Origin of the sequence: Denitromonas ohlonensis (genome assembly GCF_007625205.1) — a bacterium.
Lineage (GTDB): Bacteria > Pseudomonadota > Gammaproteobacteria > Burkholderiales > Rhodocyclaceae > Nitrogeniibacter > Nitrogeniibacter ohlonensis.
Genome location: NZ_VMNI01000013.1, coordinates 1 through 57,671 on the forward strand (window position 1 = coordinate 1; position 57,671 = coordinate 57,671).

General features: G+C 61.2%; 49 protein-coding genes and 1 tRNA gene (1 of these 50 running past the window's edge). 27 read left to right on the plus strand and 23 right to left on the minus strand.

What is annotated here, in order from left to right; genetic code table 11:
* The 4 genes from FHP89_RS13315 to tssJ all read right to left on the minus strand — a co-directional run.
* Nucleotides 1-1,965: type VI secretion system Vgr family protein (locus FHP89_RS13315; RefSeq protein ID WP_144178323.1), on the minus strand; the 1,965-nt coding region annotated here is incomplete at its 3' end.
* A gap of 29 nt (nucleotides 1,966-1,994) precedes the next feature.
* Nucleotides 1,995-2,765: a type IVB secretion system protein IcmH/DotU gene (gene icmH / locus FHP89_RS13320; protein WP_144178325.1), complete on the minus strand. Its 771-nt coding sequence runs from the start codon at nucleotides 2,763-2,765 to the stop codon at nucleotides 1,995-1,997.
* A complete protein-coding gene (gene tssK, locus FHP89_RS13325) occupies nucleotides 2,762-4,105 on the minus strand; it encodes a type VI secretion system baseplate subunit TssK (RefSeq protein ID WP_144178327.1) in 1,344 nt (447 codons plus the stop codon). Before tssK ends, icmH begins: the two co-directional genes overlap by 4 nt.
* Nucleotides 4,106-4,118: 13 nt before the next feature.
* Nucleotides 4,119-4,730: a type VI secretion system lipoprotein TssJ gene (gene tssJ / locus FHP89_RS13330; protein ID WP_144178329.1), complete on the minus strand. Its 612-nt coding sequence runs from the start codon at nucleotides 4,728-4,730 to the stop codon at nucleotides 4,119-4,121.
* 181 nt (nucleotides 4,731-4,911) lie between these two features.
* Here tssJ and FHP89_RS13335 point away from each other — a divergent pair, with 181 nt between their 5' ends.
* The 9 genes from FHP89_RS13335 to FHP89_RS13375 all read left to right on the plus strand — a co-directional run bounded on the left by FHP89_RS13335 (nucleotide 4,912) and on the right by FHP89_RS13375 (nucleotide 15,542).
* Nucleotides 4,912-5,550: a tetratricopeptide repeat protein gene (locus FHP89_RS13335; RefSeq protein WP_144178331.1), complete on the plus strand. Its 639-nt coding sequence runs from the start codon at nucleotides 4,912-4,914 to the stop codon at nucleotides 5,548-5,550.
* Between the two features lie 84 nt (nucleotides 5,551-5,634).
* On the plus strand, nucleotides 5,635-6,147 hold the full coding sequence (tssB, locus tag FHP89_RS13340; RefSeq protein WP_144178333.1) for a type VI secretion system contractile sheath small subunit: 513 nt from the start codon (nucleotides 5,635-5,637) through the stop codon (nucleotides 6,145-6,147).
* A complete protein-coding gene (gene tssC, locus FHP89_RS13345; protein WP_144178335.1) occupies nucleotides 6,144-7,628 on the plus strand; it encodes a type VI secretion system contractile sheath large subunit in 1,485 nt (494 codons plus the stop codon). The genes tssB and tssC overlap by 4 nt, the downstream gene beginning before the upstream one ends.
* Before the next feature lie 34 nt (nucleotides 7,629-7,662).
* Complete coding sequence (locus FHP89_RS13350; protein ID WP_144178337.1) at nucleotides 7,663-8,199, plus strand: Hcp family type VI secretion system effector; 537 nt, start codon at nucleotides 7,663-7,665, stop codon at nucleotides 8,197-8,199.
* Between the two features lie 62 nt (nucleotides 8,200-8,261).
* Nucleotides 8,262-8,741, plus strand: a complete 480-nt coding sequence (tssE, locus tag FHP89_RS13355; protein WP_144178750.1) for a type VI secretion system baseplate subunit TssE — start codon at nucleotides 8,262-8,264, stop codon at nucleotides 8,739-8,741.
* Nucleotides 8,742-10,580: a type VI secretion system baseplate subunit TssF gene (tssF, locus tag FHP89_RS13360; protein WP_144178339.1), complete on the plus strand. Its 1,839-nt coding sequence runs from the start codon at nucleotides 8,742-8,744 to the stop codon at nucleotides 10,578-10,580.
* Nucleotides 10,544-11,602, plus strand: coding sequence for a type VI secretion system baseplate subunit TssG (gene tssG / locus FHP89_RS13365; protein ID WP_144178342.1), 1,059 nt, complete (start codon nucleotides 10,544-10,546; stop codon nucleotides 11,600-11,602). The genes tssF and tssG overlap by 37 nt, the downstream gene beginning before the upstream one ends.
* A 25-nt stretch (nucleotides 11,603-11,627) precedes the next feature.
* Nucleotides 11,628-14,303 carry a type VI secretion system ATPase TssH gene (gene tssH, locus FHP89_RS13370; protein ID WP_144178343.1) on the plus strand — a complete coding sequence of 892 codons (2,676 nt, stop codon included), beginning with the start codon at nucleotides 11,628-11,630 and terminating at the stop codon, nucleotides 14,301-14,303.
* Nucleotides 14,304-14,774: 471 nt separating this feature from the next.
* Nucleotides 14,775-15,542, plus strand: coding sequence for an ion transporter (locus FHP89_RS13375; protein ID WP_144178345.1), 768 nt, complete (start codon nucleotides 14,775-14,777; stop codon nucleotides 15,540-15,542).
* Between the two features lie 60 nt (nucleotides 15,543-15,602).
* Here FHP89_RS13375 and FHP89_RS13380 read toward each other — a convergent pair.
* Nucleotides 15,603-15,677 (minus strand) — tRNA-Val (locus tag FHP89_RS13380).
* Nucleotides 15,678-15,788: 111 nt separating this feature from the next.
* On the opposite strand from FHP89_RS13380, the gene gltX reads away from it, so the two are divergent.
* Nucleotides 15,789-17,186: a glutamate--tRNA ligase gene (gene gltX / locus FHP89_RS13385; protein WP_144178347.1), complete on the plus strand. Its 1,398-nt coding sequence runs from the start codon at nucleotides 15,789-15,791 to the stop codon at nucleotides 17,184-17,186.
* 39 nt (nucleotides 17,187-17,225) lie between these two features.
* Here gltX and FHP89_RS21210 read toward each other — a convergent pair whose 3' ends face one another.
* From FHP89_RS21210 to lysS, 5 genes are all read right to left on the minus strand, one after another.
* Nucleotides 17,226-17,786: a hypothetical protein gene (locus FHP89_RS21210; protein ID WP_186300339.1), complete on the minus strand. Its 561-nt coding sequence runs from the start codon at nucleotides 17,784-17,786 to the stop codon at nucleotides 17,226-17,228.
* Nucleotides 17,787-17,838: 52 nt separating this feature from the next.
* Nucleotides 17,839-18,561, minus strand: a complete 723-nt coding sequence (locus FHP89_RS21295; RefSeq protein ID WP_313792188.1) for an outer membrane lipoprotein — start codon at nucleotides 18,559-18,561, stop codon at nucleotides 17,839-17,841.
* 92 nt (nucleotides 18,562-18,653) lie between these two features.
* Entirely contained in the window at nucleotides 18,654-20,573 is a 1,920-nt protein-coding gene (gene mnmC / locus FHP89_RS13400; RefSeq protein WP_144178349.1) for a bifunctional tRNA (5-methylaminomethyl-2-thiouridine)(34)-methyltransferase MnmD/FAD-dependent 5-carboxymethylaminomethyl-2-thiouridine(34) oxidoreductase MnmC, read from the minus strand.
* Nucleotides 20,573-21,082 carry a hypothetical protein gene (locus FHP89_RS13405; protein ID WP_144178351.1) on the minus strand — a complete coding sequence of 170 codons (510 nt, stop codon included), beginning with the start codon at nucleotides 21,080-21,082 and terminating at the stop codon, nucleotides 20,573-20,575. The genes mnmC and FHP89_RS13405 overlap by 1 nt, the downstream gene beginning before the upstream one ends.
* An 11-nt stretch (nucleotides 21,083-21,093) precedes the next feature.
* Entirely contained in the window at nucleotides 21,094-22,593 is a 1,500-nt protein-coding gene (lysS, locus tag FHP89_RS13410; RefSeq protein WP_144178353.1) for a lysine--tRNA ligase, read from the minus strand.
* 192 nt (nucleotides 22,594-22,785) lie between these two features.
* Here lysS and FHP89_RS13415 point away from each other — a divergent pair, with 192 nt between their 5' ends.
* On the plus strand, nucleotides 22,786-23,850 hold the full coding sequence (locus FHP89_RS13415) for a GGDEF domain-containing protein (RefSeq protein ID WP_186300320.1): 1,065 nt from the start codon (nucleotides 22,786-22,788) through the stop codon (nucleotides 23,848-23,850).
* Nucleotides 23,851-23,868: 18 nt separating this feature from the next.
* Here FHP89_RS13415 and FHP89_RS13420 read toward each other — a convergent pair whose 3' ends face one another.
* The 10 genes from FHP89_RS13420 to smpB form a co-directional block, all read right to left on the minus strand.
* Complete coding sequence (locus tag FHP89_RS13420; protein ID WP_144178364.1) at nucleotides 23,869-26,661, minus strand: AAA family ATPase; 2,793 nt, start codon at nucleotides 26,659-26,661, stop codon at nucleotides 23,869-23,871.
* A gap of 15 nt (nucleotides 26,662-26,676) precedes the next feature.
* Nucleotides 26,677-26,961 (minus strand): hypothetical protein, encoded by a 285-nt coding sequence (locus FHP89_RS13425; RefSeq protein WP_144178366.1) that lies wholly within the window; start codon nucleotides 26,959-26,961, stop codon nucleotides 26,677-26,679.
* Complete coding sequence (locus FHP89_RS13430) at nucleotides 26,961-27,689, minus strand: hypothetical protein (RefSeq protein ID WP_144178372.1); 729 nt, start codon at nucleotides 27,687-27,689, stop codon at nucleotides 26,961-26,963. The genes FHP89_RS13425 and FHP89_RS13430 overlap by 1 nt, the downstream gene beginning before the upstream one ends.
* A gap of 7 nt (nucleotides 27,690-27,696) precedes the next feature.
* The gene (locus FHP89_RS13435; protein ID WP_144178374.1) at nucleotides 27,697-28,974 is read right to left on the minus strand and encodes a hypothetical protein; all 1,278 of its coding nucleotides are present in this window, start codon (nucleotides 28,972-28,974) and stop codon (nucleotides 27,697-27,699) included.
* 30 nt (nucleotides 28,975-29,004) lie between these two features.
* A protein-coding gene (gene prfB, locus FHP89_RS13440) for a peptide chain release factor 2 (protein ID WP_144178376.1) occupies nucleotides 29,005-30,109 on the minus strand; the annotation gives its coding sequence in 2 pieces (ribosomal slippage) (nucleotides 29,005-30,027 and nucleotides 30,029-30,109; 1,104 coding nt in all).
* A 67-nt stretch (nucleotides 30,110-30,176) separates the two neighbouring features.
* Nucleotides 30,177-31,235, minus strand: a complete 1,059-nt coding sequence (gene pstS / locus FHP89_RS13445) for a phosphate ABC transporter substrate-binding protein PstS (protein WP_222105396.1) — start codon at nucleotides 31,233-31,235, stop codon at nucleotides 30,177-30,179.
* A 109-nt stretch (nucleotides 31,236-31,344) separates the two neighbouring features.
* A complete protein-coding gene (gene modC / locus FHP89_RS13450; RefSeq protein WP_144178378.1) occupies nucleotides 31,345-32,430 on the minus strand; it encodes a molybdenum ABC transporter ATP-binding protein in 1,086 nt (361 codons plus the stop codon).
* Nucleotides 32,427-33,110, minus strand: a complete 684-nt coding sequence (gene modB, locus FHP89_RS13455; RefSeq protein WP_144178380.1) for a molybdate ABC transporter permease subunit — start codon at nucleotides 33,108-33,110, stop codon at nucleotides 32,427-32,429. The genes modC and modB overlap by 4 nt, the downstream gene beginning before the upstream one ends.
* The gene (gene modA, locus FHP89_RS13460) at nucleotides 33,107-33,859 is read right to left on the minus strand and encodes a molybdate ABC transporter substrate-binding protein (protein WP_144178382.1); all 753 of its coding nucleotides are present in this window, start codon (nucleotides 33,857-33,859) and stop codon (nucleotides 33,107-33,109) included. The genes modB and modA overlap by 4 nt, the downstream gene beginning before the upstream one ends.
* A 176-nt stretch (nucleotides 33,860-34,035) precedes the next feature.
* Nucleotides 34,036-34,482: an SsrA-binding protein SmpB gene (gene smpB / locus FHP89_RS13465; RefSeq protein WP_144178753.1), complete on the minus strand. Its 447-nt coding sequence runs from the start codon at nucleotides 34,480-34,482 to the stop codon at nucleotides 34,036-34,038.
* An 80-nt stretch (nucleotides 34,483-34,562) separates the two neighbouring features.
* Here smpB and FHP89_RS13470 point away from each other — a divergent pair, with 80 nt between their 5' ends.
* Together FHP89_RS13470 and FHP89_RS13475 are read left to right on the plus strand one after the other, a co-directional pair.
* Nucleotides 34,563-35,000 (plus strand): type II toxin-antitoxin system RatA family toxin, encoded by a 438-nt coding sequence (locus FHP89_RS13470; protein WP_144178384.1) that lies wholly within the window; start codon nucleotides 34,563-34,565, stop codon nucleotides 34,998-35,000.
* A 4-nt stretch (nucleotides 35,001-35,004) separates the two neighbouring features.
* Nucleotides 35,005-35,343 carry an RnfH family protein gene (locus tag FHP89_RS13475; RefSeq protein WP_144178389.1) on the plus strand — a complete coding sequence of 113 codons (339 nt, stop codon included), beginning with the start codon at nucleotides 35,005-35,007 and terminating at the stop codon, nucleotides 35,341-35,343.
* An 82-nt stretch (nucleotides 35,344-35,425) separates the two neighbouring features.
* Here FHP89_RS13475 and FHP89_RS13480 read toward each other — a convergent pair whose 3' ends face one another.
* Complete coding sequence (locus FHP89_RS13480) at nucleotides 35,426-35,908, minus strand: DUF4124 domain-containing protein (RefSeq protein ID WP_144178395.1); 483 nt, start codon at nucleotides 35,906-35,908, stop codon at nucleotides 35,426-35,428.
* A gap of 267 nt (nucleotides 35,909-36,175) precedes the next feature.
* On the opposite strand from FHP89_RS13480, the gene guaB reads away from it, so the two are divergent.
* The 5 genes from guaB (at nucleotide 36,176) to FHP89_RS13505 (ending at nucleotide 42,465) form a co-directional block, all read left to right on the plus strand.
* A complete protein-coding gene (gene guaB, locus FHP89_RS13485) occupies nucleotides 36,176-37,636 on the plus strand; it encodes an IMP dehydrogenase (RefSeq protein ID WP_144178397.1) in 1,461 nt (486 codons plus the stop codon).
* 65 nt (nucleotides 37,637-37,701) lie between these two features.
* A complete protein-coding gene (guaA, locus tag FHP89_RS13490) occupies nucleotides 37,702-39,264 on the plus strand; it encodes a glutamine-hydrolyzing GMP synthase (RefSeq protein WP_144178399.1) in 1,563 nt (520 codons plus the stop codon).
* Between the two features lie 218 nt (nucleotides 39,265-39,482).
* Complete coding sequence (locus FHP89_RS13495) at nucleotides 39,483-40,751, plus strand: tyrosine-type recombinase/integrase (protein ID WP_144178401.1); 1,269 nt, start codon at nucleotides 39,483-39,485, stop codon at nucleotides 40,749-40,751.
* A 255-nt stretch (nucleotides 40,752-41,006) separates the two neighbouring features.
* Nucleotides 41,007-41,210, plus strand: coding sequence for an AlpA family phage regulatory protein (locus FHP89_RS13500; protein WP_144178403.1), 204 nt, complete (start codon nucleotides 41,007-41,009; stop codon nucleotides 41,208-41,210).
* Between the two features lie 814 nt (nucleotides 41,211-42,024).
* On the plus strand, nucleotides 42,025-42,465 hold the full coding sequence (locus FHP89_RS13505) for a hypothetical protein (protein WP_144178405.1): 441 nt from the start codon (nucleotides 42,025-42,027) through the stop codon (nucleotides 42,463-42,465).
* Nucleotides 42,466-42,488: 23 nt separating this feature from the next.
* Here the strand turns inward: FHP89_RS13505 and FHP89_RS13510 are convergent.
* Together FHP89_RS13510 and FHP89_RS13515 are read right to left on the minus strand one after the other, a co-directional pair.
* Nucleotides 42,489-43,648 (minus strand): IS3 family transposase gene (locus FHP89_RS13510; protein ID WP_391525695.1). Its coding sequence is split into 2 segments (ribosomal slippage): nucleotides 42,489-43,384 and nucleotides 43,384-43,648, totalling 1,161 coding nucleotides; the frame shifts between segments, so codons are not numbered across the junction.
* Nucleotides 43,649-43,713: 65 nt separating this feature from the next.
* Nucleotides 43,714-44,058, minus strand: a complete 345-nt coding sequence (locus tag FHP89_RS13515) for a hypothetical protein (RefSeq protein WP_144178407.1) — start codon at nucleotides 44,056-44,058, stop codon at nucleotides 43,714-43,716.
* Nucleotides 44,059-45,029: 971 nt separating this feature from the next.
* Here FHP89_RS13515 and FHP89_RS13520 point away from each other — a divergent pair.
* The 9 genes from FHP89_RS13520 to FHP89_RS13560 form a co-directional block, all read left to right on the plus strand.
* Nucleotides 45,030-46,163, plus strand: coding sequence for a spirocyclase AveC family protein (locus FHP89_RS13520; RefSeq protein WP_144178411.1), 1,134 nt, complete (start codon nucleotides 45,030-45,032; stop codon nucleotides 46,161-46,163).
* Between the two features lie 192 nt (nucleotides 46,164-46,355).
* Nucleotides 46,356-46,811 (plus strand): MaoC family dehydratase, encoded by a 456-nt coding sequence (locus FHP89_RS13525; protein ID WP_144178413.1) that lies wholly within the window; start codon nucleotides 46,356-46,358, stop codon nucleotides 46,809-46,811.
* Nucleotides 46,808-47,680 (plus strand): HpcH/HpaI aldolase/citrate lyase family protein, encoded by an 873-nt coding sequence (locus FHP89_RS13530; protein WP_144178415.1) that lies wholly within the window; start codon nucleotides 46,808-46,810, stop codon nucleotides 47,678-47,680. The genes FHP89_RS13525 and FHP89_RS13530 overlap by 4 nt, the downstream gene beginning before the upstream one ends.
* 68 nt (nucleotides 47,681-47,748) lie before the next feature.
* Nucleotides 47,749-48,915, plus strand: a complete 1,167-nt coding sequence (locus FHP89_RS13535; protein WP_144178417.1) for an acyl-CoA dehydrogenase family protein — start codon at nucleotides 47,749-47,751, stop codon at nucleotides 48,913-48,915.
* An 87-nt stretch (nucleotides 48,916-49,002) separates the two neighbouring features.
* Nucleotides 49,003-50,856: a DUF1302 domain-containing protein gene (locus tag FHP89_RS13540; RefSeq protein WP_144178423.1), complete on the plus strand. Its 1,854-nt coding sequence runs from the start codon at nucleotides 49,003-49,005 to the stop codon at nucleotides 50,854-50,856.
* Nucleotides 50,857-50,881: 25 nt separating this feature from the next.
* Entirely contained in the window at nucleotides 50,882-52,225 is a 1,344-nt protein-coding gene (locus FHP89_RS13545) for a DUF1329 domain-containing protein (RefSeq protein ID WP_144178425.1), read from the plus strand.
* Nucleotides 52,226-52,376: 151 nt separating this feature from the next.
* Complete coding sequence (locus FHP89_RS13550) at nucleotides 52,377-53,501, plus strand: WD40/YVTN/BNR-like repeat-containing protein (protein WP_144178427.1); 1,125 nt, start codon at nucleotides 52,377-52,379, stop codon at nucleotides 53,499-53,501.
* Nucleotides 53,502-53,518: 17 nt separating this feature from the next.
* The gene (locus FHP89_RS13555) at nucleotides 53,519-55,942 is read left to right on the plus strand and encodes an efflux RND transporter permease subunit (RefSeq protein WP_260851604.1); all 2,424 of its coding nucleotides are present in this window, start codon (nucleotides 53,519-53,521) and stop codon (nucleotides 55,940-55,942) included.
* Between the two features lie 37 nt (nucleotides 55,943-55,979).
* A protein-coding gene (locus tag FHP89_RS13560) for an acetoacetate--CoA ligase (protein ID WP_260851605.1) crosses the window boundary here: on the plus strand, nucleotides 55,980-57,671 show its 5' portion. Its footprint extends 300 nt past the window's final position; the window shows 1,692 of its 1,992 coding nt (coding positions 1-1,692); the start codon lies at nucleotides 55,980-55,982; its stop codon lies off the right edge, out of view.

Consider the following 57,671-nt stretch of genomic DNA (forward strand, 5'->3'; position numbering starts at 1 on the left):
GGGCTGTGCGCCCTGGGCGGCGGCTGCGTCGGATAGCGCTTTGGCAGTGCGCTCGGCGGCGCGTAGCTGGGCGACGGTTTCGGTGACATCAAGCTGTGTGCTGGTGGCATTGCTGCGGGCCGTGGCCGAGAGCAGCATGCCCTCGCCGGCGCGCACGGCGAGCCAGGCGTCGGTGCGCAGCTCGAAGCCGCTGCCGCGCCAGGGGCCACGGGTGGCGCTGAGTGGGTGGTGATGGATGAGGTGGCCGAGGCTGAATTGACTGGCGGCGCTGCTGGTGGCGAGGCGGGTGCACAGTTGGCCGGGCGCGTCGTCGGCCAGCCACTGGTTGAAACCGGCATCATGGTTGTGGCTCATCCAGCCGCTGATCACGCCGGGATGGTTGGCGCTCGAGTCGTGGCCGGCGCTGAAAGGCGGAAGCTCTTCTCCAGTAAAGGTCTGCCCGACAATGACCGGGCGGTCGATGTCCCCGCCGATGAAATCGACCAGGACTTCGGTGCCGATGCGCGGCAGGAAGTGGCTGCCCCAATTGGCGCCGGCCAGCCATTCGGCAACGCGGATCCAGGTGCCTGAGGTTTCGTCCCCTGGTGCGTTTGAGCCGCCCTCACGCTCGCTTTGTTCGCTGCCCGCAGAGGACGCTGCGCTGGCGCCAGGGGTGATCCCTTGAGCGGGGGCTGACAGTCCACCGGGGTTCGGCGCATCGCCGCGCTGCCAGTGAAACTGAACCTTGATGCGATGGTCTCGATCTGTGCGCAATGGGGCGTCAACGAGCCCCACGACCTGCGCGCTTTGTGGTGCGACAAAGGGCTTCGGGCAGGGGAGTGGGGCGATTGGCTGTGCGTAGGCTTGGGCGTCAAACTGGTTGCGGTAGCTGCCGGCTTCAATGTCTGATGATTTGAGCAGGCGTGCCATATTTGCGCCGAGGTTGTTGGCAGCCTGGTGGGAAATGGCAAGTGCGGTAAAGGTGTTGCGACCTGACGGGTATTGATCGTGGCCAGTGAGCGTAAAGGTGCTGGCGACAGCCATTGCGCGTGCGCTGCCTGTGCCTTGGAAGCGCTGAAACCGTGATTCGTGAGCGGCGAGAAGGGCGTCGGATCGTTGCGTTGCGGCCTGACGGCTTTCGAAGGGATAGGCGGCGCTGCCGTCATAGATTTCCAGCGGGGGGACGTTGCCATTGTCCAGCGTGCTGCTGGCTTCGCCGCCTGGCGCAGTGAGTTGTTTGTAGTCCCACCCGCTGAGACTGATTTTGTTGGTGAGTATCTGTCGAGTCTCGTGAAATCCTTGGATGCTGTCGGTGATTTCCGTTGCGTCGGCGCGATGGAAACGAATGGTCGGTTGGGTGCAGATGGGGCGTTCGGCGTGGCGATCGAAGACGACGAGTTTGTGGCGTGCGTGTGTGGCGTTGTCGCCCGCGGCGGCGTTTTGGTCGTGTTCAAATCGGTAGGACAGTCCCTCGGCCGAGAGCACTCTCTGTATGAATGCCAGGTCGGTTTCCCGGTATTGGGTGAGCCGGCTGTGGATGCGCAGGGTTTGCGAGACGTCGATGCGCCAATCGGCCTGGGGGTAGTCGGACAGGATTCTGTCGAGTGCCGTACGCACATCGACATCTTGAAACAAGTAGCAGTTGCGTCGGTGCTTGAGCAGTGCGAGCCAGGGCGCTACGTCGAGTCGATACCGCGCCAACCCGCCGTCCGAACCGAGTTGCAGCGCCTGGGTGACATAGCCGTGCCAGCACCGATGCGCGCCGTCCGCCAATTGCAGGCGAAGCGTGATTTCTTCGCCGATCAGCGCGTTCAGGTCAAAGTATGCGTGCGCTGAGAGGCAGTCGATTTCGAACAGGAAAGGCTGTGATACCGACTCGCGGCCGGTGAAACGTTCGACGAGCAATGCGGCGTCGGGCAGAGCTGTTGATATTTCTATCAGCCGGTTTTGCTGTGAGATCAGCGCGGCAAACGGGAATGGGGTCATGATTGGCGCAGCCCTTGCAGACGTTGAGTTCAGGGCAGAGTGATCGTTAAGGTGGGTGCGCGCGGGGCGAGCTGGACGATGTCCTGGAAGGGGGCCATGGTGTCATGCGTGGTTCGTTGGGCGTAGCTGTTGAGTGCGAGATAGGCGAGCAGGCCGAGCAGGGAGAGGACCGAGCCGATGACCCAGACGGGCACTTCACGCTTGAGGGCGTGGGTGATCTGGTCGGGCGCCATGGCGCGAGGTGCAAAACTGGCGGCTTTGCCTTTGAGGTGGGCGATTTGCTCACCGACCTGGGCGGTGAGGTACTTGAGCTTTTCAGGCCCTTCGAGCAGATACTTGCCCTTGAAGCCGAGGAGCAAGCACATGTGGAAAACGTCGAGCGCGTTGAGTCGGCTGGCGCCGCCGTTTCTCGCCGCTTCGAGCTTGTCGAAAAAGTGTTCGCCAGCGAGTTGATCCCCGAACAGGGCCAGTTGCAGCGGACGTCGCTCCCAGGTGTCGCGAATGGCGGAGCGGGAAGAGAGAATCGTTTCATCGACGGTGGCGCAAAAGGCGTACTTGGCGTCGAAGATGTCTTCGGCGCTGAAGTGATGCTTTTTGGCCGTTCGTTCAAAGTTGGCGAGAAACTTCTGAACGTGTGAAGTGAAGCGGTCCGCGTCACTCGGTGCCGTTTGGTTTCGCAGCAAAATCAGCATGTAGAACCCGTCGTAAAGCAGATCGACCAGTGTTCGGGCGCTGGATTCGATGGCTGGCGGACGTGGCGCGGGCGTGGCGTCGCCGAAAAGGGTGGGCGGTGAATTCATGGGGTGACGGCGATGAGTTCGAGTTTGAGGTCTTGGTAGCTTTCGGGGGCGTAGATCATGATGGACTGCGCCTTGAGCATGCGTTCGTATAGCGCGCCCGTGGTGTCGAGCGCGAAATAGCTTGCGCCGGGTCGAACCGGGATGGCTGCCGGGACTTGCGCCGCGTGGCTGATCCGAACGCCCGACATAGCCGACAGTACGAGTTTTTCGACATCGTCCGGGGCGCCTACTTTCAGACGCAAGGGGACCGACTCGATAAGCTCGGACTGAGGGTGAGCCGCGCTGACAGAGAGGTAGAAGGTGGTGTCGCTGGCGATTTTTTCCGAATCGAGACGCCCGGCATGGAAGGCGGGTTTGGGTTGCGTAAGTGCAATGGAAAAGTATCGTGTTGAAATGACCGTATCGAGCAGGTCGCGCAGGATTTTGTCGAGTTGGGTGAAGCACGCGCCGGGGGCGCCATGTTCGTAGGCGGGCAGATCGTCGAGCGCGTGATGCTTCGAGAAGGTCATCAATCCACCGGCCAGACGAAGCAGTTCCTGAAACAGTCGTTCCGGGTGAATGTCTGGGTTGCGGAACAGATGTGTCAGCGCCGCACAAGCGCTGCTGGCAGTATGAAGCAGCCAGAACGATGCAATGTCGCCGGAGCGGAATTCAATGATGTTCTGCGAGGGTTCGCGATGAAAGCCATAGAGCGCATCGACTTTTGCGCGAAGCGCGTCGATCTGACGGCGGAGCATGAGATAGAGCAGCGGGGCACTGCGCAGACTGGTGGCCGGGGGCAAAAATGCAGGATCGCGTTCGAACCCGTCACTGCTGGTCCGCCGTATGCGAAGTAGCGGAAGCGTCGCGTATTGGTCTCGTGGCTCGCTGGCGGCTTTAAGATAGGCCAGCTTGCTGAGGTAGGTGATTTGCGCATCGGCCGCGTCAGTAAAGAGGTCGGCTGTGTCTTTGGGTTCGATAAGAAACCGCGCATGGCTGCCGTCGCGACTGCCCTCGACGCAGTTTCCTCCGTGATTTTTGAGCTGATGAATTGCCAGATGGAATGTGATGCCGCCCTGGTCGGAGACGAGCGCGTCCAGGGCAACCGGTGGCGGAAGCTGGTCAATGTCCGGGGCCGTAAATGATGTCCCGTCGGACATCACGACATCAATGCGATTGAAGCGCAGCGTGCCGGTTTTGAGCGCTTCGATATCCAGTGCAAGGTCTTTGACGCCCCACGCGAAGGGTTGGGCGGTCATGAGTGCATGACGGCTCAAGGCCTCGGCATACGCATCCTGTTGCTGGAAATGTTGTGGCCGAAGAAAAAGCCCTTCGCCCCACAGTATTTTTGCACTCTGCATCACTATCCCTTGGCTACCCGTCGCAGCTTACGCCCGACAGTGTTCTTGATTGATCGGCCGGTTGGGCGCCCGACACCACCCCGCGGCCAGCCGTCAGTGCGCAGGCATGTGCGCCGACCGTGATGCCTGTTTCTTGTGACGCGACCGCGTCAAACGTGAGCTTCCAGCGGCGCTGGGCCGGCGATCGGAAAAGGCCGACGACGCCAATGGTTGTACTGTCGGCAGTCAGCTTTTGGGTGAGGTCGTAGTTTTTTCCCGGTATGAGAACGACGTCCTCGACCGCGACCAGGTCCTCGCCCAGCACGGCTTTTCCCGCATCGTCGCCGCTCGCTGCGGGGTAGGGAAGTTCGCCAAACGCACGCCCATTGCGTAGTTGATAGACCCGCACCACCAGCGACAAGGATTGCCCAGAGGGGGTGGTGTTGAGTTCTTTTCCGGCAGAAATTCGCATTGGCACCTCAACGCCCTTTTGCTCCTTATTGCCCGCGTCCGTCTTGATGCCGGAAAGCTGCATCGCGATGTTGACGGCAGTGCCTACCGCTTGCACGGCGCCTGTTGTGGCGCACCCGGTATTTGTCGCCACTATCGCGACAAGCAATGCGAGAAGCTTTTTCTGGAGCGTCATTGGCCCATTCGTCGATCTGCTGTATATGACATGGTCACTTTTTGTAGCGACATGCTAGCATGCGCACGTCGTATGCAAAACGCGTTGTTTTTGTCGAGGCGAGACTGTACTATCTCGCACTTTCCAAGGCAAACATTTGTCATATTGTCGGCGTCGTTGTGCGCTGTGAATGAGGATAGTCATGAGTTTGACGCGTTCCGTTTGGTTGTTTTTGGCGCCAGTTGTGCTGTTCGGCCTCCAGGCTTGCGCGACGAAGCCCTTGCCCTTGTCGCAAGAGGCGTTTTCGTCGGCCATGGCGGTGTCGGGTGTGAAAGTCGACGTGCTCGTCGGTGAAGCCAAACTGGATGAGGCGGTTGGATTGCTTGCCAAGATGGCGGAAGACAATCCTGCTCAGAAGGAACCCTGGGTGCGTATGGCACGAATTCACTTTGAGGCCGAAAACTATGGCAATGCCATCGTTGCTGCAGATGAGGCCTTGCAGCGCGACAGCACGGATATGACAGCCAAGGGCTTGCGTGCGGTCAGCGGTTTGCGGGTTGCTACACAGTCGCTGGCCGAGCTTCGTGATGACACGAATCTGAAAGGTTCCGCCCGGGCCGATGCGCTCAGTCTGGCGAAGGTGTTGCGCGAAACACTTGGTGAGGATGTCTTGGTGCCGCCGGTGTCTGCCGAAGCCAAGCGTCGCGAGGAGGAGCTCGAAGTGCGTGCCAAGCCGCGCAGGAAGGTGCGCCGCGCGCCTGTTGCGGTCGCGCCTTCACCGGCAACACGGTCCCCAACGCCGCTGCCTGTGGATGGTGATCCTTTTAGCGTACTCAAGTAGCTATTGAATCGATGCCGGCTGCGCACCACTTGTCTGTGCGGGGCGACGGTGAACCCGTGTTGAACATCTGATTGGAGACGTACTGTGGCAAAAAAAGAGAGTGTTCAAAAACGATTGCAGAAGGTGCGGCCTCCGCGCGTGCAACTGACCTATGACGTTGAGCGTGGCGACGCAATTGAGCAAAAGGAGTTGCCTTTTGTCGTGGGCGTTCTGGGTGACTATGCCGGGCAGTCCGAGCAGCCACAGGGCAAATTACGCGACAGAAAATTCGTCAATGTCGATCTCGATAATTTCGACGATGTCATGGCGGGTCTGGCGCCTCGTGCGGCGTTCCGTGTCAAAAACCGCCTGACGCCAGAGGGCGGCGAACTTGCTGTCGACCTGACATTCAACCGCTTTGACGACTTTCGTCCCGAGTCCGTGGCGGGCCAAGTGGCGCCTTTGCGTCGTTTGCTGGAGGCGCGTTCAAAAATCGCCGATTTGCGCAACAAGTTGGCCGGCAATGAGAAGCTGGAAGACCTTCTTGTGGATGTGCTCAAGAGTACCGAGCAGCTTCAGCAACTCGGACACAACGGTGATCAGGAGGGGGGCGAATGAGTACCCAGATGGCGACCCAGGCCGCAGTGACGGAAGCGCCCGATGCAAGCCTGCTTGACCGGATCATTGAAGATAGTCGCGTGGCACGTTCCGACAACGAGCGGGCGCGCGCGAGGGACATCATCAGCGAGTTTGCCAGCCAGGTGCTCGAAGGCGAAGTGGTCGTCTCGGAGAATCTCGCCGCATCGCTCGACGCGCGCGTGGCGGAACTCGATCGACTGATCTCCGAGCAGTTGAGCGAGGTGATGCACGCCTCCGCGTTTCAAGCGCTCGAAGGTGCGTGGACCGGGTTGCACTATCTGTGCAAGCAGACATCAACCGGCGAACAACAGAAAATCAAGCTGATGAGTGCGACCAAGCAAGAGCTGGTCAGGGATTTCAAGACGGCGATCGATTTTGATCAGAGTGCGTTGTTCAAGAAAGTTTACGAAGAAGAGTTCGGCACCTTCGGCGGTGCGCCATTTGGCGCGCTGATTGGCCAGTTCGACGTGACACGTCAGCCCGAGGACATGTACTTCATCGAGCAGATGTCGCATGTGGCGGCGGCGGCCCATGCGCCCTTCGTTACGGCAGCATCACCTGAATTATTCGGGCTGGACTCCTTCACTGATCTCGGAAAACCGCGTGATCTGTCGAAAGTATTCGATACCGTCGAGTACGCAAAATGGAAATCCTTTCGGGATGCCGAAGATTCGCGCTATGTCGGATTGGCCATGCCGCGCTTTCTTGGGCGCCTGCCGTACAACCCGATCGATGGCATCACGACCGAGGGTTTCAACTTTGTCGAAGAGGTCGATGGGGCTGATCACAGCAAATACCTGTGGTGCAACGCTGCCTTTGCGTTTGGTGCGCGACTGACCAATGCATTCGAGAACTATGGCTGGTGCGCCGCCATTCGCGGGGTGGAGGGCGGAGGCTTGGTGGAAGACCTGCCCACGCACACCTTCCGCACGGATGAAGGCGAGATTGCACTCAAGTGTCCGACGGAGATCGCTATTACCGATCGCCGGGAAAAGGAGCTGAGTGACCTGGGATTCATCCCGCTGGTGCATTGCAAGAACACCGACTTTGCCGCCTTCTTTGGTGCGCAGTCGGCGCAAAAGGCAAAAAAATACGACACCGACTCCGCCAACGCCAACGCCTCCTTGTCGGCGCAATTGCAATACATCTTTGCCGTCTCACGAATCGCGCACTACATGAAGGCGATGATGCGCGACAAGATCGGCAGTTTTGCCTCATCTGCCAATGTTGAGTCCTACATCCAGCGCTGGATCGATCAGTACGTCACCGCCGATGACTCCGCGTCTCAGGAGACCAAGGCGCAATTTCCGCTTCGCGAGGCCTCAATCGAGGTCAGCGAAGTGGCGGGGCGGCCAGGCGTGTATCGCGCAGTGTCGTTTATTCGGCCGCATTTTCAACTTGATGAGTTGTCGGTGTCCTTGCGATTGGTGGCTGAGTTGCCGCAGTCGAGCAAGGGTTGATTTTTCTCTGTCATAACCCCAAGGGGGATCAAGCATGAAGGATATTTACGTCGAGTTTAAAGGGAGTGACATCAAGGGTGACTCCCGCGATGCCAAACACAAGGACACGGTCGAAGTGTCTGCGTGGAGCCACACCATTCGCCAGCCGAAATCGGCGACAGCATCGGGCTCTGGCGGTCACACCGCAGAGCGCGTCGAGCACGGCGAAATGATCTTCACCAAAGATATCGACGGTTCCAGCCCGAAGCTCTACCAGGCGTGCTCATCCGGTCTGGTGATCAATGACGTGGTGATTTATTTCTATCGCGCGTTTGGCGGCAAGAACACCACGGGCAATCCGTCGGGCACCCAGAACCGTCATCAGTACCTCAAGATCGAACTGAAGAACGCGATCATCGCATCGGTGTCGCCGTCGGTCAGCGATGAGGCCATTCCGCAAGAGACCTTCTCCTTGAAGTATTCCGCGGTGAAGTGGACCTACGACGAGCTGAATATCGACGGCAGCAAGTCCGGCAAAGTGAATATTCAGGGCGCCTGGAATCTGGCGAAAAACACCCCGAATCTGACCTGATCGATCGAGGTGAGACACAAGAATGACGGGGGCCCGACTCCGTCATTCTCTTGAGGCGCGTGATGAAAGCGTTCGAACCGTCGATTTTCGACAAGCTGTTTGACGAATCGCCAGTGCAAGCGCTACGTCGGCGCTTGAGCATGGATGAGCTCAAAGATTCGGTTGCCCGGGACCTTGAAGCCTTGCTGAATACACGCACGATCATCGATGAATCGCTCGAGTCGGACTATCCGCTCGCGCTTGGCTCGGTCGCCAGCTTTGGCTTGAACGACTTTTCCGGATTGAGTCTGGCAAGTGTCAATGATCGCCGGCGTATTTGCGCTTCCATCGAGCGGGCGATCGCCCGCCATGAGCCACGCCTGCGAGACATCGAGGTCGGACTGGAACTTGATCGCCGATCAATCAACGCGCTGTATTTCTTTATTCGAGGGGTTTTGGTGGTGCGGCCAGCACAGGAGCCGGTGAGCTTTGACGCCATGTTGCAGCCCACCACACTTCAGTACTCGGTCGGGCGCCAACGGGGGCGGAGCGGGAATAGCTAAATGGAAGAGCTCTTACCCTACTACGAACGTGAGCTGGCCTTTTTGCGAGGGCACTCCCGGGAATTCGCCGAGCGATACCCGAAAATCGCCGGGCAGTTATTGCTGTCGGGCGAGGGGTGTGACGATCCGCATGTTGAACGAATTATTGAGTCGCTCGCGCTGCTGACAGCGCGTGTGACAAAAAAGCTTGAGGATAGCTATCCGAATTTCACCGAAGCGCTGCTCAACGTGCTGTATCCGCACTATCTTCGCCCCTTTCCTTGTTGTTCGATTGCTCATTTCGACTCGAGTGGCGCCGAACTCCAGCTCTCGTCGTCCATCACAATTGCCCGAGGGACCGAGCTGTTGTCGCGTCCGATCAAGGGCGCAGTGTGCCGATTCAGAACAGCGTGGGATGTCGCGCTGTTACCCGTAAGGGTAAGCGGGCTCTCATTTGAGTCCGTTGCAAGGGCACCGGGTGGTGTTCGACTGCCCGTCGGTAGCAGTGCAATCTTGTCTTTGAGTCTTGACATCCCTCCGACAGAAGGGCCATGGCTGCGTGGCGGGGCTGATCGACTTCGGTTCTATATCGATGCTGAGCCGTCGGTTGCGGCGGCATTGCGGGATGCACTTTTTTTGAAGCTCGCCACGACTTATGCCGACACTGATGACGGCCATTGGCGCATTGCCGGCGATGGGGTGCTGCACGAGGTCGGTTTTGGCGATGCCGAAGCGCTGATTGATATGCCCGCCGCAGGGCACGCCGCCTATCGTCATTTGACGGAGTATTTTGCCTTCCCGGAAAAGTACAACTTCTTTGACTTGAACTTGCCCGTGTTGCCTGCGGCATCCAAGCAGACGCGTCGGCTCAGCTTGCATTTCGTGTTTACGGGCTTGCGCGCTGACGGCGACGCATCACGTTTACTGCAAACATTGAGTACTCAGAACTTGCGGCTCGGTTGCGTGCCGGTTGTGAACCTGTTTTCACAGCGCGGAGATCCGATACGGATGACGCATCGTAGCTCGACCTATCCGGTCGTGGCCGATGGCCGTCGTGCGTTTGCCTATGAGGTCTACTCGATCGATTCGGTGCGACGGGTTCGCCAGAGCGCCCACGGGGAGTCGATCCAGGAATATCGGCCATTCTTTTCCTTGCGTCATGGTGAATGCCCGGAACAGCAGGGCAACTATTGGTATGCCCAGCGCAACCCGATCGTGGCCGAGCAGAGTCCAGGATTTGAAACCGAGCTGTCCTTGGTGGATGCTGATTTCGATCCGGCGGTACCAAAAACCGATGTATTGAGCCTGACGCTGACCTGCACCAACCGCGATTTGCCGACATTCATGAGCGTCGGCATGCCGACGGGCGATCTGTTTCAGGAGGGCGGTGCGTCAGCGCGCTCGATCCGGCTGCTAAGAAAACCGACCCAGCCATGCCGCTTCGATCATCGCCATGATGGACAGTGGCGTCTGGTGTCGCATCTTGCGCTGAACCATTTATCACTGACCAATAGTGGTTTGAGCGCTTTCAAGGAAATGCTGACGCTGTATGACATACAGCGCACCGCGAGTTCGCGTCAGCAGATCGATGGCATTCAGGCGATCGAGCAGCGTGATGCCACGGCCTGGTTGCCGGGCAAGCCCTTTGCCAGTTTTGTTCGCGGGCTCGAGGTTCGGCTGACGCTTGACGAGTCCAGTTTTGTCGGCAGCGGGCTGGACGTGTTTTGTCGGTGCATCGACCGCTTTCTTGGCCTGTACGTTCATCTCAATAGTTTTGTTCAACTGATTCTGATTTCCGGGCGATCCGGGGAGGAGCTGATCCGATGTGCGCCGCGCACCGGCGAATCGATCCTGCTCTGATCGAGCAACTCGGCGAAGCGCCTCAGCAGTTCGAGTTTTTTCAGACGGTTCGACTGCTCGAACGCTGGATGCCATCCCTCACCGGGCGGATCGGTGGGGATTCGGTGTCGTCGCATATTCGTTTTCGAAACTCTTTGTCGCTCGAATTTGCCCCGAGCGACATTGAACACCTCGAGATGCCGCCTGCTGCGTGCGACGATCAACCGGATGTGCCGTGCCGGGTCGAACTAACGCCGCGCTTCATCGGACTGCTTGGGTTGCATGGTGGTTTGCCCATCCATTACTCCGAGCGCCTTTCGAGTCTGGACCGGGCCCAGCGAGACGAGGGGGCCCAGGCTTTCTTCGATCTGCTATCCAATCGTGCGGTGGGTCATTTTTACCGCGCCTGGAAAAAGAATCGCCTTCCGATTCAGTACGAAACCGATCGAAAAAATCGCTTCCTTCCCCTGATTCTTGGCTTGGCGGGGCTTGGCTTCGATGCCTTGCGCGACCGTCTTCACGACGCGCCGGGCGCCATTGATGACGAGTCGATTGCGCGCTTCGCCGGTCTTTTGCGACAGCGTCCATTGTCCGGCGTGGCACTCCAGTCGATGTTGTCGGACTATTTCCGGGCGCCGATCCGGATCGAACAATTTGTCGGCAAGTGGTACGCGTTGCCGACCGAGCAACGCTCTGTCCTGGGGGGCACGAATGCCGCCTTGGGAAAAACCTGCCTTGTTGGCGAACGGGTATGGCAGCGCAACCTGCGTGTGCGTGTGCATATTGGCCCGCTGGCGCATCCGCGCTACCGGCAGTTTCTGCCCGATGGTGAGCTGGCGGCTGTGCTCGACAAGCTCCTGACGCTGGCGACCGGTGCGCAGTTTGAATACGAAATCCGCCCGATACTGCGTGCCGCCGATGTCCAGCCCGCCTGTCTCGGCGGCGCCCCTGGCGTACGGCTCGGCTTTGACAGTTTCATGCTCACCCGCCCGGCAACCGAAGACCGCAGCGACACGGTCTTCGAACTACACGCGACCCATTGATTGAATGACAACCCACCGGTAAGCCATGAGCACCTCTCTCAAGACCCTGATCAGCAAGCTCAACACCCCCTGCCGTAAGGCGGCGGAACGTGCCGCCACCATTTGTATGTCGCGTGGTCACTACGAGGTCGACCTCGAGCACCTCTTCCTCAGTTTGCTGGAGCAAGCGGACAGTGATTTTGCGGTCATTGCAACGCGCTGTGGTGTGAGCCCAAGCGCGCTCGAGCGCGATCTGATGGCCGAAATTGGCCGTTTCAAAAACGGCAACAGCCGCACGCCGGTGTTCTCGGCGCATGTGCCGAAGCTGCTCGAGCAGGCCTGGTTGATTGCCTCGCTGGACGCGCGTTTGCCGCGCATTCGTTCCGGTCATTTGTTGCTCGCATTGCTGACCGATTCCGATCTCGCGCAACTGGCCACACGTGCGTCGGTGCTTTTCAAGCAGATCAAGCTTGAGCAACTCAAACACGATTTCGATGCCCTGACGTCCGGTTCGGCCGAGGCGCAAGCGCTTGCCCGTGTGCCTGCCGGCGAGGATGAGGGCGCGCCACTGGCGGGCGCGCCAACGCCACACACCGCTGCCGTCGGCAAGACGCCCGCGCTCGATCAATTCACCACCAACCTCACCCAGCGTGCGCTCGACGGGAAGATCGATCCGGTGATAGGGCGGGATGCCGAGATCCGCCAGTTGATCGACATTCTCATGCGCCGGCGTCAGAACAACCCGATTCTCACTGGCGAGGCGGGTGTGGGGAAAACGGCCGTGGTCGAAGGACTGGCGCTACGCATCGCGCTGGGCGATGTGCCGCCGCCACTGAAAGACGTGAGCCTGCATCTGCTTGATCTCGGGCTGCTTCAGGCCGGTGCCAGTGTCAAAGGTGAGTTCGAGAGCCGCCTCAAGAACGTGATTGATGAGGTCAAGCAGCGCCCGACGCCGGTCATCCTGTTTATCGACGAGGCGCACACCATGATCGGCGCGGGCGGACAGAGCGGACAGAACGATGCGGCCAATCTGCTCAAGCCTGCGCTGGCGCGGGGCGAATTGCGAACCATCGCGGCCACGACCTGGGCGGAATACAAAAAGTATTTTGAAAAGGATGCGGCGCTTGCCCGACGCTTTCAGGTCGTGAAAGTGGACGAGCCGTCCGAGCCACTGGCTGCCGCCATGTTGCGCGGCATGGTGCCCTTGATGGAATCGCACTTCGGGGTGCGCGTGCTCGACGACGCGGTGACTGAAGCGGTCCGCCTGTCGCACCGATACATCAGTGCGCGGCAGTTGCCAGACAAGGCCGTCAGCGTGCTCGATACCGCGTGCGCCAAGGTCGCGCTCGGCCAGAGCGCCACGCCGGCGTTGATTGATGATGCGGAAAAACGTCTGCAGCGCGAGCGTGCTGAACTCACGGCGCTGGAACGCGAGGCCGCCACCCACGCCGGCCACCAAGCGCGTATCGCCGAACTCGTGACCTTTATGGCGCAAACCGAGGCATCGCTGAGCGCACTGCGCGCGCGATGCGACGAGGAGGGTGAGATCGTCATGCGTTTGCTGGCACTGCACCAACAGCTCGAGCGTCGTGGCCAGTCCGATGCACTGACCGAGGACAGCGACCACGCGTTGGCGCGCACGCAGCTCGCGGCGCTCACGACGCGCCTGCGCACCCTGCAAGGCGACAGCCCGATGGTGCCGCTTCAGGTCGATGGCGTGGTGGTGGCCGAAATCGTATCCGCCTGGACGGGCATCCCGTTGGGCAAGATGCTCAAGGACGAGATCAATACGGTCTTGAATCTCAAATCGCTGCTCAAGGCGCGGGTGATTGGGCAGGACCATGCGCTTGAAGCGATTGCGCAACGGGTCCGCACCGCGCGGGCGAATCTGGATGATCCCAATAAACCGAAGGGCGTGTTCCTGTTCGTCGGCCCGTCGGGCGTGGGTAAAACCGAAACCGCACTGGCACTGGCCGATGTGCTCTACGGCGGCGAGCGCAAGTTGGTCACCATCAACATGAGCGAATACCAGGAGGCGCATTCGGTCTCTGGCCTCAAGGGCTCGCCACCGGGTTATGTCGGCTATGGCGAAGGGGGTGTGCTGACCGAAGCCGTGCGGCGCAATCCCTATAGCGTGGTGTTGCTCGATGAAGTCGAAAAAGCCCACCCCGACGTCCTCGAACTTTTCTTTCAGGTGTTCGACAAGGGCGTTCTCGACGATGCCGAGGGGCGGGAGATCGATTTCCGCAACACGCTCATCATCCTCACCAGCAATGTCGGGTCCAGCCAGATCATGCAGGCCTGTCTCAACAAGACGGCCGCAGAGCTGCCAAGTGCCGACGCGCTGGCGGACGCCTTGCGCCCAGTGCTGTATACCGCGTTCAAGCCGGCCTTCTTGGGGCGCATGAAAGTCATTCCCTACTACCCGATTTCCGATGATGTCTTGCTCAGCATCATTCATCTCAAGCTCGAACGAATTCGGGAACGTGTCAGCGCCAACCACAAGGCGGTGTTCGGATGGGACGCGAAGCTGGTGGATACCGTCCTTGCGCGGTGCACCGAAGTGGACTCAGGCGCGCGAAACGTCGATCACATTCTCAACGGGAGTTTGCTCCCCGAGATGGCCGAAGCCGTGCTCACCCGCATGGCCGACGGCGCTGCGATCGCCCGCATCAAGGTCAGTGCGACCAAGAGCGGCGACTTTCGCTACGCCATCAAATAGGGCGGCTTCACTTCGGAGGGTAACCCCCCCTTTCTACGGGGCCTCAGAAGGATAGGTCATGCTGCAAGAGCCAGCTTGTGCTTCGGGGTGATGCCGCGAAGGGCCATGTTGGGGCGTTCATGATTGCAGGATCCAGATCCATCACGTTGCAGGCGCCTGGACTGGGGGATGGATTCGGACAGAGAATGGATGAGTCAGTCGTGGCGCACGCTGCGGTTGAATCGTTCGATGCAGGCGTTCTGCTGTGGGTTTCCGGGGCCAACTCACGCCAGCCGGTCTGTGGCTCATGTGTTTGAGTGCTTTCTCGACAAGTATGTCGATCCGACTCGCCCTGTGCCTCTATCTCGGTTGCGAACAGCAGGGTCCGTGTTGCAAGCGCTAGTTCAGCGCCAGGGTTGGCGGTTCGTGGCGACAAGCCATCGGAATCCCGACAGTAGATCGGATCTCGCCAAGCCGGTATGATCAGTTTGCATGACAAATAGCTATTTATCGGCATCGATCTCATCAGACACCAGTGCCAGCTTTGGCCGAATCGAATGGGTTCTTCAGGGGCTGATCATATTGAGTCTCCTGGCGTTTGCGCTGGAAACGCTACCTGATCTGTCGCCGGTTCAGTTGGAGGCGTTGCATGGCTTTGAAGTGTTTGCGACGGTGGTGTTTACGGTTGAGTATGTTGCGCGTGTGTGGCTGACGCGCCCGTGGCGGCGCTATGTGTTCAGTTTCTACGGCTTGATCGACATGCTGGCGATTGCGCCGTTTTACCTGTCGCTTGGGGTCGGGAGCGAGTCGCTGCGATCGCTCCGGCTGCTGCGCCTGTTTCGTATTCTCAAGCTGGCGCGTTACAACGTGGCCATGCTGCGCTTTTATCGCGCCTTGGTGATTGCGCGCGAGGAGTTGATCCTGTTTGGCGCGATGGCGCTGATTCTGCTGTATCTGGCCGGGGTGGGTGTGTATCAGTTTGAGCATGTCGCTCAGCCGGAGGCGTTTCGCTCGGTGTTTGATGGTTTGTGGTGGGCGCTGTGTACCTTGACGACGGTGGGCTACGGCGATGTGTATCCGGTCACTGCGGGTGGCAAGCTGTTCACTTTTGCGATTCTGGTGCTTGGTCTGGGGGTCATCGCCGTGCCGGTGGGCTTGGTCGCGTCGGCGCTGACGTTGGCGCGGGAGGAAATTGAACGCGCTACGGGGCAGGGAATGCAGAACCTATCTGCCCGCCCAACGGCTAGCAGTGACGATTGATATCGATGGGTTAGATGCCCAAAAAACAAAAAAGCCCGCATTGGCGGGCTGTCTTGCGAGTGGTGGGCGGTACTGGGATCGAACCAGTGACCCCTGCCGTGTGAAGGCAGTGCTCTACCGCTGAGCTAACCGCCCACTCGAGAAGAGCGCGCATTTTAGGCGGCGTTTGGGCAGACGTCAAGTCGCCTGCGATCTTTCTGAATTGACGTAGAATACGCGCTCGATTTTTATTGCTTAGATCAGCCCATGGCCACCCCTGTTCGCACCCGTTTTGCCCCGAGCCCGACCGGCTTTCTTCACATTGGTGGTGCGCGCACTGCCTTGTTTTCATGGGCGTTTGCCCGGCATCACGGTGGTGAGTTCGTGCTGCGGATCGAGGATACCGACGTCGAGCGCTCGACGCCCGAGGCTGTCCAGGCGATTCTTGACGGCATGAACTGGTTGGCGCTGGATTGGGACGAAGGCCCGTTCTACCAGATGCAGCGCATGGATCGTTATCGCGAAGTGGTGGCCGAACTGCTGGCCAAGGGTCTGGCTTATCCGTGTTATGCGAGCCCGGCAGAATTGGATGAGATGCGCGAGGCGCAGCGTGCCCGCGGCGAGAAGCCGCGCTACGATGGCCGTTGGCGCCCGGCGCCGGGCAAGACCTTACCGACGCCCCCGGCGGGTGTCGACCCCGTGATCCGTTTCTGCAATCCGACCGAAGGCGCGGTGGCGTGGGATGACCTCGTCAAGGGGCGCATCGAGATCGCCAATGCCGAGATGGATGACCTGATCATCGCGCGGCCGGATGGCACGCCGACCTATAACTTCTGCGTGGTGGTGGACGACTGGGACATGAAGATCACGCATGTCATTCGCGGCGACGACCACGTAAACAACACGCCCCGGCAGATCAATATCCTACGTGCGCTGGGCGCCGAGGTGCCGGCTTACGCGCATTTGTCGATGATTCTGGGCGACGATGGCCAGAAGCTGTCGAAGCGGCATGGCGCAGTCAGCGTGATGCAGTATCACGAGGACGGTTATCTGACCGAGGCGGTCATCAACTACCTCGCGCGCCTGGGCTGGAGCCACGGCAACGATGAGGTGTTCTCGCGCGATCAGATGGTCAACTGGTTCGATCTGGACCACATCACGCCCTCGGCCGCGCAGTTCAACACCGAGAAGCTCAACTGGCTGAACGCGCATTACATCAAGGCGACCGACGACAAAGTGCTGGCAGCCGACACTGCCAGTCGCTTGGCGCGGCGTCAGGTCAATCCCGAAAATGGCCCGGCGCTCGATACGCTGGTGGCCTTGTACAAGGAGCGGGTGTCGACGCTGAACGAGTTGGCCGATGCAGTGGAGGCGTTTTATATCGATGTGCGCCCCTCGGAAGAATTGCTCACGCAGTACCTGACGGATGCGTCGCGTGCCGCGCTGGCCGATCTGGCCGACGAGTTCGATGCTTGTGACTGGCAGCGCGAGGCGATCAGCGCGGCGATCAAAACGACCATGAAAGCCCACGGGCTCAAGATGCCTCAGGTGGCGATTCCCTTGCGGGTGTTGCTGGTGGGGCAGCCGCAGACGCCGGCGATTGACGCGGTGGTGGAGGCCATGGGGCGGGAGACCGTACTGGTGCGTTTGCGACGCTATCTTTGATTGCGTGTGGCGCCAGCAACCCCGCTGCGGCGGGGTTTTTTATTGCTCGTGCCGGGGCTGGCTGAGGTCGGTCTCGGCTTCGATCCAATAGCTTTGTTTGTGGCCCAGCGCCTCGAAGCGCAGGCGTTCGCTGTCGGCCTGCGGGTAGCTGAGGTGGCGCAGCATCACGAAGCGGTTGCCATTGTCGTCGAGCCGGCACAGGCGATAGACGGGCAGGGTCTGGCTGCGCTCGATGGCTTCGGGGACGGTGTCGCCACACCGAAAACCGGCGCGCTGGGCGAGCGTGTTGAGGTGTGACAGCCGGCCGTTGCGCCAGGTGTCCATGCCCTCGCCAATGCAGGCCGTGGTGTGGCTGACGGTGGCGGCGATGACGCCGACACGCTCGAGCACCGCCAGGGCCGCGATGCCGGCCTGGTGTTTGCCGACGCCGGCATCGTTGAAGAACGCCATGCGCGGTGGGTTGCCCTGCGTGTAGTCGGCGGCGCTGAGTCCGCCGTGCGAGCCGCAGACCACGATCTGGCCCCGGTCATCGGGGCACAACTCGGCGATCGAGTCGAGGATGCGAACGTTTCCGAACGGGAGATCGATGGTTTGGCGCATGCCGTCGATTGTGGCGGATTTGCGTGTGTGCGTGTTCGGTCTGCTGGCGGGCTTAGAAGTCGGCCCGGCCGGACTCGGCCAGACGGCCGCCTTCGACCCGGACCCGGTCGCCTGCCATCCAGGTCGGCGGCTCATCCTGATCGATGGTGCGCACGCTGCCGTCGTTCATTTCCACCGTGATGCGATAGCGCGTGGTGGGCGTGACATTGCGCTCGACGTTATGACCGGCGACGCCGCCGATCACCGCCCCGGCGATGGTCGCCAGATCCTTGCCGCTGCCTTTGCCGACCTGGTTGCCAAGCAGACCGCCGACCACGCCACCGGCGATGGCACCGATGCCACTGCCTTTGCCGCGGCGATCGAGGGTTTCAACCCGGGTGACGACACCGCAGTCGGGGCAGTAACGTTGGACCGGCTGCACGACGGGGGCCGGTTGCGGTGCCGGACGCGGCGCTTGTGCGAGCACTGGTGCCGGCGCGGGTTTGGGCTTCGCGACGACGGGCGCCGGCGCGGGTTTGGCGATGGGCTCGACCGGCGCTTTCGGCGCGGGCGTCGCGTCTTGAATCGGCGCGGCGTCGACGGTGGGCACCGGCGAGACATCCGCAGGTGTCAGCACAGCGACGGCCGGAACCGGCTTTTCGGTGGCCAGCAGTTCCGGCTTGAGTGCTGCCTCTGAGCCGGGCAACCAGCCCATGAAGGCGGCCGTGCCGGTCACGCAAAAAGCGGTGATGGCGGCGGCCATCAGCCATTGCATGGGGTGAAGTGTTTTGCGCATGTTCGCGGTCCCGTCAGTGGAAATCATGCGCATTTAACGTGACAGCGCATCTTCGCGAGGACAGCGGAAAGAAAGCCTTACAAATGCGCCGTTCAGCCGTCGTTGGCGAAGCGGTCGCGTCGCGCGCGCCGGAGCACGAAGCGGCCCGGGTCGATGGCATCCACCAGATCGCGCTCCAGCGGCAGCGGGTCGCCATCGAGCTGGCTGGCCAGGGTTTCTGCCACGATGGCCGACCACACCAGACCGCGCGCGCCGAACCCGGAGATGGCATACAGGCCCGGCTCGCGCACGACCTTATCCAGTGAGGCGTCAGCCGGATAGCGGCCGGGCGCGGCGATGGCGCCGACCATGGGCAGGCGGTCTGGCGAGGCGGGGCGAAACCCGACCCGCCCGGCCATCGTGGCATTGTCGAGCGTGCGGCTGAAGCCCGGCAGGATGAAGTCGAGCTTGGCGAGGTTGTCGGCGTGCTCGCTCTCGCGTAGCGCCGGGTCATCGTCATCGACCAGAAACGTTGCACCGGCAGAGCGCAGGCCATCAATGGCAGGGCTCACATAGCCGAGTCGGCAGACCACGACTTGGGGTGCGCTGCCTGCGGTGGCAGGCAAGTGGCTGACCTGACCGCGGGCGGCGCGTACCGGCAGGGTTTGGGCGACCTCGAGGTGGCGGATGCCGGCGCCGTTGGCGAGGATCACGCAGGTGGTTTCAGCGATCAGCTCGTCGTTGGCGTCATGGAGCTGCCAGTGCTCGCCGACGCGTGTCAGGCGGGCGACCGAGACGCCGTAACGCACGCTCAGGGCGGGGCCCGCGGCGGCAATGTTGGTGGCGCACAGGCTGGGCGGCTGCACCCAGCCGCTGCCCGGAAACCACCACCCGCCAACAGCGAGCGGCCAGTCGGCCAGCGCGCTGGCCTCGGTCTGATCCACGTAGCGCAGGTAGTCGGGGGGCGGCTGTTGGGTGTCGACCAAGTCGCGCTGACGGGTTTCGTGTGCCGGGTCGCGTGCCAGATGCAGGACGCCGGTGGGTGCCCAGCGCACGGCGTGGCCGGCGGCAGCCAAAGCGTTGAGGTGGCGGATGCCGGCGAGCGTGCCGGCGCGGGTGAGGCGGGCCAGGCGGTTGTCGTCGAGACTCGGCAGCGGGCGCAGCACGCCGGCCAGGTTGCCCGAGGCGCCCTGACCGGGGCCGTCGGCGGCGTCGAGCAGCTGCACCGACCAGCCACGCTTGACCAGGCGGTGTGCCAGTGAGGTGCCTGCCAGCCCGGCGCCCACGATGATCGCTTCGCGGAAGGTGTGCGCGGGGGCGCGCTCCGGCGCGCCAGCGATATGGCCGCGCAGCATTTCGCTCTTGCCGGTAAAGCCGCGCACTTTGTCGATACGGAAGCGGGCGTATTCCAGATGCTGACGGACTTCACGCGAGACCGACCAGGTGGCCAATGTGGCCACCGGTGCAGCAAGTGCGGCGAGCTGGTGGCAGAGTTTGGCCGACCAGAGTTCGGGGTTTCGCGCGGGGGAGAAGCCGTCGAGGTAAAAGGCGTCGACGCGCGCGTCGAGCTTGGCGAGCGCGGTGGACGCGTCGCCGAATATCAAGGTGAGGGCGATGCGCCCTTCGTCGAGCCACAGGCGATGCATGCCGGGCGTGAGCGTGGGCCACTGTGCGCGCAGGCGCGCCGACAGTGCGGCGAATTCGGGCCAGCGTTGGTGCGCGGTGGCGAGATCGGTGGCGTTGAAGGGGTGCTTTTCGATGGAGATGAAATGCAGGCGGTCACAGCGTTTCGGATCGTCGCGCCAGGCCGCCCAGGTGGCGAGAAAATTCAGTCCGAGGCCAAAACCGGTTTCGAGAATGACGAAGCGCGACTTGCGCTGCCAGCGGTGCGGCAGCTGGTTGCCTTCGAGGAAGACGTGGCGGCTCTGACCGGGCGCGCCGTGCTGGGTGTGGTAAACGTCGTCAAAACGGCGAGAAAAAGGTGTGCCGTCTTCGGCATGGTCCAGCGCCGCGGGCTCGATCCGCTCGTACATCAGTGGACGGTCGGCGGAATGTCGGTCGGGGCCGGGGTGGTGGCGTCGGGCAGGGGGAGCGTGTCGAGCGACAGATCCCACTCCGCCTTGGCCACGGTGCCACGGATCATGGCGCACAGCGCCTGCATCAGGTTTTGATCGCAGTCGAAGCTGACCTGTCGGGCGCGGGTCTCGCCCAGCATGACGCGGCACAGCGGGCCTTCGATCGGCTCGAGCCGGCTCTCGGTGGCGAGCAGCGGTTCGGCGCCCAGCGGGTGACTGAGGTTGTTGTCGTCGAAGGGGGCCTGGAAGCTGCCGGGTTCGGTGGCGTCCTTTGGCTTAGCCACGGGCATGCCCGGCGCCGCCTTCGCGAGATGGCTGTTCAGCATGCGCTGCAGACCCGGCCACAGTGCCTTGATGAGTCGCCGGGTGAGCAGCACGTTGATGCCTTCGCGTTGCGCGGTGGCGATGCGCAGCAGCAGGCGATCTGCCCGCGCATCGTAAGCCACCTGAAGTTGCTGGATCTGCATTGTGCGTCGGCTTACTCCGGGCGCATCTGCGGGAAGAGGATGACGTCGCGAATCGCGGGGCTGTCGGTCAGCAGCATGACCAGGCGGTCGATGCCGATGCCGCAGCCGCCGGTGGGCGGCAGGCCGAATTCCAGGGCGCGGATGTAGTCGGCGTCGTAGAACATGGCTTCGTCGTCGCCAGCCTCTTTGGCGTCGGCTTGCGCGCGGAAGCGCGCGGCCTGGTCTTCCGGGTCGTTCAGCTCGGAGAAGCCGTTGGCAATTTCGCGGCCGACGATGAACAGTTCGAAACGCTCGGTGACTTCCGGGTCGGTGTCGGAGGCGCGGGCCAGCGGGCTGACTTCGACCGGGTAATCGATGATGTAAGTCGGCTCCCACAGCTCGGCTTCGGCGCAGGCTTCGAACAGTTGCAACTGCAGGCTGCCCAGGCCGCCCGGCTTGACGCTCTCGCCGAAGGCATTGATCTTGGCCTTGAGCCATTCGGCGTCGGCCAGTTGCTCGACGGTGAAGCCCGGGTGGTATTTGCGGATGGCTTCGACGATGGTCAGGCGGTGGAAAGGCTTGGACAGATCGAGCTCGCGGCCCTGGTACTGGAAGACCTCGGTGCCCAGCGCTTCGCGCGCGGCGTGGCGGATCAGGCCTTCGGTGAAGTTCATCAGGCTCTGGTAGTTCGCGTAAGCCTCGTAGAACTCCATCATGGTGAATTCGGGGTTGTGACGCGGGCTGAGGCCTTCGTTGCGGAAGTTGCGATTGACCTCGAACACCTTCTCGAAACCGCCGACCACCAAGCGTTTGAGATAGAGCTCGGGGGCGATGCGCAGGAACAACTCCATGTCGAGCGCGTTGTGGTGGGTGGTGAAAGGTTTCGCCGAGGCGCCGCCGGGGATGGGGTGCATCATCGGCGTTTCGACCTCAAGGAAGCCGTCTTTCATCATGTAATTACGGATCGACTGCACCATGCGGCTGCGCGCCACGAAGGTGAAGCGCGACTGCTCGTTCATGATCAGGTCGAGATAGCGCTGGCGGTATTTGGTTTCCTGGTCGGTCAGGCCGTGGAATTTTTCGGGCAGCGGACGCAGGTTTTTGGACAGCAGGCGGATTTCGGCGCAATTGACGGTCAGCTCACCGGTCTTGGTCTTGAACAGGGTGCCGACCGCACCGACGATGTCACCGATGTCCCAGTGCTTGAAGTCAGCATGCACGTCTTCGCCCACGCCCTGGTTGCTCACATACAGCTGGATGCGGCCGGAGAGATCCTGAATGGTGGCGAAGCTGGCCTTGCCCATGACGCGCTTGAGCATCACGCGGCCGGCCACGCGCACTTCCACCGGCGTCTCTTCGAGTGCTTCGCGGGTTTTTTCGCCATAAGCCTCATCGAGCTTGCCGGCGGTGTTCTCACGCGAGAAGTCGTTCGGGTAGGCGCGCCCGGATTCGCGCCATGTCCGCAGTTTTTCGCGGCGCTCGGCGATGAGGTGGTTTTCGTCGGCGGAAGGCGTGGCGTTTTGTTCTGACATGTGTGGCTCGTTTGAATGATGGCGAGTCCGGCGCCGCGTCGTGGATGCACGCTGGCGCCGAAAAACCGCAATTTTCTCATAACCGCCGCGAGAAGTCGCTCGCGACGGGGTGTTCGTGCCAGGCGCCGGCGCATAAACAGCTTAATGATGGCGATTCGGTGCCGTAATACGAAAGACCTGTGGAAGACACGCATGCGAACCCGGACTGGCGACTCTCTTCTGGCCTTGCTCAAGGCCGCGCAACATCTGACCTCACTGCATGCGAGAGAGACGCTGTTGCGCGCGTTCTGTGTTGGCGTCCAGCGCGCGTTGCGCGCGGAGCGTTGTGAGCTGCGGGTGCTGGGGGTCGGGCTGGGGCGTCGGCAGCTCAAGAGCATCGGTTGGCGCAACAAAGCGGGCGCTGGCGGCGATTGGGACGATGCGGTCGACGGCCTGGACGGTCAGGTGCAAGACGTGTTTCTGGCGCAGGCGATCGACAATGGCGCGAGCGTGACCCGAGTCCACGATGCGGATGGCTGGCGGATGGCGTTTCCGGTGTTGCACGCCGGTCGTGTCCGATCGATTCTCGATGTCCATGCCACCACGGCGATTGCCGCTGTCACCGTCGACGGCGTTCGGGCCTATGTCCATTGTTTTGAGCGCTTGATGGCGCACTGGGACTACGCCAATCTGGATACTTTGACAGGCTTGCTCAACCGCAAGACCTTCGATGAACAGTTTGACCAGTTGATCGCGGTGGCTGAACGGGCGCGACGCCAGGACGGGGAGCGACGCGAAGATTCGGAGCTGCCCAGCCCGGCGTGGCTGGGGATTGTCGACATCGACCACTTCAAGCACATCAATGACACCTGGGGCCACCTGTTCGGCGACGAAGTCCTCATCCGCCTGGCCGACTGCATGCGCAGCGCGTTTCGCAGTTCCGACAAGCTGTTCCGTTTCGGTGGCGAGGAGTTTGTGGTGATGTTGCGCAACGTGCCGGCCGAGACTGTGAGCAGCATTTTCGAGCGTTTTAGGATCGCGGTCGAAACGCATGATTTTCCGCAAGTCGGGACCGTCACCTGTTCAATCGGATTCGCCCAGGTTGATGATCGGCTGCCCCCCGCCGAACTGCTCGGTCGTGCCGATTCAGCGCTCTACTATGGTAAAGAGCACGGTCGGAACTGCGTCTGGGCCTATGAAGACCTGGTGGCCGCTGGCGAGCTGGTCAGCACCACGGCGACCAGCAGCGCACAACAGGACGCCGACGAATACTTCTGACCGGGCGGCGTCCGGCGGTCAGTCTCGTTGGCGCTGCAGCACCCCGATTGGCGGCGCCCACTCTTCTGCCGGTGGTTTTTTGCGCGTGACCAGCGTGAGCTGCGCCGGCGCAAATACATTGGCGTTGTGCGTGACCGGGGTGGTGATCAGATATTGCGCGCGCGTGGCCCGCAGGAAGGCGCCGACACGGTCGATGTTGGCGACATCCAGGTGCGCAAACGGCTCGTCGATGAACACGAAGCCGCCGGGGCGGGTGTCGTCCATCAAGAGCGCAATCAGCAAAATCAGCGACTTCATCACCTGCTGGCCGCCCGAGGCCTCGCCGTCGTTCAGGCCGACCGCGCCCTTGCGGTCGAAGTCGAAGCGCACATCGAGTCCGGAGCGGTGCAGGGCGGTGTCGTCGTTGTCCAGGTGCGGCACCGGGCAGTCCACTTCGACATGCGCCAGCTCGCCCAGGGCCTTGAGGTTGCGGCTGTACTGGCGCACCGTGGCGCGCAGCTTGCCGATGTAGGCGCCGCGCGCCTCGTCGGTGTGACGGCGGGCCGTGGCGCAATAGCCCTGGCGGGTGGCGTAGTCGCGCTCGCGGCGGCCGAGGTCGTCGAGCAGGCGGTCGCGCAGGGTGAGCACGGCGGCGTCCTGCACCCAGTCGCCTTGCTCAATTCGCAAGCGCAGGCGCTCGGACTCGGCGCGTGCGCTGCGGGCGTCGCCGTAGCGCTCGGTGAGTGCTTCGATGCCTTCTCCTCGGCGCCAGCCGGCGGGCATGCCGCGACGCAGCCGGCGCAGGCGTTGCACTCGCTGGGCTTGCGACTGACGGCGCGGGCGGTCTTCGCTGTCGAGCAGGCCGAGGCGTTGTTCATGCGTGGCCAGTTCGCGTCGGCGGCGGTCGAGTTCGATCTGGATGCCGTTGAGTCGCTCGCCAATGCCATCGAGCGTGGCCTGCAATTCGGTGCGCTCGGCAATGGCGTCGGTCAGCGCTTTTTTCGCGACGGGCAGATCGCCTTCCGCTTCGGCAAAGGCTTGCGCGCGGGCAGCCAGTTGTGGCGCGGCGCTGAGGCCGAGCAACTGGCTGCGCAGGGTGTTGAGGCGGTCGCGCAGCACATCCATTTGCGGGCGCAGCGGGCTGAGCGCCTTGTCGAGCTCGCGCACATCGGCCGAGAGCGCGTCGATGCGCGCCTGGCGGGCCAGCTCGCCAAAGTGAAACTCGCGAGGACGGCCGAGGTGGCGGGCGCCGCGGCGCTCGCGGTGATAGGCATCGCGGGTGATCCACTCGGTATCGCGCGACAGCGCGCTGCCGGCGGCGGCGTCTTCGACGCGGGTGATGCGGTTCAGCAGGTCGGCCAGCCAGCGCGGCACCGGGCCGGCAAAACGCACGACTTCGGCCAGCGTGTCGCGTTGGGCGGGCGGCGCGTTTTCGCAGTCGGCGACGATGAAGTGACGGAAGCGCTCACGCTCGCCCAGCGCCCAGGCCTGATGGCGGTCGGCGGCGCGCTCGAGCAGCAGCACGTGGCGGTAGGGGCGCAGCACGGCCTCGATGGCGCCTTGCCAGGCGGCGTCGGTGATCTCGATGGATTCGCTGAGCGCGCTGTGCGCGATGCCGGCCTCGGTCAGTACGGCGCGGAAGGCGCGCACTTCGGGGTCGGAGGGCGGGCTGCTGCGTTCATGCGCGTGGGCCAGCGCGTCCTTGGCGGTTTCGAAGCGGGCGACGAGCTCGCGCTCCTGCGCGCGCAGCGCGGTCAGCTCGGCTTCGACCGACTCGTGTTCGGCTTCGATCGCGACGGCGTCCTGGCCCTCTTCGCGGGCCAGCAGTTCGCGCAGGGCGTTGCGCTCGGACAGCACACGTTCGAGATCGCGCACGCGGTCGTGGGCACTTAGGTGGCGCTGTTCGGTGTCCAGAAACTGGCTGCGGGCCTTGGCGCGGGCCTTCTCTTCGGCCAGACGCTCGGCGTCAACCTGGGCGATGCGCTGGCGGGCGGCGAGCAGGCCGGACTGGCGCTCGCGGCGCTCGCCGTCTTGTGTGCGCAACTGGCTGCGTTCGGCACGGATGTCTCGGCGCAGCTCAAAGGCTTCGAGGCGCGGAATGATTTCGGCGTCGAGCGCCGAGCGCTCGTCGGTGATCTGCTTCCATTCCAGATAGCGATCGGCCTCGAGGCGCTTGGCTTCGGCCTGGGCGCGCAGGCGGTCGAGGTCGATGGACAGGCTGTCGAGCTCGCGCTCGGCGTTTTGTTGCTCTTCGCGCGCGACGTCGTAGTTGTCGAGCACTTCCTTGTCGCCGAAGACATCGAAGACCAGTTCGAGCAGGGCTTTGGGCGCGTATTCGCACAGCTTGTCGGTGTCGCCTTGCTCCAGCGCCAGCACCTTGGCGATGGCCGGGGTCAGGCCGCCGGCGGCGAGACGGCTTTGATAGTCGCGCAGGCCGATCCAGTCGTTGCTGGTGTCGAGCGCTTCAATGTCGACGTCACCGTCGACGATGGTGTAGTCGCGCGTCCACTCGCCGCCTGCGCGGCGGATGCGGCAGGCCAGGGTGACGGTGTCGGCAAGGCAGGGGAAGAACGGTCGCCGCCCGGTGGCGCCGGGCAGGTTGGCGACGGTGGCGCGGATCCACGCATGGCTGCGGTTGGCGCGGCGCACATAGCGGCGGAAGTCGCGCTTGCCCGAGCAGCGCAGCGCAAACAGTGTGCGCAGGGCGTCGAGCAAGGTGGTTTTGCCGGAACCGTTGGGGCCGACGATGGTGATGATCTGGGCGTCCAGCGGCAGCGTGAAGCGGCGCCAGAAGTCCCAGTGGACCAGTTCGATCTGTTTGATATGGAACATCGTTTTCGGCGTTGATCAGCGCAGGCTGCGGCCACAGCCGCCGTCGCGCATGCGTTGTTGGTAGCGCTGCTTGCTTTCGGTGAGGCGCTGGATGCGGCTGCGGTTGCCTTCGCGAGCGATGCTGGCGTTTAGCTTGGCGATGGCACTTTGATAGCGTGCGCAGTTGCGGTCGCTTTGCGCGGGTTTTGTGCGATAGCTGCTGGTGTCGTCGCCGCCGGCACGCGCGCTGCTCAGGGCGTGCGCTTGCGCTGAGGCGAGAGCAACGCAGAATACGAAAAGGGCTTGGAAAAAGCGTGTCATCAGAAAACCTCGGAACCGGGTTCAGGCATGTCGCCGTCGAATTCGTCTTCATCGTCGGCGCCGGCCAGGGCAAAGGCGTCGGCGGCGGGCGGCGGGTGGCCGGCGTCGGAGAGCACGCCGGCGAGGGTGCCGTGAATGATGCGGTCGGCCATCAGGCGGTAGTCGAGGGCGACGTCGAGCAGCGGGCCTTCGAGCAGCATGCCGCCGCGGCGCTCGATGAAGCCGAGGCGGGCGAGCCGGCCGAGCATGAAGTTGCGCACCTTGGTCTTGCCGCCGAGGCGCGGGCCGAAGTCGGCGATCAGCGAGGCTTCGGAGACGCCGGCCGAGACCTCTGCGCCATGGGCGACAGGTTGCTCGGCGGCAAAGAGCTCTTCCTGCCCTTCATTGGCGAGGTTCTGGCGGGTGACCTGGCGCTCGCGCTTGGGCAGGATGATCAGCGCCCAAAGCACCACCAGCAGCGCGATTTCGTCGCGGGTGAGGCCCATGTTGCTGGCCTGGTATTCGCGGCCGCTGCCGAAAGTCGGCTCGAGCGCGTCGGGCGTGAGACCGACGGCGACATGCGCGGCGTAGGGGTTGTCGAGCAGGCGCAGGCCGACGCTGGCCAGGCGCTGATCGATCTCGTGGCGGAAGGTTTCGTCGATGAGCGCGCGGCGCACCATTGGGTCCTTGCGCGGTAGCCAGCGCTGGGCGATGAGGCGCGCGGTGAGGGCGCGGATGTCGTGTTCCATGGGCGCGTCAGTCCGTGGTTTGGGGGCTCAGGCGGCGGATGCTGCCGGCGCTGATGCGGGCGATTTCGTCGTGGCCGACGTCGACCAGCGTGGTATTGAAGTCGACTTTGAGGGGCAGGCGCATGAAGGCGCCGATGGGGCCGTCGCCGGGTGCGCTGTCCTGGCTGTCGGCGAGCAGGGCGAGCAGCGACAGGCGATAGGCGGCGTGGCCGAAACCGCCGCCCGCGACCATGTCGTGCAAGGTGGCGGGCTCGGTGTCAATGGCGTCGAGCCGGTCGGCAAAATGGGTGAGCAGGCGCAGGTCTTCTTCTTCGGGCGCGAGCGCGGTGGGGGCCGTGTCGGCGGCGGGCAGGGTGGTGTCGTCGGCCTCGCCGCGTAGCAGGTCGCAGAGTGCGGTTTCAGCGCGGTCGAGCAGTTCGTGCCCCCCGGCGAGCAGCGGGATGTGCGGGGTGTCGGTGATGGCGTCGAAGGCCATGGCCGCCAGCGCATCCATGCTTTGCTGGCCGAGCCAGGCGGTGACGTCGCTGGACGAAATGCCGGAGCTGCCAAGCGTGACGCGCTGGGTTTCGATTTTGTTGAGCGCGCGCTGGAAGGCGGCGTCTACCCGCGCCAGCCGCGATTGCGCCAAACCGATGCGCTGGGCGATGCGGGCGACGTCGAAGGGCGCTTCGGGGTCGGACAGCAAGGAGCGCAGGATGTCGGTGCCGCGATCAAGCCATTTGCCGTTGGCCGAGAGCCGGCGGCGTGACTCGACGATGCGGAACTCGGAGCCCGAGGCGATGGCCTCTTCAAAGTGCAGCGTGAGGTCGTTGAGTTTGGACAGCAGATGCCCCAGCGCCTCGGCGGTGATGCTGTCGGTGGCTTGCAGGCCGGCGAGCTGGGCGGTGAGGAAGCCGAGTTCGGCGTCTTCGGACTCGCCAAAGCGCAGCAGCATGCCCAGCGCAGCGACGGCATTTCTACCCGCGTCCGACAGGTGGTAGAGCCCGTCGTCGGCGTAGCTGATCAGGCCCGATTCGCGCAGGCGCTTGAGCGTGGTTTCGAGCTTGACCGGGTCGAGGTAGGCGAAGCGGCGGCGCAGCGCGTCGGGCGACCAGCGCGGGTGATCGACGTCGCGGCCGACTTCGCGCAAGACGAGCAGGCGCAGCAAGACCTCCGCCTCGCTGCCGCGAAACAGGGAGATGAAGGTGTCAATAACCGGCTGCGCCGCGGCGAGTGCCGAGAGTTCGGGCACATCGTCCACAGCGTAGCCGGGCGCGAGATAGTCTGCGAGGTCCTGATCGGTCATGCCGGTTTTGCGCCCAGTGCGTGCAGCGCCTTAAACGGCTTGCTTGAGGCTGGCCTCGATGAACTTGTCGAGGTCGCCATCGAGCACGCCCTGGGTGTTGCCGACTTCGTAGTTGGTACGCAGATCCTTGATGCGCGACTGATCGAGCACGTAAGAGCGGATCTGGTGGCCCCAGCCGATGTCGCTCTTGGCGTCTTCGAGCGCCTGTGCTTCGCTCTGGCGCTTGCGCAGCTCAAGCTCATACAGCTTGGCCTTGAGCATCTTCCAGGCTTCGTCCTTGTTGCGGTGCTGCGAGCGGTCGTTCTGGCACTGCACGACAATGCCGGTCGGGTTGTGCGTCAGACGCACGGCCGAGTCGGTCTTGTTGATGTGCTGACCGCCCGCACCCGAGGCGCGGTAGGTGTCGGTGCGCACATCGGCCGGGTTGATGTCGATCTCGATGGAGTCGTCGATTTCCGGGTAGATGGACACCGAGCAGAAACTGGTGTGGCGACGCGCGTTGGAGTCGAACGGCGACTTGCGTACCAGACGGTGAATGCCGTTCTCGGTGCGCAGGAAACCGAAGGCGTACTCGCCGGTGACCTTGATCGTGGCGCTCTTGATGCCCGCGACTTCGCCGTCGGATTCTTCGAGGAGTTCGGTGGTGAAGCCCTTGCGTTCGCAGTAGCGCAGATACATGCGTTCGAGCATGCCCGCCCAGTCCTGGGCTTCGGTGCCGCCGGCGCCGGCCTGAATGTCGATGAAGCAGGCGTTTTCGTCCATGGGGCCGGAGAACATGCGGCGGAATTCGAGCCCGCCCACGACTTCTTCGAGCGCCTTGGCGTCGGTCTCGATGGCTTCGAGCGTGTCGTCGTCGCCCTCGGATTCGGCCATTTCGAACAGGTCAAGCAGATCGCCCGATTGCTGAGCGACATGCTGAAGCGTGACGACCACGCCTTCTAGCAGCTTCTTTTCCTTGCCCAGCGCCTGACCGCGCGCAGCGTCGTTCCAGACGGCAGGGTCTTCGAGGGCGATGTTAACTTCTTCTAGTTTTGAGGCTTTTTCATCGTAGTCAAAGATACCTCCGAAGTTCTTCCCCGCGGCGCTTCAAGTCCGCAAGGGCTTCGGCGATATCGTTGATGCGTTCTGCGTCCATGGTCGAGGGCTCCGGCTGATCAATGCAAACCGCGCATTATACAGCCAGCGCCTCCCGGATCGGCAGCTTACTGGCCAAGACTGGCATAGGCGATGGGTGTGCCAGCCGGGCTGGTGATGGTGGCCAGTGCGCGATAGGCCTTGGCCTGCACGACATCGGGCAGGCGCACGAAATTGGCTTTGCTGGCCAGCTCGTCGCCGTGCATGAAGGCGTGAGTGAAGAAGCGCAGCGTGGCGATGCCCGTCGTCTCGTCCATGATCTTCGGCAGGAGCACGAAGGTGCCCATGGTGATCGGCCAGCTGTCGGCGCCCGGCTGGTCGGTCAGGGTCTGGGTGAACTCGCCGGCGCTCTGCCAGGGGCTGGCGCTCAGGGCGGCGCGAAAATGCTCGATGGTCGGCGGCACGAAGACGCCCGCACGGTTCTTCATGATGGCACCGCTGAGCTTGTCCTTTAGTGCATAGGTGTAGTCGACATAGCTGATTGCGCCGGGCGTTGCCTGCACGGCCTTGACCACGCCTCCGCTGTTCGGGGTGGCGATGACCCCGTCGAACCACTGGATGCGGTTGGCGGCGCCATGTTGAGATTTCCACGCCGCGCTGACCTTCGACAGGTAGTCGGTGAAGTTATAGGTGGTGCCCGAGCCGTCGGCACGCACCACCACTCGGATATCGGCGGTGGGCAGTGGCGCGCCCGGGTTGAGCGCGACGAGCGCCGGGTCATTCCAGCGGGTGATCTTGCCCATGAAAATGCGCACCAGCGTGTCGCCATCGAGGTGCAGCGTGTGGGCCTTGAGCTCGGGCAGGTTGTAGAAGGGCACGACACCACTGACCACGGTGGGCACCACCACGAGCGCGTCCTTGTCGAGCGAAGCTCTGTCCGGCGCCACGTCTGAGGCGCCAAACTCAACATCACGCGAGCGAATCGCCGCAACGCCTTTCGAGGAGCCCACCGACGCGTATTCCACGGGATTTCCACCCGCCTTGGCGAAGGCGTCGGCCCAGGTGGTGTAGATGTGCTTGGCGGCTGAGGAACCCGCGCCACGGACGGTCAATGGCGTGTCGGCATGAGCAAGCCCCTGGGTCAGGGCGAGCGCAACGACGATGAATCGGATCAGGGTAGAGACCACGGGCGGTATATCCAAAGTAATAATTCAGGCGGGCGCATTCTGCCGCCCGAATGTGTCGAGGATATGAATTTTGTTAAGGGTGCATGAACGACAGCATGAGCCGCTCGGGCTACCGGACGGCCACGCCCTTGACGAGCGCCCAAACATGCTTGCCCGCATGCAAATCCAGGCGCGCCCGCGACAGACGAGTGATGCGGGCGAGCAGGTGGGTCTCGCCGACTTGCAGGCGCACCAGGCAGTGTGCCGGGTTCGGGTCGTCCGACACCTCCACGATCTGCGCCTGCAGATGGTTGAGTACGCTGCTGTCGGCAGGTGGGTGCAGGGAGATCGCGATGTCGCGTGCGGCGATGCGAGCCCGAGCAGCCGCGCCGATCGGCCGGTCGACCGCGCTCACGATCAGTTCGCCGCCGGCAAAGGCGAGGGTGCTGAGGTGATGTGCTGGATTATGGTGCCGGACGGTGGCCTGCACTACTGCGCCCGCATGCGCGCCATGGGCCAGCGGCAGGTCGCAGCGGGTGAGGATTGTATTGGTCGGGCCATCGGCAATCAGGCGACCGGCCGACATCAGCAACAGATGGTCGGCGAGGCGGGCGACTTCTTCGATTGAGTGGCTTACGTAGATGATCGGAATGCCGAGTCGCTCGGGGAGCTGCTCCAGCGTATCGAGAATGGCGTCGCGGCCGTCAGCATCGACTGCTGACAGCGGCTCGTCCATCAGCAGTAATCGCGGCTGGGCCAGCAGTGCGCGGGCGATGGCGACGCGTTGGCGCTCGCCGCCGGAGAGGTGCGAAGGCGCGCGGTCGAGCAGATGGCCGACGCCCAGCCAGGCCACGGCGTCGTCAAAGCGGATCGTGTGCGCGGTGCTGCGGGCGCGCTTCAGCCCGAAGGCGAGATTGTCGCGGACCGTCAGATGGGCGAACAGACTCGCTTCCTGAAAGACGTAGGCCAGTTCGCGCTGGTGGGTCGGCACTCGGCGTGTTGCGGCGTCATCTTGCCAAGCGGTGTCGCCGAGCCGGATCTGACCCCGTCCGCCGGACTCCAGGCCGGCGATCATGCGCAGGAGCGTGGTTTTTCCGGAGCCGGAGGGGCCGAACAGCGCGGTGACGCCGCGCGGCGGCAGTGTTGCCGCGGCCTGAATGCTGAGCTGGGGCAGGTCGAGCGCGAGATCGAAGTGCAGGGCGCCGTCGTGGTTCATCGGCGGGCCTGCCGGTCGTTGAGCGTGTGGAGCGCGAGCAGCACGATAAAGGAGAAAGCCAGCAAGCCACCCGCGAGCCAGTGCGCCTGCGTGTACTCCAGGGCCTCGACATGATCGTAGATCTGGATGGCGACGACACGTGTTTCGTTGGGAATGTTGCCGCCGATCATCAGCACCACGCCGAATTCGCCGACCGTGTGGGCGAAGCCGAGTACGGTGGCGGTCAGAAAGCCTGGGCGGGCCAGCGGGAACACCACCGAGAAAAAGGCGTCGATCGGCCGGGCGCCGAGCGTGGCGGCGACTTCCAGCGGGCGCGGGCCAATGGCGATGAAGGCATCGCGGATCGGCTGGACGACGAAGGGCAGCGAGTAGATCAGCGAGCCGATGACCAGCCCGGCAAAGGTAAAGGGCAGGGCGCCAAGGCCGATCTCGGAGGTCAGGCGACCAAGCGGGCCGTTAGGGCCCATGGCAACCAGCAAATAGAAACCGAGCACGGTCGGCGGCAGGATCAGCGGCAGGGCGACCAGCGCATTCACCGCGCCGCGCCATCGTGCGCGCGAGTGGGCGAGCCACCACGCCAGCGGCGTACCAAGGAGCAGCAGCAAGACCGTGACCGTCAGCGCGAGTTTGAGCGTGAGCCAGATGGCGTCGACGTCGGCGGGGCTGAGGATGGCGTTCATTCGGTGTCGTAACCGTGCTGGCGAATGATCTGGCGTGCCGTTTCACTTTTCAGGAAGACCATGAAATCGCGCGCCGCAGGCTTGTCCTTGCTGCGTGAAAGCAGGGTGGCGGCCTGGCGAATCGGCGGGTGCAGGTCCGCAGGCACCAGCCAGCCGGAGCCGCGGATCAAGGCGCCGTTCTGACTCACCTGAGACCACGCGACAAAACCGAAGGCGGCGTTGCCGGTGGCGACAAATTGAAAGGTCTGGCCGATGTTCTCGCCTTGCACCAAGCGGGACGCAAGCGTCGCGCTCAGGCCGAGGTTTTCGATGGCGGCGGCGGCGGCGGTTCCGTAGGGCGCGGTGACTGGATTGGCGACCGCGACCCGGCCGCCATCGGCAATGCGCAAGACGTCCGGGCGGATGTCGCGGTTGGTTTCTGCCTGCCACAGGACCAGGCGGCCGATGGCGTAGATGAAGCGGCTACCTTGAACTGCAAACCCTTCATCTTCCAGACGTGCCGGACGTGCTTCGTCTGCCGACAGGAAGACATCAAAGGGTGCGCCGCGTTGGATCTGGGCGTAAAACTTGCCGGTCGAGCCTGTAGACAGGCGGACGCGATGGCCGGTGGCTTCGGAAAAAGCGGGTGCGAGGGCCTCGATTGGCTTGATGAAGTTCGACGCCACCGCGACCGTAATCTCGCCGCCGGTTGCAAACGGTGCAATCAGCAGCAAGAGGGCGGCGCACAGTGAGCGAAGGGTTTTGGGCACGGCGGGTTTGGGTAAGCGTTATTGTTGGCGAACGATAACGCATTTTGCCAGGCGGCGGATCAAATCCAGATCAACCCGTTTGTCGATGACGCATGGGGTGTTGCGAAAAGTCGTTCCGTCAGCGGATGGGGTGCTTGCTTAGTCAGTACCGAGCTTGCGCGTGGTGGCGATGCCGCTCAGGTCTTGTCTCGCATCAGGCGGCCTTTCTCGCGCTCCCACTCACGGGCTTTTTCGGTCTCCCGCTTGTCGTGCTGCTTTTTGCCTTTGGCCAGGCCGACGGTCGCTTTGATCCGCCCCTTTGAATAATGCAGATCGAGGGGCACCAGCGTAAAGCCGGCGCGCTCGACCTGCCCGAGGAGGCGATCGATCTGCGCGGCATGGAGCAGCAGCTTGCGGGTGCGGACCGGGTCGGCATGGATGTGTGTCGAGGCCGAGGTCAGAGGCGTGATGTGCATGCCGAGGATGAAGATCGCGCCATCGCGGATCAGCACGTAGGCTTCCTTGATATTGGCGCGGCCTGCGCGGATCGCTTTCACTTCCCAGCCCTCGAGCACGAGGCCGGCTTCGATCTTCTCTTCAATGAAGTAATCGTGGAAAGCTTTGCGATTGTCGATGATGCTCATGACGTCCCGGTCGGCCATATCGGCCAGCATGCGGTAAAATCGGGCATTCTAGCAGTTCCGCTATCTTCCGCCCCGAACACATGGCCGCCGTCAAAAAAGTTGTCCTGATCGAATTCACCCCCGCCGAGATGTTCGCGCTCGTCGACCAGGTCGAGGACTATCCCAAGTTCTTGCCGTGGTGTGGCGGGACCGAGCTGATTGAGCGCAGCGATACGCTGACCGCCGCGACGCTGCATATCAACTACCACGGCATCAAGGCGCATTTTTCAACCGAGAACACCAAGCTGCCGCCGCGGGAGATGCACATCCGCCTCAAGGAAGGCCCGTTCGAGCACCTCGATGGGGGTTGGGTCTTCACGCCGCTGGGCGATACCGCCTGCAAGGTCGAGTTCAGCCTCAACTACCAGTTTGCCAGCCGTTTGCTCGAGAAAGTGCTCGGGCCGGTCTTCAATCATATTGCCAACACCTTTGTCGACGCCTTCGTGAAGCGCGCCGGGCAGGTCTATCGGAGCGCCTGATTTCATGGCTGAACAGATTTCCGTCGAAGTGGTCTACGCGCTGCGCGAGCGTCAGGATGTGGTGCGGGTCAAGGTACCGGAAGGCGCGACGGCACAGGATGCAATCGAGGCGTCCGGTCTGCTGCAGAAATATCCCGAAATCGATTTGAGCGGCGCCAACAAAGTGGGGATCTACGCCAAGCTGGCGCCCCTATCGAGCGTGTTGCGGGAGCGCGATCGCGTCGAAATCTATCGTCCCCTGATTGCCGATCCGAAAGAGGTGCGCCGCAAGCGGGCCAAAGAGGGCAAGGCCATGACGAAGGGCGGTGGCGACGACAAAGCATCGGCAGACGAGGCGCAGTAAGTCGGCCGCCAATAAAAGTAAAGGCCCCGGGTTGCTGGGGCCTTTACTTATTGGGTGCTCGGTGTGCGAATGGTCGGCAAGCTTACTCGCAGGCGCGCTTCATGATGTTGCGGCTGCGTTCCATTTCTTCGGCGCGACCAGCGTCGTCCAGCACTTCGCGCTCGCCGGCATTGTTGATACGTTGCACGCGCCCACCGCTTTCAAGCAGCTTGAGCTGGGCGGTTGCCTGTTCGCAGGCTTCTTTCTTGCGGCGTGCCTGCTCGGCCTCTTCGTTGGCCTTGGCGGTGTTTTCGGTCGCTTCAGCCTTGCGCTTGGCGAAGTCAGCGTTTTTTTCGGCCCAGGTGGTGGGGGCGTCGGCGGTGCTCTGTGCTGCACCACCTGCCGGCGGTGCGCTGCTTGTGCGAGGGCCGGTCCGGATGCCGGTTGCCTTGGCCTCTACGCCAGCCGGCGGCGTATCGGAAAAATGGCGTTTTCCGTTGGCGTCAGTCCATTCATAGACCTGGCCGGCAAAAACGATGCTCGAAACCAGCGTCAGGAGAAGTAGCGGTGAGTAGCGAAGTCGCATTGAGATCAAGCCTTGCAGGATTGAGTGTCCAATCGGTCAGGGCCGGCGCGAAAAGGCGTTGCGCCGATGGTCAATGTCATTGTAATCGGATCTGCGCCCCTGGGCGGAAACGAAATGGCCGTGCGGTGTGTAGATGGTCACGGCCCGCTTCGTCGGAGGCGTGGTCTGGTCAGTCGCGGAGCGCCAAAAGCGCGAGTTTCCTACGCGGGACTCAACAGACTGAAGATCCATCTGTATAATACGGATTTGGTTGAAAGGATTATAGCCATGCGCGTGATTCAGAAGGCGCTGACGTTCGATGACGTCCTTCTTGTCCCCGCCCATTCCGACGTCCTCCCCAAGGATGTCAGCCTCCAGACGCAGCTGACCCGGAACGTTCGATTGAACATTCCGCTGGTGTCGGCTGCGATGGATACGGTCACCGAAGCCCGGCTCGCGATTGCGCTCGCCCAGGAAGGCGGAATCGGCATTGTTCACAAGAATTTCTCGGCCAAGCAACAGGCGGCCGAGGTTTCCAAGGTCAAGCGGTTTGAGTCCGGCGTCCTGAAGGACCCGATCACCATTCCGTCCGACATGAGCGTCCGTGAGGTCGTCGCCCTGACGCGCCTCAACAAGTTCTCGGGCTTGCCGGTGGTCGATGATGGCAAGGTGGTGGGTATTGTCACTAACCGCGACCTGCGTTTCGAGATCAATCTGGATCAGCCGGTGTCGTCAATCATGACGCCGCGTGAGCGTCTGATTACGGTGCCCGAAGGCGAAAGCCTCGAGGTGGCCCAGAAGCTGATGCACAAGCACCGCCTTGAGCGTGTGCTGGTCATCAACGGCTCTGACGAGCTGCGCGGTCTGATCACCGTCAAGGACATGCTCAAGTCGACCGAGCACCCCAATGCCGCCAAGGATGAGCACGGTCGTTTGCGCTGTGGCGCTGCGGTGGGTGTGGGCGAAGGCACCGAAGAGCGGGTCGAACGTTTGGCTGAAGCCGGCGTCGACGTGATCGTGGTGGATACCGCACATGGTCACTCGCGTGGCGTGCTTGAGCGGATTCGCTGGGTGAAGAAGAACTTCCCGCACGTCGAGGTGATTGGCGGCAATATCGCCACGGGCGATGCCGCACTGGCCTTGCTGGACGCGGGTGTCGATGGCGTCAAGGTCGGCATCGGGCCGGGCTCGATCTGCACCACGCGTATCGTGGCCGGCGTGGGCGTGCCGCAGATCACTGCCATTTCCAATGTGTGCAAGGCGCTGGCCGGCACTGGCGTGCCGATGATCGCCGACGGCGGCATCCGGTATTCCGGTGATATCGCCAAGGCGATCGCGGCCGGTGGCAATGCGGTGATGCTGGGCGGTTTGTTTGCCGGTACCGAAGAAGCGCCGGGCGAAACCGTGTTGTACCAGGGTCGTTCGTACAAGTCCTACCGCGGCATGGGTTCGCTGGGGGCGATGCAGCAGGGTTCTGCTGATCGTTACTTCCAGGACGCGTCGTCCAATACCGACAAGCTCGTGCCCGAGGGTATCGAAGGTCGGGTGCCTTACAAAGGCCCGGTGACCGCGGTGATCCACCAGTTGATCGGTGGCCTGCGTGCGTCGATGGGTTATGTGGGCGCGGCGAGCATCCCCTTGATGTACGAGCGTGCACAGTTTGTCGAGATTACCTCGGCCGGTGTGCGTGAGTCGCATGTCCATGATGTGCAGATCACCAAGGAAGCGCCCAACTACCACGTGGATTGATCCGCGTACCGTTTGCACAAGGCGGCTTCGGCCGCCTTTTTTCCATTTCCAGCTGAGCGAAAACCATGGCGCATCAGAAAATTCTCATCCTTGATTTCGGTTCCCAGTTCACCCAGTTGATCGCCCGTCGTGTGCGCGAACAACAGGTGTATTGCGAAATTCACCCCTGCGACGTGTCCGACGAGTTTCTGCGCAATTTTGGCGCGGACGGCATCATCCTCTCGGGTGGTCCGAATTCGGTGTACAGCGAGATCGAAAGCGCACCGCAGGCCGTATTCGAACTCGGCAAACCGGTGTTCGGCATCTGCTATGGCATGCAGACCATGGCCGCGCAACTCGGTGGCAAGGTCGAAAGTTCCGAAACCCGCGAGTTCGGCTATGCCGAGGTGCGCGCCCAGGGGCATTCGAAGCTGTTTGAAAATATCCAGGACCGCAGCAACGACCAAGGTCACGGCCTGCTGGATGTGTGGATGAGTCATGGTGACAAGGTCACCGAACTGCCGCCGGGTTTCCGCCTGATCGGCAGCAACGCATCCACGCCGATTGCGGCCATGGCCGACGAAGAGCGCGGCTTCTACGGCGTGCAGTTCCATCCCGAGGTGACTCATACCCTCAAGGGCAAGGACATCATCACCCGCTTTGTGCATGACATCTGCGGTTGCGGTCATGACTGGAACATGCCCGACTACGTGGCCGAAGCTGTCGCGGCCATCCGCGAGCAGGTGGGTGATGAGGAAGTGATTCTCGGCCTCTCCGGTGGCGTGGATTCTTCCGTGGCGGCGGCCCTGATTCATCGTGCGATCGGCGACCAGCTGACCTGCGTGTTTGTCGACAACGGCTTGCTGCGTCTGAACGAGGCCGAGCAGGTGATGCTCACCTTTGGCCGCAACCTGGGCGTCAAGGTCATCCATGTCGATGCGACCGAGCAGTTCCTCGGCCATCTCGTGGGCGTGAGTGACCCGGAGCAGAAGCGCAAGATCATCGGTCGGGAGTTTGTTGAGGTTTTCCAGGCGCAGGCCGAGAAGCTGCCCAAGGCGCGCTGGCTGGCGCAGGGCACCATTTACCCTGACGTGATCGAATCGGCCGGCGGCAAGAACAAGAAGGCCCACACCATCAAGAGCCACCACAACGTTGGCGGCTTGCCCGAGACGCTCAACCTCAAACTGCTTGAGCCGCTACGCGAGCTGTTCAAGGATGAGGTGCGCGAACTCGGCATCGCCCTTGGCTTGCCGCACGACATGGTGTATCGCCACCCCTTCCCGGGGCCGGGCCTGGGCGTACGCATCCTTGGTGAGGTCAAGAAGGAATTCGCCGACCTGTTGCGTCGTGCCGACGCCATCTTCATTGACGAGCTGCGCGCGGCGGACTGGTATGAAAAGACCTCGCAAGCGTTCGCCGTCTTCTTGCCGGTCAAGAGCGTTGGCGTGATGGGCGACGGCCGCACCTACGAGTATGTGGTTGCCTTGCGTGCCGTGCAGACGCAGGATTTCATGACAGCGTTGTGGGCCGAATTGCCGCATACGCTGCTGGCGCGGGTCAGCAACCGCATCATCAACGAAGTGCGCGGCATCAACCGGGTGGTGTACGACATCTCAGGCAAGCCGCCAGCGACGATCGAGTGGGAATGATTCGATAGCATCTCACTGGGTCCAATAGCGGCCCATGGATCCACAAAAGCCCTTGATTCTTCAAGGGCTTTTGTTTTTTATCGTCCCGCAACGTGCAAGCAGATCCGAAAATTTTCGACGGTGAAAATGACGGTATAGTTTGTGTGAGCAGTGCAGAAAACTGTTTACCGTTTTTTTATCCGTCGACGGTAAACAGGAAATCTATAGAGGACAATGCGATGGCCCTGAGCGACCTAAAACTGAAAAGCCTCAAGCCTCGGGAAAAGGCTTACAAGGCCACAGACCGTGATGGTATGTATGTAGTGGTTTCGCCAAAGGGAGTTCTGACTTTTCGCTACGACTATCGCTTGGCGGGCCGGCGCGAAACACTAACGTTGGGCCGGTACGAAGCCTTCCAGGCCAGTCAGCCCAAGCGTGAGCCTAAGTCCATCAAGTATGGTGATCCCTTGTCTCTGGCCGATGCGCGCGATCTGCTGGCACGGGCGAAAAATTGTGTTAGCCGTGGTGAGTCACCGTCGCGAGACAAAGCCGGCGGAAAACGGGGATGTCGGGAGTCGTTCACCTTTAGTGCGTTTGCTGAAATATGGCTGCGTGACGCGGGCCTTGCCGACAGTACCGTAGCCATGCGTAAGAGCATTCTCGATCGTGATGTACTGCCGAGGTTGGGCAACCGAAAACTTGAGGAAATCACGCCGACTCAAGTGCTCGATTTGTGCGAGAGGATCAAGGCCCGGGGAGCACCGGCCACAGCAGTACACGCCCGCGAAATTATCCAGCAGGTTTTCCGTCACGCCATGGCGCGCGGCGTCTCGATCGATAACCCCGCCGAGAAGATAAAAGCCTCAGCCATTGCGACTTTCAAACCGCGGGAGCGAGCACTGACTCCGGTAGAGATCAGAACGTTCTTTACTGTTCTCGATACTGTCGGGACATTGCCAACACTCAAATTGGCCCTCCGATTTATCCTTCTGACTCTATGTCGCAAGGGGGAACTGCTTCAGGCGACGTGGAAGGAAATAGATTTTGAAGAGGGAACCTGGACCGTACCCGGCGTACGCATGAAGGCCCGCCGACCACATGTGGTCTACCTTAGTCAGCAAGCGCTCGATCTGCTGGTAGGGCTCAAGACTTGCGCCGGCAGCAGCCCCTACTTGCTCCCCGGTCGATATGAAACGGACCAGCCGATGAGTGCGGCGACTCTCAATCGCGTGATCACCTCAGTAGTCGTAAAGGCTCAAAATGAGGGGCACGAGCTTCCACATTTCTGTGTTCATGATCTGCGCCGGACCGGTTCGACGCTGTTGCATGAGGCTGGATTCAATACCGATTGGATCGAAAAGTGCTTGGCCCATGAGCAGCGAGGCGTTCGCGCCGTCTACAATAAAGCCGAGTACCGCGAGCCGCGTCGTGAAATGCTCCAGGATTGGGCGAATATGCTAGATGATTGGATCGTCGGCGCAAAAAAATTTCCCCGCGAACCGGGATAGAGGTGTAGGTCCGCGTTTTCTTCAGGCTATCTTGGACTAGCTTAGTATTGGCATATGTGAGTGCCGGTGTTGTTGTCCAAACACATGGGTCGATGGAATTGCTGAGGGTTTGTACCTCTGTGCTGTCATCAGCCCCTTCCTTGGTTGCTTTTATCGAAATGCGATCGAAAGCGCGGTTCTGTGGACGAGTATTCGCAGCGTTGTTTTGGTTTAGCGCAGTCACGCTGTCTCAGGTGTTAGTTCCAAGGTGACGGCATGTCGATTGAGATTAAAAATGTGCGAATTCTCAGGCTTCCCGAGGTTTTGAGGCTCACAGGGCTGGGGCGTAGTTCGTGTTACCGTTTCATTGCGCAGGGGCGTTTCCCGCGTCAGGTTGAACTCGGGGGAGGCCGCGCGGTAGGGTGGATCGAGTCTGAGATCCTAGCGTGGATCCTATCGCGGCGCCGTCGATGTGGGTAATGCGTTGATACTGAGTCGGGTGGCGGCTAGCACAAGCTGGGAGTGACCGGCCTCGGCTCGGCCGCTGGTGCCAAAGTGACTGGTACGAAGCGCGCCTCGGCGGACGGGGCAAGCGAAACAGCCTCGCGTCTGCGACGACTGGGCGGCTCGACGCCGCGTTTGCGCAGCCACCGGCGCACATGGGGCGTTTAAGCCATTGGCCCGCGCCACGCCCGCCACCGACACCCCGGGCGCGCTGCATGCCCAGATAACGGGTTGCTTGAATGCTTCACTGTGCGTGTGCCGACGCCGGCGCGGGATAACGACGTCCATAGTGTCCACCATCGAAATTGGTGGACACGATCTTCAGAGCACTACCGCGTGAAGAACAAATGGGTTCGCCGTGCCCTTACAGAGAATCGGCAAATTTGCCGAGTAATACGACAGTCGATCGAAGGATAAGTTTGGCGGCTTGAACTGCGGCCAAAAAGTGGCTGGAAATGGTGTCGTTTTTTCAGGAGTGTGGGTGTGTTTTTGCTTCAGACTGGTCGAACCATTGAAATGACGTGAGAATTTGATCTATGCCTGAAGCGCGCGCACCTACCCCGAGGAGTCCTCTCCCGCTGCCCGAAGTCAAGCGGAATCCAGCGTTCTCACGAAGTTCGGATAGCCAACAGATAGTTGTCGAATGTTTTCTGGCCGATTCGGTCTTGTCACAATGCGCTCGGAAGCTTGGCGATGCACTGAGATTGCAGCGTCGAGTGCATCGCTTCACAAAGAAATCTGAACTACGCCAGTCAAGTCATGGCCTGGCACTCATTGTTAGGAGGGGATGATGAGTGCCAGCTCAGATACCTGCGATTTTAAGATGTTCAACAATGATGAACTGCGAAGGTTGATTGTGGCGGCTACAACTGAGCTCACAAGCCGCGAAAACTCGTGCGTGCGTATCGAAATCGAGTTTGATTCATATAACCAATATCGCTTCAGCAAGCCATGGATTGCTCGGGTCGTTGATTGGCCCGTTGGAGGCCACTGCGAGCTCAGGTTTGGTGTCTATCAAGGAGATGCTGACGGTGGGTTCGTAGAGATAACTGCGAACATTGGCGATGTGGTCCGGTGGGGACAAAAGAGCTCTAGTGTTACGAAGACGTTTTCGCGATGGGGCATTGTTCAGGCCGATGGAAGGATAACGCGCGTTTCGCAGGCTGTTGCGTTTAGGGCGTTTCGCGACTCCGCCGAGCCAAGCCTTGATACTGAAACGCTCGGGCATTGACCTGCCCCCTTCAGCCATACCACTCAATTGGAGAGAGGCCCAGGGGTTAGCAGAATAGCTGCTTGTGATTCGGTTGTGGGTTGCCATGCATCGCCAGAGCTCTGGCGATGCATGGCGGCGAATGCTGCGGGTGGGATGCGCCCGATCGTGCCGTGTGGTCTGACCTCGTTGTAGTCCTGACGCCATATGGCGATCGCTTCTCGGGCCTGGGCCAGTGTTTCAAACCAGCTCTCGTTCAGACACTCATCCCGGAACCTGCCGTTGAAGCTTTCGATGTAGCCGTTTTGCATCGGCCGTCCAAGCTGGATCAGGATGTTCTCGATTCCCCGGGCCTGCGCCCAGTTCATAAAGGCCCTGCTGGTGAACTCCGGGCCGTTGTCGGTGCGTACGGCACGTGGATAGCCCCGGAATCTGGCGGCTTGCTCGAGCACCTGAATCACATGGCTGCCCGGCATGGCATGGGCGACGGCGATATCGATGCACTCGTGGCTGAAGTCGTCGGCCACGGTCAGACATTTGAGCCGGCGACCGTTGGCCAGTGCATCACTGACGAAGTCCATGCTCCATACCTCGTTAAGTCTTGTCGCTGCCTGCAGGGGCTGGCGCTCACCACGCAGGCGTTTCTTGCTGCGTTTGCGAACGGACAGGTTCTGCTCGCGATAGAGCCGATACACCTTCTTGTGATTGGTGCCGGGGAAGTCGCCACGCAGCATGTCGTGGATGCGTCGATAGCCGAAGCGGCGCCGCTGATGCGCCACCTCGCGGATACGTGCGATCAGAACCTTCGTTCGCTCATCAACACATGGCGGATGTCGCCACGCATCACGGGACAGCCCCACAAGAGCGCAGGCACGTCGTTCCGAGATCCGGCACTGGGCCAGCATCGTCGTGATCACGCCTCGTTTGTCTTGTGGGGCTAGCGCTTTACCCGGAAAGCGACCTTGAGCGCCTCGATATCCAGGTGCGCCTCTGCCAGCAGCTTCTTGAGCTTGGCGTTCTCGCTCTCCAGGCCCTTGAGCCGGCGAGCCTCCTCGGCGTCCATGCCGCCGTACTTGGTGCGCCATTTGTAAAACGTCGCATCGCTGAATCCGCCCTGGCGGCACAACTCCGCGACCGGCATGCCGGCCTCGGCTTGCCTCAGGAACCCGATGATCTGTTGTTCGGTAAATCGACTCTTTCTCATGCCCGTCATTCTCCATCGTGACGGACCTCACTGCCAATCAGGTGGTACGGCTGTGGGGGAGCAGGTCAGGTGATGGCCGTTTTACGTCCGGCGTTGGCCACATAGCGGCCGGTGATGGCCGTTTTACGTCCGGCGCTGGCCACATAGCGGCCGGTGGTGGCCGTTTCGCGTCCGGCGCTGGCCAAATAGCGGCCGGTGGTGGCCGTTTCGCGTCCGGCGCTGGCCACATAGCGGCCGGTGGTGGCCGTTTCGTGTCCGGCGCTGGCCAAATAGCGGCCGGTGGTGGCCGTTTCGCGTCCGGCGCTGGCCACATAGCGGCCGGTGGTGGCCGTTCCAATCGGCAAATTTGCCGGAAGAGCGCGGTGCCAGAGGCCCGCATTCGCGAAGTCGCGTTGAGTGCGTTCCTTCATAGTCGCGTCAACACCGAACTCAACCGCCGTTTCCACGGCATCGGTCAACCCCTACTCAGGGGTGTTCATCAGGCCAAACAGGCCAACCTTTTTTTTATCCACCCCACGGTGGAGCAGGGAGAACCCACTGGTTAGCGACAGTGGCCGACAGTGAGATAACCAGAATAGGGCTACATGCCGCGTCCTGATTGGGAATGAGCCTGTCGGCCGACAGTGAGACATGATTTAGGCGGTTTTTTTGCCTATCTGTAAGCGCTGACTAACTCGGGCTACCGAGGCCGCAATCGACACCGGGCTACCACTCTCTTGAGGCGGGGAGCCGTCCTGCAGTAATCGCGCGGCCAGCAACTGTGGCTGGTTCAGCAACCTAATTGAGCGTATGCGTGCGCGCTCCCCCCTCGTTGAGGTAGGGGAAAAAGCACCAGCCCAGGGCACTCGGCCACGAATGCTCTACCGGTTATCCGGGGGTGTTGTGAAAGGCAACAGCACAACATGGGGCTAATTCCGGATCGCTAAAGACACGTTGCCGGGCGGAGTGCCTACCCACAGACAAAGCAGCACCTGTATCACGCGTATGTGAACCGGATGTACGATTGAACCGCTCTGGGATATCGCTTTGCCCTCGTCACCTACCTCTGGCGAGCGTTTGTATCGGGGGGATTGTCATTAGATAGAAGCAATTTCCTGCTTGATCTTGATGTCACTACGTCATGATCTGCTGTCTATCGGCCCAATCGTGCCAAAGCTCAACATAGAACGGCTCCGGATTGCCGGTAGCCTGACACGGTCCCATTCCCCTGCTTGCGCATTCGTAGTACTTGGTGAGCGCATCACCCAACTTTAGTCAGGGAACAATCCAACCCTGAGTCCTCATCATTTGTTTGTCACCTGCTTTCTGATCGAAAGCCGAGGTGCAACCGCGCTGTGGCGAATGCGCCTGGCGGGGCATACAACAGGTGTTGGGAGACAAGATGGAAAAGAGCATTGCCGCTTCCCGCGGAGCGTTGGCCAGCGATATCAGTGGTAGCGATGGTGCTGCGGTTGTTCGGACGTGGGCAATCATCGGGGCTGCGTTCGTCGTCTTCATACTCTATGTGGTCTTTGAATGGGTGACAGCGCCGTACTTTGGTCCCACTCAGTTGGCTGAGGGCGTGGAGGTGCCGCTGAACTTCAAGATCGGCGTCTGGACGGTTCAGATTGGCATGTCTCTGGTGTGGGCCTATTTGATCTGGACCCAAATCATCAAACCGATACGTCAAACCGGCCAACCAAACACGGCGGGGCTGCTGGGCATTGCCTTCTTCGTCGCGATCTTTTGGGATCCGTCGATGAATTGGATCCAGCAGGGCTGTGTTTACAACCCTTACGCGTTGAACCTTGGTTTTTTGTCGGGTGAGATTCCGGGCTGGATGAGTCCGCGCGGAAATCTGTTGCCGGAGCCATTGTTGGCGTGGGCTGGTGGCTATCCCGGCTTTCTGCTGTGGATGACTTTTGGTGGGTTGGCGGTGATGCGTTTCGTAAAGGCGCGCTTTCCGACAATCTCCAACGTCAAGCTTTCGCTGTGCGGCGTTTTCGCGGCGATGGTTGTTGATTTAGTGCTCGAAAGTCTGCTGATCCGTTATTCCGGGATCTACGCCTATCCGGGCTCGATTCGCGCGCTGAGTCTGTGGGGTGGCCACTGGTATCAATTTCCCCTCTACGAGGCGCTCTTGTTTGGCGGGTGGGTCGGCTGCACTAGCGTGCTGCTCTACTTCAAGGACGACAAGGGGCATACATGGGTGGAGCGGGGCGTCGAAAAGATGGCCTTCTGCAAGAACTCCAACTTTCGCCAATCCATGGTTCGTCTGGTCGCGATCATTGGGTTCTGCCAAGTGCTGGAAATAATCATCTATGTGTTGCCGATGCCACTGATCACGGCGAACGCAGATCCCTTTCCGGAAGATACGCCGGCCTTCTTTACGGTCGGGACGGGTATGTGTGGCCCGGGGACGGGGCTCGCTTGTCCTCGTCCTGATTTGCCGATCATTCGACGCAACGACCTCGAGAAATTTTCCGACACCGTGCAGATCGCGCATGAGCCGGTGGGAGAGGCGGTGGTTCGTTGAAGCGTGGCTGACGTCGGCTTCTGAAGCAGATTGACATCGCGTCCGGGCGATTGCGCGAAGGTTCGGATAGCCGGTCGGATGCGGCTTTGAGTTGATCCAATGAGGACGCTTTCAGCAGGGTGTTGCAGTGTTTTTCACCATACGGTATGGTAGCAAACAATAATAAAGCAGAACGTATGCTAGGGGGTTGCGATGGCGGGTTTGTACTTCGAGCAGTTTGAGATTGGGCAGTCGTTCAGGCACGAGATCCGGCGGACGGTGACCGAGTCGGATAACACTTGGTTTTGTGCTGCGACTTACAACCCGGCCCAGATCCATATCGACGCGGACTATTGTGCGCAGACCGAGTTTGGCCGCCCGTTGGTCAACAGCATCTTTACGCTGGGGCTGGTGATCGGCGTGTCGGTACAAGACACCACCTTGGGTACCACGGTGGCCAATCTTGGGATGACGGATGTGAAGTTTCCGGCGCCTGTGTTTGCAGGCGACACGATTAACTCGGTGACCACCGTGCTCGAGCTGCGGCCTAGCCGGTCACGTCCTGAGCAGGGCATCGTCACGTTCAAGCACGAAGGCTTCAACCAGCGCGGCGAATTGGTGGCGACATGCTTGCGTCAGGCATTGATGCACCGGGTGCCGGCCAAATGAAGACGCGCTCGTTTCTCTTCGTGCCGGCAGACAGTGAAAAGAAGCTGGATAAGGCGCGGGACAGTGCTGCCGATGTGTTGATTCTGGATCTCGAGGATTCGGTCGCGGCCGCACGCAAACCGATTGCGCGCGAGCAGGCGGCGGGGTATTTGCGTGAGACGGCGGGGCGACGGTCGTGGTCCGGTTTTGTGCGGATCAATCCATTTAGTGATTCAGCGGCCATCGCCGATCTGGCGTCGGTGGTTGGTCCGGGGTTGGATGGCGTGGTACTGCCCAAGGCCGACGGCATCGAGGATGTGATCCGGCTCGGCCATTGCCTGGATGTGCTTGAGGCGCGTAGCGGCTTGGTGCGTGGCGCGGTCAGGATTCTGGTGGTGGCGACGGAGACGTCGGCGGCGATGTTGAATATGACGGGCTATCAGCGCTCACATCCACGTTTGCTTGGTCTGACGTGGGGGGCGGAGGATCTGTCCGCCGCGCTCGGCGCAGAAACCAATCGTGAAGCCGACGGCGCCTTGTCGCATCCCTATCTCATCGCACGATCGATGTGTCTGGTGGCTTCGGCCGCCGCGGCGGTGGCGCCGATCGACACGCTCTTCTCAGATTTCCGTGATGAAAAAGGCCTTGAGGACGATTGCATTGCGTCGCGTCGTCGCGGCTTTGTTGGCCGTATCGCCATTCACCCCGCCCAGGTCGAAACCATCAATCGTTGCTATGCGCCAAGCGGTGCTGATCTGGCGCATGCCCGTGCAGTGGTCGATGCCTTTGAGAGCAACCCCGAGGCGGGAACCGTCGGCATTGATGGCCGCATGTATGACCGGCCACACCTTGTACAGGCGCTCAGGACGCTCGCTTCGGCGAGCACATAGATCAAACGGTTCGAGCCTTTGGGTTCGTTAGAAACTCGCCCGCCAACGGGCTGAACAGGAACATGGATATGGATTTCTCAATCAACCCCGATCATCAGGCGATTCGCGACGGCGTGTCTGCGGTGGTGCGCCAGTTCAGCGATGAATACTGGCTCGCACGGGACGAGGACGGCGAGTTTCCGCGCGAATTCCATCGCGCGATGGCCGAATCCGGCTGGTTGGGCATCACGATGCCGGAAGAGTATGGCGGTGCTGGCCTGGGTGTGACTGAGGCGGCGATCATGATGCATGAGGTCGCGTCTCACGGCGGCGGCATGACGGCGACCTCGACAGTGCATATCAATCTCTTTGGTCCGCACCCGATTGTGGTGTTCGGCACGCCCGAGCAGAAGGCCCGCTGGATTCCGCGATTGATCAGTGGTGAGGATCAGTGCTGCTTTGGCTTTACTGAGCCGGACGCTGGGCTGAACACCACGGCGATCAAGACGTTCGCAGAGAAGGTGGATGGCGGCTACATCGTGCGTGGTCAGAAGGTCTGGACGTCGACGGCGCAGGTCGCGAACAAGATCATGCTGCTGACGCGTACGACCCGTCTCGAAGACTGCAAACGTCCGACCGACGGCATCACCATTTTTTATACCGATCTGGATCGCAGCAAGATCGAGGTGCGGCGCATTCCGAAGATGGGGCGCAAGGCGGTGGACTCGAACGCGATCTTCATCGACGAGCTGTTTGTGCCCGATTCCGACCGTGTGGGTGAGGAGGGCGCAGGGTTCAAGTACGTCCTTCATAGCCTGAATCCCGAGCGTGTGTTGATTGCCGTCGAGGCCATCGGCATCGGCCAGGACGCACTTCGTCGCGCGACCCAGTACGCCAAGGACCGAGTGGTTTTTGGGCGCGCCATTGGTTCAAACCAAGGCATTCAGCACCCATTGGCCGAGCGCTGGATGGGGCTGGAATCGGCGTGGCTGATGGCAATGAAAGCCGCCTGGCTGTACGACTCGCACCAGTCCTGTGGTGCCGAAGCCAATACCGCGAAATTCCTTGGTGCCCGTGCCGGCTACGACGCCGCTTTGCAGGCGGTGATGACCTTGGGCGGCTTCGGCTACGCCAAGGAGTACCACGTCGAGCGGCTGTTGCGTGAGGTCACCGTGACGCGAATCGCGCCGATCACCGAGCAATTGATCATGTGTTTCATCGCCGAGAAGGTGCTCGGTTTGCCCAAGTCGTATTGAGTTTCAAACGCGCGCGCTGTAGCGGCGTGGTCGTGATGCAGGAGCGGTAGCAGGTTCGGCACATCTATATAAGAAGGAGACAACCGCATGGCAATCAGAAAAGTCTTTTTATCGAAGTCATGTATCGCTACGGCGATCACCATGGCATTTTCCGCGGGCGCGCACGCGGTTGATTTTGAAGTTGGTGACGGCTGGAAGGGCAACTGGAGCTCGTCGCTGTCGCTGGGGACCAGCTGGCGCGCGAAGAATCCGGACTCGACTCTGTACGGTAAGGCCAACGGTGCGCTGGTGGGAAAAACCAACGGCACGGGTAACAACACGATCGACGTCGGAAACCTCAACTACGGTGAGGGCGATACGTTCACGACGCAGCTTAAGTTCATTACGGAAGTTGGTATCAGCAAGGGCACCATGGGCGCCTTCTTCCGAGGCAAGGCGTGGTACGACTACGACTTGCAAGACGAGAATGTTCGCCTGGGTAACCAGCCGAATGGTTACAACAACTACAACGCCGGCACCAATTCGCTGGGCGATCGTGAACCGTTGTCAGACCACCAGTACGAACGGCTGACCCGTTTCAGCGGCACCTACCTGCTCGACGCCTATGTCTATGACACCTTCCAGGTGGCAGGCAATCCGTTGCAGCTTCGGGTGGGTAACCAGGTCGTCAACTGGGGCGAAAGTCTTTTCATTCAGGGTGTGAATCAGATCAACCCGATCGATGTGCCGTCGTTCCGCAAGCCTGGCGCTCAGGTGAAGGAAGTATTCCTGCCAGTGCCGATCGTGCTGGCGAACCAGACACTGGGAGATCTGGGCAACGTCGAGATGTTCTACCAGTGGAAGTGGCGCAATACGCCGATCGAGGCGGGCTGCGGTAACTACTGGGGCGTGGCGGGTGGCGCTATTGGCGTCAATCCGGGGTCTTGTAACAACGCGGTGAGTTTGGTGAATTCTCCGCAAGGCGAAGCGGGTGGGTTGTTCGTCAATACCATTGAGGGCAACAAGCCTTCAGACTCGGGACAGTACGGTATTGCTTTCCGCACCTACGCCGAAGCCATTGACTCGGAGATCGGTGTGTACGCGATGAATATTCATTCGCGCACCCCGGTGATCTCGCTGCAATTCGGCAGTCAGACCGGTGCTGGATCTAATGTGCCATTCGCTGCCAAGTGGGAGTATCCGGAAGACATCAAGATCTACGGTCTGAGTCTGGCGACCAACCTGTATGGATGGTCGGTCGGTGCGGAAGTCAGTTATAGCAAGGACGTTCCGGCTCAGATTGACGGTAACGATCTGCTGTTGTCCGGCCTGGGTGCCACCGGTCTTGTCAATGGCTCGTCGATTCCTTTTGGGCCGTATGGCGCCGGTGCGATCAAGGCGCTTGGCTCGGACGGCTACCTAGCCGGCTACACACGCACGAACAAGACCCAGTTGCAGTTCAACACCATCAAGGTGGGTAACCGCATTCTTGGTGCAGATCAATACCTGTTTGTCGGTGAGGTCGGTTTTCAGTGGAATGATCTGGATACTGATTTGCGCTACAACCGGCCGTTCATCTTCGGTCCGGGTTCTGACGCCACGTATGGCGGTTCGACTTGCGGCGCGTTGAACGTCAACCAGGAAGGCTGCTCGACTTCCAGCAATGGCTATATCACGCCATTTGCCTGGGGCTATCGCCTGAAGATGGATCTGACCTACAACAACGTACTCAATAGCGGCGTCACCGTGACCCCGAGCGTCTACTTTGCGCACGACGTGGAAGGCTGGTCCGTCGATAGCCAGTTCTCCGAAGGGCGCATGGCGCTTGGCCTGGGTGCCAAATTTTCGTACGCCAAGAAATACACCCTTGAGTTGAACGCGGTGAAGTACAACCCGAACGCGGACTTCGACCCGCTGCGCGACCGCGACTTCTATTCCGCCACGTTCAGCACCTCATTCTAAGAAGCAGATCAGGAGACATACGACTATGAGACCCATTGCAGCAGCACTGATGTCCGCGTTTCTTTTGGCGGGCGCACCGAGTCTTCATGCCGAGATGAGCCCGGACGAAATTGCCAAGCTCGGTACCGAACTGACGCCGAACGGCGCCATCAAGGCGGGGAATGCCGACGGTTCCATTCCCGAGTGGACGGGCGGCATGACCAAGCCGCCGGCGGGTTGGGATCGGACGAAAGGCTACGCTGATCCGTTCAAGGACGAGAAGCCGCTTTTCACGATCACCGCGGCCAACGTTGACCAGTACGGGGACAAAGTCAGTCCGGGCATGAAGGCGATGCTCAAGAAGTTCCCGAATCAGGCCATGCCCGTCTATAAGACCCACCGGACCTTTGCGCACCCGACGGAAGTCTATGAGGCAACCAAGAAGGGCGCGGCGACTGCCAAGGTGGCCGGGCTGGATATTCAGAACTACGACCTGCCCGGTACGCCGTTCCCGGTGCCGAAGAGTGGTGTCGAGGCGATGTACAACCACACCACAAAGTACTTCGGTGGTTACAAGGCCTGCCGTGACTGGCTGCCAGTGCGCTCAAGCGGCGATTACTACCGGGTGGGCTTCTGCGAACATATGGTTCAAGGGCAGAACTTCGAGCCCCGTCAGGACAACCGCGTGTTCTCATTCTTTGGCGGCTATGACGCGCCGTCGACCCTGATCGGCACGATTTATCTGGTGCATGATCCGATCGACTACACCGAGGGTAGCCGGGAGGCCTGGATCTACAACGCCGGCCAGCGCCGCGTTCGTCGTGCGCCCGATTTGGCTTACGACAACATCGATGATGGTACCGAAGGCCTGCGCACGACCGACGACTACTGGGGCTTCCATGGTGCCCTGGATCGCTACGACTGGAAGCTGGTGGGCAAGAAGGAGATGTTCATTCCTTACAACGCCTACAAGCAGATGAACCCCGAGCTCAAGTATGCGGACATGGTCGACAAAGGCGGGCTGAAGCCGGACTTGATGCGCTATGAATTGCATCGTGTCTGGGTGGTCGAGGCGACCTTGAAGCCGGGTACGGCGCATGTCCTTTCCAAGCGGGTGTTCTACCTCGATGAAGACAGCCACACCGTCGCACTGGCTGATGGTTACGACGGGCGCGGCAACCTGTGGCGTGTCTATACCTACCCGTTGGTTCAGGCCTACGACGCAGGCGTGATGTTCCAGACCAATTTCGTGACGCTGGATATCACTAATGGCAACTACATGGTGACTGCTCTCATCAACGAGCGGCCGCAACCTGCGTACGAGTGGAACCAGAAGGGTAAGGCGGACGATTTCAGCACTGCGGCCATTCGTCGTCGCGGGGTTCGCTGATCCCAGCCTGACGAGGCGCCGGTCGAGTTCCCCGATCTTTCGGCAGGGGGGCGGCCGGCGCATCGCGATCACACTTCAATGCAACAACCGTGCGACACGGCCTCGTCTGCGGTGATCCGTCGGGGCACCGAATCGGACGTCGGATGAGCCGGTGCAAACACTAAAAAAAGCACCAGATAAAACAGTGGGGACAAAGTCAATGAAAGCGAACCGGAGCCCGGTGGAGGATGTCGCGCGGCTGGCGTCAGTGCCCATCCATGCGCCTTTCAATGGCGTCGATCGGGTAGTGCGAGGGCTAGCCAGTCGCGCCCTTGTTTGGTGTGCGGCAAGCCTGACGCTGGTTTGTTTTCAGGTGACCGCATCCGCGTCGTCTGAAGCCTTGGCCGCAGTGTCGCGAGGAAGCGATCCGGTTCGGGCAGAGCGTACAGCCTTGTTCGATCTGGTGAAGTACAACGGCGGATTTCTGAGTGTCGGCGAGCGTGGTGTGGTGATGCGCTCAAAGGACGGCGGCAAGACCTGGCTCGGCATTCAGGCGCCGACCACCCGCACGCTTGTTGCCATCGTTGTTGTCAATGAAAACACGCTGGTGGCCGTCGGACATGGTGGTTCGATCGTGCGCAGCGATGATGCCGGTCAGACCTGGCTCGCGATCGATGTGCCCGACACCGGCGGCGATTCGATTCTTGGCGTGACGCTGCTCAAAGATGGCCGACTGCTGGGCTTTGGTGCCTACGGTATGTATCTCGTAAGTGAAGACCAGGGAAAAACCTGGGAGCGCCGTAGTGTCATCAACGAAGAGTTCGATCGTCATATCTCGAAGATCGTTGAAAGTGGCAACTCGCTTTATCTCGTCGGAGAGACCGGAACGGTTGCTCGTTCAGACGATGGTGGCGAGCACTGGACGAAGCTCGAAACCCCTTATCAGGGGTCGTATTTTGGATTGATCGCCTTGGGTGACGGCGATCTGCTGGCCTACGGCATGCGCGGCAACGTCTTCCGCACGCGTGATGGCGGTGTGAGCTGGCGCCAAGTCCCTTTTGATTCCAAGAGTGCGCTCAATGGCGGTTACGTCACCGCCGATGGACGCGTGGTGATTTCCGGCAACAACGGCCTGGTCGCAGTCAGCGATGGTGGAGTGAATGAATTCGCTCTGCAGTATGTGCCGGAAGGAACGCCTGTGGCCAAAGCCATGTATGCCGAGGATGGCGACCTTGTGTATGTCGGCTATCTTGCCGCCGGCCGGCTTCCCCCGAATAAAGCACCGGTCAGCCGGTAATCGTGTTTGGAGTGATCGTGCAAAACAAGACTGAATCACAAATGGGACACCCGGACAGCAGCGGCGACGCATCGTCGGTGCATGGCGAGTTCCGGCCCGAGGAGTTTTCCGGTGGCTTTATTGGAACGGTGGCTTACTACACCTTCCACTGGCGCATGCCGCTGCTTGTTCTCGGTATTCTCCTCACGATATTCCTCGGCTGGTCGGCGACCTCGCTCAAGGTGACCGCGGGCTTTTCGAAGATGATCCCGCTCAATCATGAGTACATGCAGACCTTCACCGAATATCGGGCTGATTTCGGTGGTGCCGACAAAGTGCTGGTGGCGATCAAGGTGCGCGAAGGCGACATTTATCGCAAGGAAGTGATTGACATCGTTCGTGGCATTACCGAGGAGCTCTTCTACATCAAGGGCACGGAACGCAGTTCGCTCACCTCCTTGGTGACGCCGAATGTGCGCTACAACGAGGTGGTCGAGGAGGGATTCAAGAGCGGCAATATTGTTCCCGCCGATTTTTCGGGCACGCCGGAGGAGTTGGCGCAGGTTCGCCAAAACTTGCTCAAGTCGGACTGGGTGGGTCGAATCGTATCGGCTGATCAGACCGCGACGATGGTTGTCGCCACCTTGCAGGCGACCGATCCGGATACCGGCGGTGCACTCGATCTGAACCAGGTCGGCGAGAAGCTCGAGCAGATTCGGACCAAGTACGAAAATGGCACGGTCTCGGTGCACATCATCGGATTTGCCAAGGCGACTTCGGATATCGCGGCCGGTGCTTCCAGTGTGATGCTGTTCTTCGTGGTCGCGTTTTTCATCACGGCGATCCTGTTGTTCTGGTATTCCGGCTCGGCCATGCTGACCAGTTGGGCGCTGGTGGCGGCGCTGATTCCGGTGATCTGGTTGTTGGGTATCCTGCCGCTGATCGGCATGGGGCTCGACCCGATGTCCATTCTGGTGCCCTTCCTGATTTTTGCCATTGGCGTCTCGCATGCGGTGCAGATGACCAACGCCTGGAAGCTCGAAACCCTGCACGGCCACGATGGCGTGACCGCTTCGCGCAACTGCTTTCTCAAGTTGTTCATTCCCGGCGCGACGGCGCTGCTGGCGAATGCGCTTGGCTTCATGGTGATCGCGGTGGTTGACATCCAGATTGTGCGCGAACTGGCTTATACCTCCACCATTGGCGTCACGGTCATGATCATGACCAACAAGATTCTGCTACCGATCCTGCTCTCCTACATGAAGTTCTCGGCCAAGACCGCGAGCAAGCTGCACGGCCATGAAACCGCTGGTTATGCGCTGTGGGAAAAGCTCGGCGTGCTGACGACGCCGAAAGGCGCCATTGTGCCGTTGATGGTCTGTGCGGCACTCGTCGCGGTTGGCGTCTGGAAAATTGGTGACCTCAAGATTGGTGATCTGGGCAAAGGTGTGCCAGAGCTGCGTGCCGATTCAAGCTACAACCAGGACGTGGAGATGATCACCAGCAATTTCGCCATCGGCGTCGATTTGTTGCAGGTGATTGCCGAAGCGCCGGGTGACGACTCGCCCTGTGTGCAGCGTGAGATTCAGGAGAAGGTTGAGAAGTTCGACTTCGAAATGCGGCAGACCGAAGGCGTTGCGGCAGTGCGCAGCCTGTCGTCATTCATTCGTGCGGTCACTCAGGATTTTGCCGAGGGCTGGTATCAGTGGCGCATGCTGCCCGAGTCGGTACCCCAGATCGCGCAGGGTATCGGCATGGCGACCCGGCTGGGGAACGAGTATCGCAACTCGCGGTGCACCGCGATGCCGGTGTCGATCTACACCACCGACCACCAGGCCACGACGATCAACCATATTGTTGATCGCATCAAAGCTTTCAAGGCGGAGAACGACTCCGACAAGCTGACGTTTCGTCTGGCATCGGGCAACGTGGGAGTCATGGCGGCCACCAACGAAGTGGTGGAGCGTTCCGACAAGTGGGTGAACTTCACACTGTTCGCCTCGGTGGCGGTTTTGTGTCTGGTGACCTTCCGGTCCTTCCGGATCACTTTTTGCATCATCGTGCCGCTGGCGCTGGTGACCTTGCTGTGCAACGCGACCATGGCCGCGCTGGGTATCGGTGTGAAGGTCAACACGTTGCCGGTGATTGCCATCGCGGTCGGCGTGGGCGTTGACTATGGCATCTACATTTTCGAGCGCCTGCGCCACGAAATGGAAGAGCGCGGTCGAAGCCTTCAGGAAGCCTTTGTGCAATCGCTCAAGGAACGCGGCACCGCTTCGGTATTCACCGCCGTGACCATGACGATTTCGGTGCTGACCTGGGCGTTCTCGACCCTCAAGTTCCAGGCTGACATGGGCATTTTGCTGGCCTTCATGTTCCTGGTGAATCTGTTCGGCGCGGTGCTGCTGATGCCAGCCATTGCCGCCTTCGTGATTGGTAACAAACCCAAGGCCAAGGCATGAGCGCCGGGTTGAGCAACGTAAGCAAGGAGTGTCTGGCATGCCGTTGAGTGCCCCGATGAGCGTTGGGGGGGCGGCCACCGTCCCCACCGCGACGCAGGTCGCCCGAAGCAACATGGCGGCATTTGCCGTCGCGATGGAGGCGCGTTTTACGCGTCAGTTCGACGACTACGATGCGCTGCACCGATGGTCGGTCGAGCACGCCGATGAATTCTGGACGGGCCTATGGGATTACTGCGCCATGGTGTCCAGTGCCCGTGGTGACGTGGTGGTTGAGCAGGGTGACACCATGGAGCAGGTTTCCTGGTTCCCCGGCGCGCGGCTGAACTTCGCCGAGAACCTGCTGCGTTTCCGTGGCAGTGAAGACGCATTGGTGTTCTGGGGCGAGGATCAGGTCAAGCGGCGCATGTCGCGTGACGATCTCTACGCCGCAGTGGCACGCCTTGCCGCGGCCATGCGCGCCAAGGGACTCAAGGCGGGCGACCGGGTTGCGGCCTTCATGCCCAACTCCCCCGAGACCATCATTGCCATGCTGGCGGCGGCGAGCGTCGGCGCTATCTTCAGTTCGGCCTCACCGGATTTTGGTCCGCAAGGCATCCTTGACCGTTTCGGCCAGACCGAGCCGGTGATGCTTTTCGCCACCGACGGCTATATCTACAACGGCAAGAAGCACGAGTGCCTCAGCAAGCTCAAGGACATCGCGGCCGGACTGCCGAGCGTCCATACGTTTGTGATCTGCCCTTATCTCGGCCTTGATCAGCCCACGGATGGTATTCCCGGTGCCGTCACGCTGGACGATCTCACGGCGCCGTACGCGGAGGTCGACACCATCGATTTCGAGCAGCTGCCTTTCGATCATCCGCTCTATATCGCCTTTTCGTCCGGCACCACCGGGGTGCCTAAGTGCATTGTGCATCGTGCCGGCGGCGCGCTCATGCTGCACCTGAAGGAGCACCAGCTTCATGGTGACCTCCGCGAAGGCAGCCGCCTGTTCTATTTCGCCACTTGCAGTTGGGTGATGTGGAACTGGCTGGCCTCGGGGCTGGCGTCGGGCGCGGCCCTCATGCTCTATGACGGCAGCCCTTTTGCCGCGGACAACCGGGTGTTGTTCGACTACATGCAGGCCGAGCGTTTCACGCACTTTGGTACCTCCGCCAAGTTCCTCGAGGCGTGCGCAAAGTTCGATCTCAAGCCCATCGAGACGCATGACACGAGTTCGGTGGAGGTGCTGTTTTCCACCGGCTCTCCGCTCATGGCCGAGGGCTATGACTACGTCTACAACGCCTTCAAACCGGGGGTGCTGATTTCGTCCATCTCCGGCGGCACCGACCTGCTCGGTGCGTTTGTTGGTGGCAACCCCGTACTACCCGTGTATCGCGGTGAAATTCAGTGTGCCCAGTTGGGCATGGCCGTCGAGGTGTTCGACGAAACGGGCCACCCGGTTCGCGATCGCAAAGGCGAGCTGGTGTGTACTCGCCCGTTCCCGACCCAGCCGCTGTACTTTTGGGGCGACACGGACGGCAGCAAATACCACGCGGCCTACTACGATCGCTTCGATGGTATCTGGTGTCATGGCGATTTCTGCGAGATCACCGCGCGTGACGGCTACATCATCTACGGCCGTTCGGACGCGACGCTCAATCCTGGCGGGGTGCGTATCGGCACCGCCGAGATCTACCGCCAGGTGGATCAGATCGAGGAGGTGGTGGAGTCGGCTGTGATCGGCCAGAGC

Bases quoted from the DNA above. Each gene is read 5' to 3' on its own strand.
- FHP89_RS13335 (WP_144178331.1), top strand. From the start codon at position 4,912: ATGAGTTTGACGCGTTCCGTTTGGTTGTTTTTGGCGCCAGTTGTGCTG.
- FHP89_RS13480 (WP_144178395.1), bottom strand. From the start codon at position 35,908: ATGCGACTTCGCTACTCACCGCTACTTCTCCTGACGCTGGTTTCGAGC.
- FHP89_RS13540 (WP_144178423.1), top strand. From the start codon at position 49,003: ATGGCAATCAGAAAAGTCTTTTTATCGAAGTCATGTATCGCTACGGCG.
- FHP89_RS21210 (WP_186300339.1), bottom strand. From the start codon at position 17,786: ATGCGCCAAACCATCGATCTCCCGTTCGGAAACGTTCGCATCCTCGAC.
- mnmC (WP_144178349.1), bottom strand. From the start codon at position 20,573: ATGTACGAGCGGATCGAGCCCGCGGCGCTGGACCATGCCGAAGACGGC.
- FHP89_RS13500 (WP_144178403.1), top strand. From the start codon at position 41,007: ATGTCGATTGAGATTAAAAATGTGCGAATTCTCAGGCTTCCCGAGGTT.
- FHP89_RS13525 (WP_144178413.1), top strand. From the start codon at position 46,356: ATGGCGGGTTTGTACTTCGAGCAGTTTGAGATTGGGCAGTCGTTCAGG.
- guaB (WP_144178397.1), top strand. From the start codon at position 36,176: ATGCGCGTGATTCAGAAGGCGCTGACGTTCGATGACGTCCTTCTTGTC.
- FHP89_RS13515 (WP_144178407.1), bottom strand. From the start codon at position 44,058: ATGAAGGAACGCACTCAACGCGACTTCGCGAATGCGGGCCTCTGGCAC.
- tssG (WP_144178342.1), top strand. From the start codon at position 10,544: ATGTGCGCCGCGCACCGGCGAATCGATCCTGCTCTGATCGAGCAACTC.
- guaA (WP_144178399.1), top strand. From the start codon at position 37,702: ATGGCGCATCAGAAAATTCTCATCCTTGATTTCGGTTCCCAGTTCACC.
- FHP89_RS13415 (WP_186300320.1), top strand. From the start codon at position 22,786: ATGCGAACCCGGACTGGCGACTCTCTTCTGGCCTTGCTCAAGGCCGCG.
- FHP89_RS13430 (WP_144178372.1), bottom strand. From the start codon at position 27,689: ATGGAACACGACATCCGCGCCCTCACCGCGCGCCTCATCGCCCAGCGC.
- icmH (WP_144178325.1), bottom strand. From the start codon at position 2,765: ATGAATTCACCGCCCACCCTTTTCGGCGACGCCACGCCCGCGCCACGT.
- tssC (WP_144178335.1), top strand. From the start codon at position 6,144: ATGAGTACCCAGATGGCGACCCAGGCCGCAGTGACGGAAGCGCCCGAT.
- FHP89_RS13375 (WP_144178345.1), top strand. From the start codon at position 14,775: ATGACAAATAGCTATTTATCGGCATCGATCTCATCAGACACCAGTGCC.
- modC (WP_144178378.1), bottom strand. From the start codon at position 32,430: ATGAACCACGACGGCGCCCTGCACTTCGATCTCGCGCTCGACCTGCCC.
- FHP89_RS13425 (WP_144178366.1), bottom strand. From the start codon at position 26,961: ATGACACGCTTTTTCCAAGCCCTTTTCGTATTCTGCGTTGCTCTCGCC.
- tssF (WP_144178339.1), top strand. From the start codon at position 8,742: ATGGAAGAGCTCTTACCCTACTACGAACGTGAGCTGGCCTTTTTGCGA.
- FHP89_RS13475 (WP_144178389.1), top strand. From the start codon at position 35,005: ATGGCTGAACAGATTTCCGTCGAAGTGGTCTACGCGCTGCGCGAGCGT.
- smpB (WP_144178753.1), bottom strand. From the start codon at position 34,482: ATGAGCATCATCGACAATCGCAAAGCTTTCCACGATTACTTCATTGAA.
- FHP89_RS13535 (WP_144178417.1), top strand. From the start codon at position 47,749: ATGGATTTCTCAATCAACCCCGATCATCAGGCGATTCGCGACGGCGTG.
- tssK (WP_144178327.1), bottom strand. From the start codon at position 4,105: ATGCAGAGTGCAAAAATACTGTGGGGCGAAGGGCTTTTTCTTCGGCCA.
- tssE (WP_144178750.1), top strand. From the start codon at position 8,262: ATGAAAGCGTTCGAACCGTCGATTTTCGACAAGCTGTTTGACGAATCG.
- FHP89_RS13435 (WP_144178374.1), bottom strand. From the start codon at position 28,974: ATGACCGATCAGGACCTCGCAGACTATCTCGCGCCCGGCTACGCTGTG.
- FHP89_RS13405 (WP_144178351.1), bottom strand. From the start codon at position 21,082: ATGCAGATCCAGCAACTTCAGGTGGCTTACGATGCGCGGGCAGATCGC.
- tssH (WP_144178343.1), top strand. From the start codon at position 11,628: ATGAGCACCTCTCTCAAGACCCTGATCAGCAAGCTCAACACCCCCTGC.
- FHP89_RS13495 (WP_144178401.1), top strand. From the start codon at position 39,483: ATGGCCCTGAGCGACCTAAAACTGAAAAGCCTCAAGCCTCGGGAAAAG.
- tssJ (WP_144178329.1), bottom strand. From the start codon at position 4,730: ATGACGCTCCAGAAAAAGCTTCTCGCATTGCTTGTCGCGATAGTGGCG.
- FHP89_RS13530 (WP_144178415.1), top strand. From the start codon at position 46,808: ATGAAGACGCGCTCGTTTCTCTTCGTGCCGGCAGACAGTGAAAAGAAG.
- FHP89_RS21295 (WP_313792188.1), bottom strand. From the start codon at position 18,561: ATGCGCAAAACACTTCACCCCATGCAATGGCTGATGGCCGCCGCCATC.
- FHP89_RS13420 (WP_144178364.1), bottom strand. From the start codon at position 26,661: ATGTTCCATATCAAACAGATCGAACTGGTCCACTGGGACTTCTGGCGC.
- lysS (WP_144178353.1), bottom strand. From the start codon at position 22,593: ATGTCAGAACAAAACGCCACGCCTTCCGCCGACGAAAACCACCTCATC.
- FHP89_RS13350 (WP_144178337.1), top strand. From the start codon at position 7,663: ATGAAGGATATTTACGTCGAGTTTAAAGGGAGTGACATCAAGGGTGAC.
- FHP89_RS13505 (WP_144178405.1), top strand. From the start codon at position 42,025: ATGAGTGCCAGCTCAGATACCTGCGATTTTAAGATGTTCAACAATGAT.
- FHP89_RS13520 (WP_144178411.1), top strand. From the start codon at position 45,030: ATGGAAAAGAGCATTGCCGCTTCCCGCGGAGCGTTGGCCAGCGATATC.
- FHP89_RS13545 (WP_144178425.1), top strand. From the start codon at position 50,882: ATGAGACCCATTGCAGCAGCACTGATGTCCGCGTTTCTTTTGGCGGGC.
- modB (WP_144178380.1), bottom strand. From the start codon at position 33,110: ATGAACGCCATCCTCAGCCCCGCCGACGTCGACGCCATCTGGCTCACG.
- gltX (WP_144178347.1), top strand. From the start codon at position 15,789: ATGGCCACCCCTGTTCGCACCCGTTTTGCCCCGAGCCCGACCGGCTTT.
- FHP89_RS13470 (WP_144178384.1), top strand. From the start codon at position 34,563: ATGGCCGCCGTCAAAAAAGTTGTCCTGATCGAATTCACCCCCGCCGAG.